The sequence below is a fragment of the Aequorivita vitellina genome, assembly GCF_022008365.1.
Lineage (GTDB): Bacteria > Bacteroidota > Bacteroidia > Flavobacteriales > Flavobacteriaceae > Aequorivita > Aequorivita vitellina.
The window spans coordinates 1-57,671 of record NZ_JAIRBA010000024.1 but is presented as its reverse complement, the minus strand read 5'-3'; the positions used below and the strand labels follow the sequence as shown (position 1 = coordinate 57,671).

Genomic DNA, 57,671 nt, shown 5'->3' with positions numbered 1-57,671 from the left:
AGTTGCCAGTGTAATGCTGAAATATTTTAAAAAATACAAACATGTCTAAAGTTGAAAATTTTCTTACTTCGGAAGAAGAAGCGGCTATAATTGAAGCCATTCGAATTTCCGAAAAAAACACCTCGGGTGAAATACGCGTACATTTGGAACCCACTTCGCTCTCTGCCGAAGAACCCAATGAACATATTGACGCCTTTGACCGTGCCGCGGAAGTGTTTGACATGCTTAAAATGGACAACACCAAAGAACGCAACGGCGTGCTTATTTATGTTGCAGTTCAAGATAGAACCCTGGTAATTATGGGCGATAAAGGCATCAACGATATTGTGGGACAAAACTTTTGGGAAAGCACCAAAGACGTTATCATTAACCATTTTAAAAATGGCGATATGAAACAAGGTTTGGTGGAAGGAATCTTAAAAGCGGGGGAGCAATTAAAGAAACATTTCCCATATCAAAAAGACGATAAAAACGAACTACCGGACGATATTTCGGTTGGGTAAATTTTAAGTACTCCCCGCTCCGCTACGCTCAACGTTGTATTAGTGGGCAGAAAAAATTTAAATGAAAAAAATTCTTCAGAAATATAAATTCGTATTTGTATTAATCGCGATTGCATTTTGTTTCCAAAACGTTTCGGCGCAGTTTGACGTACCGCCCAAACCTGAACTTGCGAAACAAACTTCGGTTTACGATTATATAAAATTGCTTACTCCAACCCAGGAATCGGCTCTAAAAAGTAAATTGAAACGATATGCCGATTCAACCTCTACGCAAATTGTATGCATTATTATAGGCACTACAAATGGTGAAGACATATCGATGCTGGGCGCAGAATGGGGCCAAAAATGGGGCATTGGCCAAAGTGGCGAAGACAACGGCGTAGTAATAATCCTCGCCAAAGACGACCGTAAAGTTGATATAAATACCGGTTACGGGATTGAGTACAGAATTACAGATTTAATGGCGGAACGCATTATAAACCGCATTATGATTCCTGAATTTAAAACTGGAAACTACTACGCAGGTCTCGACAAAGGTAGCGACGCAATTTTTGCAGCTTTAAAAGGAGAATTTAAAGAAGACCGCGATTTCGGAAAAAAAGACGGAGCCCCCGTGCCTTTTTTCATCATCTTTATTTTTATCATTATTATAATTGCCTTAATGCGCAAAGGTGGTGGTAAAGGTGGTCGCGGCGGCGGCAGTAGCTTATTAGATATTATCGTACTAAGCAGTCTGGGTCGCGGTGGTTTTGGCGGCGGTGGTGGCAGCTTTGGCGGCGGCGGAAGTTTCGGTGGCGGAGGCGGCTTTGGTGGCGGTTTCGGCGGCGGTGGCTTTGGCGGTGGCGGTGCTAGTGGTGGGTGGTAAAGCGGCCTAACCCCAAAAAAGGAAATCTATTTAGAATGTCTAAAAAGAATTTTTTAGAATGAAATCTCCTGCAAGTTTTTTAAAACCTTGTGGTCTAAAAATGTTGCGTATATGAAACTGTGGTTAGTAGCTATTTTCTTATTCACCCTTGTTTTTTCCTGCAAGGGTCAAGATCGAGATTATTCCGAAGTTTTTCCAGAAAACCCAAATTCATTGGCTGTAGTAGATAATTCCATTCTATTTTCAACTGAAGAAAATTATGAGCTTGCCGACAAATTAGTGACGTATGGTGATAAAACAACACGACAAATTGTAGTGGTGACTGTAGACTCTATTTCGCCCTACAACAATATTCAAAAATATGCCAACGATTTGGGAAGTTATTGGGGCGTGGGTGAAAAAAATATTAATAATGGTTTGGTAATCGTTCTCTCAAAACCACTTAAAAAAGTAGGAATTGCTACAGGATATGGGACAGAAAAAGTTTTAACCGACTCAATTTGTAAGCAAATAATAGACCGCGTTATGATTCCTAAATTTAAAAACGGCAATTATTTTGAAGGAATGGACGAGGGTATTGATGCGCTAATTGAAGCTTGGAAATAAATTATTCCCACGGATTATCTTTTATCTCTCCTTTTTTCCCGAGCGTATTAAATTTATAGCTTAGTGTAAGCATAAAATATTGCTTTAAAACCGTGCTCTGAACATCTTGTATATAATCTTGGTTTGAAGTGCGGCGAACATTGCTGTTTTGGTTCAGTAAATCGTAAACTTTGAGGGTTGCACTGCCGCTGTCTTTTAAGAATGAATAGGTTAGCGAACTGTTCCAAAAAACATAGCTTCTGTTAAAACCATCGGCGACATCTGTATTATAAATGTATTTAATATCATTGCTCCATTCTAAAAATTTTGGAACAAAAGTAGTAGCTCGCAGACCCAATTCGTGACGCGTGTAATTGCTGTCTTCAAATGCGTCAATATCAAAACTATTTGTGCTATAACCAATACTATATCTGGGACTAAATTCAAATAAATCCTTCCAAGTAAAACTTGCGTTTAACGATGGATAATAACTAATAGTAGTACTGCTGTACTGCATTTCATTGTTAAAGTTTACATTTTTATTTCCCGTTGTATAAATAAATGCTCCGTATTTTAGAGTGCGTAAACTGTCAATTTTAAAGCTCTTGTTAAAACCAATATTTCCCGAAAAATTATAAGTACCATTTACATTTGCGTAGGTGGTTGTTTTAACAAGATTTTCGTCAATAGTGGTTTTTGGAACTACGCTATTATCCGTAATCTCAAAATTTAAATATGAATAAAACCCTGTTTGATTTTTAAAATCGTAATTATTTCCACCCAAATACAATCTATGTGAATTTGAAGGTTTTAAATTTGGGTTTCCCTGCGTAATATTCAGCGGATCTGAAATATCTATAAATGGTGAAAGTTGGTCTATTTGAGGTGCACTATTTTCTAAATAATATCCCGAAAATACACTGAATGATTTACTGAATTTATATCGAAAATTAACACCCATTTCCAAGGCGTTAAAGTTGTTTTTAAAGTTTATGTTTCGCAATGCATCATCGCTTTCCAAAGTTCTAAAAACATAAGCTGCATTTATCCGAGCATAGATTTTTTCAGAAGTATAAGTCACGCCCACTTCAGGTCTTGAGTGTTGATTTGTATTTGTAAAATCGGTACTTTGTGCCGTATTGAAATTTGTATATTCCTGTGAAAATTCATCAAAATCGAAAACATCCTTTTTGTCTTTTCGTTTATCTTTTTCAAAAGTATATTCCAAATTCAGAAAAAGTGTATCGGCAATAATTGGCAGTCGCCACGATGGGGTTACGGTAAAATCTGCAGCGGTATTTTTACCATTGGCAAGTTGATTTCTAGAAATTATATTTGGGTTGTCGCCAAAAATTTCAGTTTCGCTATTGGTGTAATCTTGATTGTCGACAGCATTAATTTTGTTGTTGGTAATAAGCCTAAAAAAAGCGCCTTTGTTTCCGTATTTTTTGGTGATTGTAAGTCTATTATTGAAATTACTTCCTTGCCGTTCGCTGTGATTATCGTTATTAGATTGGTTTATGAGTTCCTGATTTAAATTACGGCTTTCTTCATTTTTTTTGAAACCTGAAATAGCTTTATTAAATGTTAGCTGCGGGCGAATTTCAATTAAAAAAGTAGAATCTATTTGTGTTTTAAACTTCAAATTTGCCGCATGATTATCGTTGTCAGTTTCAGATTTAGAGCGAACCTTTGAAAAATATCTGTTCTCAGGCAAAATGTTTTCGCGGTTTCGCAATTCTTCATTAAAAGTATTTGCCGAAGAATAAAAATAATCTGCGCTTAGGTCTGTTTCCTTTCCAAAGTCATTGGCGATACTGGTGCCCGCCGTTCGTGAATTAGTAATGCCATCCCCTCCGCCAAAGGACATTCCGTTGTAACTAAAGGAGCCATTACTATTAAAACTAACCCTTCGCCCACCGCCAAACATTTTCTCTATTTCACCAAAACTAAACCCTGGGGAATTTATATTGTTTCCACTCGCCAGGGCGCTAACTCGCAGGTCGTTGTCAAAATAATTTATGAGTCCGGCGTATTCAAAACGTTTATCTGTTCCTCCCCCCGCTGCAACCCTACCAAAAACACCTTTGTTTTTTTCTTCATCAATTTTAATATTAATGGTTTTGTTAGTGTCATCACCTTTTTCGCCCGTAAAGGCTTGGGAATCTGTTTTGGTATCGGTAACTTGTATTTTTTCAACGATTTCTTTGGTGAGATTTCGGGTTGCGATTGTAGGATCATCGCCAAAAAAAGGCTTCCCATTGACCAAAATTTTGTTAACAGGCTTTCCGTTAACGGTAATATGGCCCTGTGCGTCCACTTCAACACCGGGAAGTTCTTTCAGTAAATCTTCAACACTGGCATTCTTTTTTGTTTTAAAAGAGGCCACATTAAATTCTAAAGTATCTTTTTTAATTGTTATGGGAGCGCGCGATTTTACAACTACTTCATCTAAACTAGCTACGGAAACCGATAAAGGAATTATCCCCAAATCGTGACTTGGTTTATCTAAATTTATTCTCTTCTGAAAATTTTCGTAACCAACAAAACTGATATTCACACGTACGTTTTTTTCAGACGTTTTCCCTTCCAAAGCAAATTTGCCGTTTTTATCGGTTATGGTATAAGTAATCAACGTACTGTCTTTCACGGTTTCCATAAAAACTGTGGCAGCTTCAAGTGGGTCACGCGTTTCATTATCAATTAGAGTGCCCGAAACCTCAACATTTTGTGAATAGCCAAAAGAAACAAACAGGAAGATTAAAACGGAAAATGAACGGCGCATAGAAAAGTAGGCTACTTTAATTTAATAATCCGAATGTATTATTATATTTTTAATTCGACAACTAATATTGAATTAAAGTACCTAGCTATTTCTGGTGATTAAATTTATAAGAAAATTACTCTGGAAGGTTATAAAAAACAATTGATAAAGTACTAAAAACACGCCATTCCTTTTAAATTTTTGATATTAAAAGAGCAAATAAAAAGCTGCTAAATAATGTGTTAGCAGCTTATAAATTATAAATCAATTCCTCAGTTTATTCTTTAGAAGGTTTTTCGGTTTTTTCAAGGGCGCGTTCTTCAATACTGATAATACTAATGGGATTGGCTTTTTCGCAACGATTTGGCATTTTTAAAGACCTAAACGTGAACCAAACTCGGGTTCCATGGGTTTTAAAATTTCCTTTTAAATTAACAGGGTCGAACATAACAGATCTATCATCTGCTAAAGCTATAACATATTCGCAATCGCCTTCGGCAGTTGAGTGTATAATTATGCCTTTATACCTTTTATAATTCTCGGTTGAATTTTGAATTTGTTCCGTATTAGTGATTGTATTGGCCTTTGTAGTATTGCAGCATGAAAAACTTACAAATACAAATGTGAGGATGAAAATTTTTAAGAAAGCTGTCATAATAATTGATTTTTAGCAGCTAAGTTAATAAAAAAGCATCCTTTTAATAAAACAAATGCTCTTTTATTAATATAGTTATTTTAGAAGAATCTGCTTACTGAACTAATTTTTTTAACTTCCTGTTTTGATTAAATAGCCGAAATACGCTCCTGTTCAGATTGTTTAAGGGAGGTGGCCAAAAATGTGGCAAGCGATTCGGTATTTTCATCTAAGCCAATTTTTTTGCTTATTCGATAACGTTTGCTTTCAACGGCGCGAATGGATCTATTTAAAAATAACGCAATGTCCTTATTTTTAAAATCCATGGCCAGATAATAGCAAACAATCATATCAGATTCGCTTAATTTTGGAAAGCGAGCTTTTAAATTTGAAAAGAAATCAATATTCAATTCGTTAATTAATTTAAGGTGGTCTTCACCATTGCTAATTACAGAAGATGATTGTAAATGAATATTTTTATATAAATCTTTTATTTTACCGCGTTGCTCTTTGGTGTCCGTTCTGGCGGCAATACTTTTAATTTCCTTTTTTAATTCACTAATATATTCTTCTAAACCAAGGGTTTTTACTTTTAGTTTTTCGTAATTAGAACTTAATTGCGAATAGCTTTTTCGCTGATTTATAAAGTGATTAATTCTTCGATTAATATTTTTGAAATAAACAATAAATGCTCCTATTAAAAAAAGTAAAATAATAAAAAGTGCAATAAGCCAATTTCTGTTCAATATTTTTAAATTACTTTCAGTTTTAAGCGCTTCTTCAGATTGCATTAAATTTTCAGTAATGTTATAGCTGGCCGTTATATTTTTATTCAGCATTTCTTCTTCAAAATAATTTAAAGAATCTAAATACAACTTGCTCATTTCACGATTTCCTATTAAATCGTATGCCTCAGAATAGCGTAAATAAAATGTTCTTCTGGCAACATAATCTAAAAAATCTTGCGACTTATTTGCGTAAGATAAATATACCATTGCAGAGTCTATCTGTTCTTTTGCCAAATGTAAAGACGCCATGCAAACGTTTAAATTAGCATTGTACGAGCTAAAATTATAATTGTCTATCGTGGGATCGTTTTTAAGCGATTTAAAGATTTTGCGATACTTATTCGCGTTTTCCAAATCGTTTAGATGCGCATAATTATCTGTGAGCATAAAAAGTGCAAATAAATAGTAGTATGCATCATTTTCAGCATTTTTATAGGTTTCTAGATTTTCCAAAAGCAACGAATTACTCTTTGCGTATTCGTGATTCTGAAAAGCAATATATGCTGGCATTTGCGTCACTTCAATTAAACCGTTTTTATCGCGGGCTAAAGTGAAATATTTTTTTGCTTGTTTCAGGTATTTGTTTGCTGTAGAATCTTTTTTTACAACGAAAACATGAGAGAACAAATCTAAACTGGCTTGTCCAACAACTTCATAATTTTCTTCTATTTTGCCATATTTTATTGCAAGTTTTAAGCTATTATAAATATTGGCGTGTTCGTCAGATTTATAATAGAGCATTCCTTTAAGCAGATAATAATCTGCTAAATGCCCCTTTAAAGATTGAGTTACAGGATTAGGAATGGAGTCTAAAAAATTCCAGGAAAGTTGTGGATTATCGTGTACGTAAACCTCTGCAGAATCTACTAATCTCGAAAAATTATCTCCTTTTTGAGCCCAGATAAAAGTTGTGTACAAGCACATGTTTATACACAAAACGTATTTTAAATTTTTGATAAAAGAGTTAAATCTAGCCCGACGCATATTTCCTGAGGAATTCAATTATCACAATATATAAAAAATCCTCAAAATTTAAGATTGAAATTTAAAGCTACTTATTTTTTTCTGAAATATACGGTTATTGGCACCCCCGTAAAATCGAAGTTTTCACGCAGCTTATTTTCAATAAACCGCTTATATGGATCTTTTACATATTGCGGCAAATTACAGAAAAATGCAAAGCTTGGGTATGGCGTTGGCAATTGGGTACAAAACTTAATTTTCACATATTTGGCTTTATAGGCTGGCGGCGGATAATTTTGAATAATTGGAAGCATTACATCATTAAGTTCGCTTGTTTTAACCTTTTTACTTCGGTTTTGGTAAACCTCAACAGCAGTTTCTATTGCTTTGTAAATTCGTTGCTTTGTAAGTACTGAAACGAAAACAATTGGCACATCTACAAAAGGTTCAATTTGCTGACGTATGTATTTTTCATAATCTTTAACGCTGCTGCTTTCTTTGTCTTCAACCAAATCCCACTTGTTGGCAAGAATTACAATACCTTTATTGTTTCGCTGTGCCAGCCAGAATATATTTTCAACTTGGCCATCGAAACCACGGGTAGCGTCAAAAACTAGAATAATTACATCGCAATGTTCAATGGCGCGAACGCTTCGCATTACCGAATAAAATTCAAGGTCTTCTTTCACTTTGCTTTTTTTACGAATTCCAGCCGTATCAACAAGATTAAATTCAAACCCAAAACGGTTGTACTTAGTATCAATGCTGTCTCTTGTAGTTCCCGCAATATCGGTAACAATGTATCTATCTTTACCAATCAAAGCATTTATAAACGAAGATTTCCCTGCATTGGGGCGTCCAACTACCGCGAAACGTGGCAGTTCGCTATCGTCTTGTTCTTCTCTCTCGGGCAAGGCTTTCACTAGATCGTCTAATAAATCGCCTGTTCCACTACCGTTGATGCTTGAAAGCGTATATTGATTTTCAAAACCAAGTGAATAAAACTCTAAAGCATCATTCATACGAGAAGCTGAATCTACTTTATTGATTGCTAAGAATATAGGTTTTTTTGAACGCCTCAGTAGTTTTGCTACCTCTTGATCCATTCCAGTTACGCCACTTTCTACATCAACCATAAAAATTATAGCATCGGCTTCATCAATGGCAAGTTCTACTTGTTTATCTATTTCAGCTTCAAAAATATCGTCACTTCCTTTTACATACCCACCCGTATCTATCAGTGAAAATTCCTTTCCATTCCAATCACTTTTCCCGTAATGACGATCGCGCGTAACACCGCTCACTGCATCAACAATGGCCTCTCTACGCTGAATTAACCTATTAAAAAAAGTGGATTTCCCTACGTTTGGTCTTCCTACAACGGCAACAATGCTCATAATCTTAATTTTAGAGTGCAAAAATAGCTTTTAGTTGGCAGAAAAAATATTATTTTAACCGCTTAAAAATAAATATAAAAAAATGCTTTCAACTGAAATAGTTTTGCGTCCTCGTTTTCAAATAGATTTGAAAGTGCCGTCTTCTCAGCTAATGGAACGATTTAAAACGGTGAAAAAATCTGAAAGCAAATTTCATATTTCCTGCCTAGACGATCATATTTTTATAAAACTACCAAAAGAAGAACAGCATTTTTGGTCGCCACAACTACATTTAGAAATATCTGAAAATTCTGAAAACTCCTGTACTATTTATGGGTTTTTTGGACCAAACCCCACGGCATGGACTATGTTTATATTTTTTCACGTCGCAGTTGGAATATTATTTATGGTAAATGCAACGTGGTTGTATTCTAATTTCAATCTGGGAAACTCAATTGTACTTCAAATTACAATCGCCATTGTCTTAATTTTAACATGGATTCTCCTATACATTGCAGGTAGAATTGGAAAGAAAAAAGGGAAACCTGGAATGCAGGAGCTTTATGGGTTTATGATGGAAACGATTAAGTGAAAATGAGTACTAAATAACAAATTATAAAACGCAGATTTATAAATTTGAAGTTTAAAAAAGCGCTGTTCCAGTTTTCAAAAAGAAAAGGATGCTGACTATTTGTGAATTCAGGGTTTATTCGGAATTTGGTACTTGCGATTTGGTAATTTATTTCTGATTATACCCGAATCTACGTAACTGCCGCTCGTCGCTTCGCCAGTTTTTATTCACTTTTACGTATAATTCTAGGTGAATTTGTTTCCCGAAAAATTTTTCTAAATCTTTTCTAGCCTCCGTTCCTACTCTTTTTAAAGCCGAACCTTTATGGCCAATAACAATTCCTTTTTGGGTTTCGCGTTCCACCATAATTACACTGCGAATGCGAATGATGTTTTCGTCTTCAAAAAACTCCTCAGTATCAATTTCAACTGAATAAGGAATTTCTTTTTTATAGTGAATTAGAATTTTTTCACGAATAGCTTCGTTTACAAAAAACCGCTCGGGTTTATCTGTTAATTGATCTTTTGGATAAAATGGAGGTGACTCTGGCAGTAATTCAATTATTCGGTTAAAAACTTGGGGAACACCAAAATTTTGAAGTGCTGAGATAGCAAATATTTCGGCATTTGGCACCTTTTCTTGCCACAGTTTTAGCGCCTCATTAAGCAGTTCTTCATTCCCTTTATCAATTTTATTTATAAGAAGCAGGACAGGAATTTTTGAATTTTTAATTTTATTAAAGAAGGCTTCATCTTTTAAATCTTTTTCACCCAATTCAACAAGATACAGCAGAATATCGGCATCTTCAAAAGCAGATTTTACAAAATCCATCATACTTTCCTGCAATTGATATGCTGGTTTGATGATGCCAGGCGTATCACTTAATAACACTTGAAAATCATCGCCATTCACAATTCCCAAAATACGATGCCGTGTGGTTTGCGCTTTTGAAGTAATTATGGAAAGTCGCTCGCCAACAAAAGCATTCATTAAGGTGCTTTTCCCCACATTTGGGTTTCCGATTATATTTACAAATCCTGCTTTGTGTTTTGTCATTTCTTTTATATTGGTTTTACAAATTTAAAGCTTAAATTTCGAAACTTGGGATTTGAGTCAATTTTTAAACTTTCAACACTGAAATCAGTACTTTTGTAAAATGTTATTCCCAAAGAAAAAAATAGAAATCGAAGAAGGCGATTATTACCTTACGCCCGAAGGCTACAAATGCTTTACGGAGCAGTATCACTTAAAACGTGGGTATTGTTGTGAGAGTGGTTGTCGCCATTGTCCGTATGGATTTGATAAGAAGACTGGTGGTAGATTGTAGGGATTAGAAAAAATAATTTAGTATTTAAATATAAAGCACTGCGACTTGGCGGCTTTGCGAGAAAAAATATGAACATGACTTTTAAAGAACAAATACAACAAGGTATTCCATCAGTTTTACCAGAAAAGAAACGGTACGATTCAAATATAAATCACGCGCCAAAGCGAAAAGAAATTCTCTCAAAAGAAGAAAAAGATTTAGCCTTGCGCAATGCGCTTCGCTATTTTGAACCAGAACATCACGCCACATTGTTACCCGAATTTCGAGAAGAGCTGGAAACCTATGGACGTATTTATATGTATCGTTTGCGTCCAAATTATAAAATATATGCACGTCCAATAGACGAATACCCTGGCAAATCTCAGCAGGCGAAAGCTATTATGCTAATGATTCAAAACAACTTGGATTATGCCGTGGCGCAACACCCACACGAACTAATAACTTACGGCGGCAATGGGGCGGTTTTCCAAAACTGGGCACAGTATCTTTTAGTTATGAAATATCTTTCGGAAATGACCGATGAACAAACACTGGCAGTATATTCTGGGCATCCAATGGGTTTATTTCCATCACATAAAGACGCGCCGCGAGTTGTGGTAACCAACGGAATGATGATTCCAAATTATTCAAAACCTAATGATTGGGAAAAATTCAACGCACTTGGCGTAACGCAATACGGACAAATGACCGCAGGAAGCTATATGTACATTGGTCCGCAAGGCATTGTTCACGGAACCACGATTACGGTTTTAAACGGTTTCAGAAAAATTAAAAAAGAACCCATCGGCGGATTGTTTGTAACCTCCGGTCTCGGTGGCATGAGCGGCGCCCAGCCAAAAGCAGGAAATATTGCAGGCTGTGTAACCGTTTGCGCCGAAGTAAATAAAAAAGCTACCGAAACGCGGCACAGCCAAGGCTGGGTAGACGAAGTTATTTCAGACTTAGACAAGCTCGCAAAACGTGTAAAAGAAGCAACTTCAAACAAAGAAACTGTTTCAATTGCTTATGATGGCAATGTTGTGGAGGTATGGGAAAAATTTGCAAAAGAAAATATTAAAATTGACTTGGGAAGCGATCAAACTTCGCTGCATAATCCGTGGGCTGGCGGCTATTATCCGATAGGATTATCTTATGAAGAAGCTAATGAAATGATGGCCAATAATCCCGAAAAATTTAAAAACGAGGTTCAAAGCAGTTTGCGTCGGCAAGTTGAGGCAATCAATAAACACACGGCAAAAGGCACTTATTTTTTTGACTACGGAAACGCTTTTCTTTTGGAAGCTTCGCGCGCAGGCGCAGATGTGCTTTCAGAAGATAAAACCAAGGAATTTAAATATCCATCGTACGTGCAAGATATTATGGGCCCTATGTGTTTTGATTATGGTTTCGGACCTTTCCGTTGGGTTTGTGCCTCGGGAAAAGCTGAAGATCTTCAAAAAACCGATGAAATTGCTTGTGAGGTTTTAGAAGAATTGATGAAGAATTCGCCTGCAGAAATTCAGCAACAAATGCAAGATAACATCACTTGGATTAAAGGAGCGCAGGAAAACAAATTGGTTGTTGGTTCGCAAGCGCGCATTCTTTATGCCGATGCTGATGGCCGCGTGCAGATAGCTTCGGCTTTTAATAAGGCTATTGCCGAAGGAAAAATTGGTCCCGTTGTTTTAGGTCGCGATCATCACGATGTTTCGGGCACCGATTCACCGTACCGTGAAACTTCAAATATTTACGATGGCAGCAGATTTACGGCCGATATGGCAATACAAAACGTAATTGGCGATAGCTTCCGTGGCGCTACGTGGGTAAGTATCCATAACGGTGGTGGCGTTGGTTGGGGAGAAGTAATAAACGGCGGTTTCGGAATGGTTCTTGATGGTAGTATAGATGCACAACGACGCTTAGAAAACATGCTTTTCTGGGATGTAAATAATGGAATTGCAAGACGTAGTTGGGCACGAAATGACGAGGCAGTTTTCGCAATAAAACGGGCGATGGCAAATAATCCGCATTTAAAGGTTACGCTTCCAAATTTTGTTGATGATAAATTATTCGAATAAAAAATTAAAGCTATGAAAGCACTCAAATTTTTACCGCTATTATTTCTTTTTGTTTTGGCATCCTGCTCCACCGTTCGGGTTGCTACAGATTTCGACAAAAAAGTAAATTTTAATCAGTACAATTCATTCGCCTTTTTTAAGCCGGGAATAGACAAAGCTGAAATAAGCGATCTTGATAAAAAACGCATCCTTCGGGCTATCGACGAAAGCCTTACAATGAAGGGCATGTCTAAATCTGAAACTCCAGATTTACTCGTGAGTATTTTTACTAAAGAACGCGAACGCGTTGATGTTTACAACAATAATTTTGGATATGGTTGGGGCTGGAGCCCGTGGTACTACGGAAGCTATTACGGCGGAAGTAATGTTTCGCGCACTGCTGAAGGCACTCTTTATATCGATTTAATTGATGCTAAAACTAATAATTTGGTTTGGCAAGGAATGGGAAGCGCAGATTTAGTGACCAGCAGTATGGAAAAAAAGGAAGAACGCATTCGAGAAATAGTTTCAGAAATTTTAGCAGAATACCCTCCCGGAGCTGCAAAGAAGTAATATAAAAAAGATAAAAAAAGCCTTCCCAATAAATTTAGAAAGGCTTTTTTTAGCAAATTGAGGATTAGTATTTGCTTACTGCTTCACCAGTTTTATTCCTTTTTGCGTTCCTTCTTTTGAAGAAACATTCATAAAATATATCCCCGTTGTCAAGTTTTGAGTGTTAACGCTGATAGAAGTATCGCCGTTATATTTAGCACTGTACAGTTGTTGTCCTAAAACATTATATATTGAAATTGCTTCAATTGGCGAATTGCTTTTAATAATCATTTCAGCTTTAACTGGATTCGCAAAAGATATTGAAACGTCTGAAAAATCTTCAACTCCCGCAGTATCGTCCGCTACATTTTGCGCGTATATTTTTTGACCATCACCCTTGTCTTCTGTAAAAACAGCAACACTTTGCGATGCGGCATTTTCAGTAAAATTTATTCTTCCTTTTGAAGCCATAAACGTAGCTACCGGTCTTGTTTCTTCGGACCAAGCAAAATCGCCGTTTTCATCTAAATAAACTGAATGTAATGTTACGGGTGATACGCCATTATCTATTCCTTCTTTTATAATAAACAACGGCGTGTTGTTGATTAACTGAAGACTTCCAGCATGAATTTTTTCAGAAGCAATAGGAAATACAACTTTAGCATTATCGGTTAATTGTCGCGCTCCCGAATCTTTATCGAATTTTTGAACATACTCGCCTTTTTCACTCTGACTTGTATTCGAATAAGTAGCAACAGACCAAATAAATTGTGAACCGGCTTCAAAAGCAATTTCGGTTTCCATTTCATAATCAGTTTCGCGCGTGTCAAAATCTGAACCATTTACTCCCCAAGGCAACGTTCCATCAGGATTTATTCGTTGTAAATAGGAGTCAAAACGTGTTCCTGCCGAAGCAAAATACCCCATATAAACTACATCGCCATCTTGTACACCTTTGTAGGAACGAATAAAAGCGGTAGCTCTATCTGAAATTTGAACAGCATTTCCCCAAACAGGATTACCGTCTGCATCATACCGCTGCGCATATAGAAAGGAATTTATTCCCGTCAGCAATTTGTGAAAAACAGCTATATATTCGCCACCTGAAACTTCAAAGAAATTTCCAGGTGCCGCCGCACCAGAACCAGTTGTTAAGGGTTTTGTTGCAGGCCACACAACAACACCATTGTCATCATATTTTTGCATTACTGCACCACTTCCGGAGAGCCAGCTAACAATTGCGCCACCAGCAGAAAGAGGTAAAACGGTTACCACATTTCCACTCCCCACTTGAACACCATTTGTACCCCACAAATGGTTACCATCAGTATCTAATTTAAATACAAAAGCGGGGTCGCCGCCAGCTGTTCCCGTGGCGCCTATGTAAAGATTATCATTATCGTCTACTGTTGAAGTCATAATTACCGTAGAAGAGCTCATAGGTATTTGGTCGCTTACCAACATACCATCACTACCAAGTGTTTGGTTACCATCTGCATCCATAATTTGCAAACGAAGTTCAATATTTGTTGGCGGTCCAACATTTTTCCAGAATACTACATAAGTTTGTCCATCAGAAGTGCCACGCGCCATAACATCTAGTTCTCCAGATTCAGCAACGAGAGTATTTGCATCGGTATCGGTGGTCCATTGGGCGTGCAATAATGTTACCCCAAATAATGCGAAAAGCGTAATAATCGATTTCATAATTATGTGTTTTTGGTTAATTTTATATTCATAATAAAAATATGAATCTCTCAATTAAGCAGTCATATTGTGAAATTAATTAATAGAAATTAATAATTTAGCATTTCAAGAATTTTCTTTTTCACTTTTTCGGTTGAAGGAATCATTGTTTCTTCTAAAATTGAGTTCAATGGAATAGCTGGCATATTTTCAGAACCAATTAACATCACTGGGGCATCTAATTGCTGAAAACACTCCTCTTGAATTCTTCCCTGCAAACCTCTTGAAAAACCATTTTCTGAAGGTTCTTCAGTTACCACCAAACATTTACCACATTTTTTAACCGATTTAAATACCGTTTCATAATCTAAAGGATGTAAGGTTCTTAAATCTACAACTTCAATTCTATCTTGCATTCCAAGTTCTTCGGAAGCATTCATCGCCCAATGTACACCCATTCCGTACGTGATTATTGAAAGGGTTTCTTCATTTTCCTGTTTCCAGATTTCCTGTAAAACCCAAGCTTTTCCGAAAGGTAAAATATAATCCTCCGAAGGCATTACAGAGGTTGCGCCTTTTGTTCCTTTCACTTTGCTCCAATACAGACCTTTATGTTCAAAAATCACCACCGGATTGGGGTCGTAATAAGCAGCTTTCATCAAGCCTTTTAAATCGGCGCCATTACTTGGGTAAGCAATCTTTAACCCGCGAATGTTTGTAACTACACTTTCTACCGAAGAAGAATGATACGGCCCACCGCTACCATAAGCGCCAATAGGCACGCGTAAGACCATGGAAACCGGCCATTTTCCTTCAGAAAGATAACAGCTTCGGCTAACTTCAGTAAAAAGCTGGTTTAGGCCTGGCCAAATATAATCTGCAAATTGCACCTCAACAATTGGTTTTAGCCCAACAGCACTCATCCCTACAGTGCTTCCAACAATAAATGCTTCTTGAATTGGCGTATTAAAAACGCGATTATCACCAAATTTTTCGGCTAAAGTCGCAGCTTCTCTAAATACACCGCCTAACCTTCTTCCTACATCTTGCCCGTATAACAGACATTCTTTATGTTTTGCCATCAACTCTTCAATAGCAAAAAGTGCACAATCTACCATCACAACTTTTTCTGCTCCAGCAGGACTTCGTTCCCCAACTTCTTCGGTAATTTCAGTGGGTGCAAAATCGTGGGTGAATAAATCTTCGGGTTTGGGATCTTCGGCTTTTAGTGCTTTTTCTAAACTTTCAGAAACCTCTTTTTTAGCACTATTTTCAATTTCTGAAATATCGCTTTCAGAAAAACCATTTTCAGCTAAAAGTTTTTTAAGCTTAGGATACGGGTCTCGACTACGCGCCTCATCTAAATCGTCGCGATAAAACTCCATTCGAACCCCCGAAGTATGATGATTTAAAAGTGGCACTTTTGCGTGCACCAAAAAAGGTCTTCTTTCGGTTCTAATTTTTGAAATTACATCTTGAAGCGTGTTATAACTTTCCTCAAAATTGGTTCCGTCAATAGAAATTGCCTCCAAACCCTTAAAACCTTTGGTATACTCATATGCGTCTTGAGCTCTGGTTTCTTCAGCATTTGCCGAAATATCCCAACCATTATCTTGAACTAAATAAAGGATTGGCAATTTTTTTAAAACGGCCATCTGAAAGGCTTCGGCTACTTCTCCTTCGGTCACCGATGCATCGCCCAGACTACAGATTACAATTGGCGCATTCCCGCGAAGGCGGGAATCTTTCGAGTGAACCGACGAATCATAAAGTAACGTATTCTTTGAATTTTTGGTTTTTGATTCCTTTCGGAGTTGCTCTTCGTCAAAGAGATTACCGCCTTCGCGGTAATGGAATCCCATTGCAACTCCTGTAGCTGGAATGGCTTGCATACCCGTAGCCGAACTTTGATGCGGAATTTTTGGCTTATCGACATCGTTTAAACTGGCGTGCGAATAATAGGTACGCCCACCCGAAAATGGATCGTCTTTTTTTGCTAAAACTTGCAGCATTAATTCATAAGGTGTCATTCCAATGGACAGTAAAATAGAGTCGTCTCGATAATATGGAAAAACATAATCTTGCGGCAAAAGTTGCATCCCAGCCGCTATCTGAATTACTTCGTGCCCACGCGAAGTTGCGTGTACATATTTTGAAACTGTTTTAAAATTTTCCTCATAAATCTCTGTCATCGACTTTGCGGTAACGAGGTTTTTAAAGGCTTTTTTCAGTATGGATTTATCTATTTTTTTCACTGCGAAATCACGATTTTTTTTCTATTTAGACTTTTCTTTTGGTATCAAACTGTTCCATATAATCGGCAATTCTTCTTAAAAAAGATCCAGCCAAATAGCCATCAACAATTCGATGGTCGAAAGAAAGAGAAAGATACATCATTTGGCGTATTTCAATGGTGTCGCCATCCTCCCGCTCCATAACTTCGGCGCGTTTTTTAATAATTCCGGTGGCTAAAATCGCGGCTTCCGGCTGATTTATTATGGGCGTACCCATTAAACTTCCAAAGGTACCAACATTGCTTATGGTAAAAGTACTGTCTTTGGTATCATCTGCTTTTAATTTATTATTTCGAGCTTTTTCAACCAGAATATTAGTAGCAGAAGCCAATTCATTTAAATTCTTTTTATCGGCGTTTTTAACCACGGGCACGATCAAATTTCCCGAAGGAAGTGCCGTAGCCATTCCAATATTAATTTCATCTTTTACAATAATGTTTTTACCATCAAGAGAAGAATTAATCATCGGAAAATCCTCGATAGCCTTTGCCACACATTCAATAAAAAGAGGTGTGAAAGTGAGTTTTTCATTATATCTTTTCTGAAATTCGGCTTTGTTATTATTTCGCCAATTCACCATATCGGTAAGGTCTGCTTCAACATAAGCAGTAACGTGGGGCGAGTTGTGTTTTGAAAAAACCATATGGTCTGAAATCATTTGACGCATACGATCCATTTCTACAATTTTCCCCTTGCCTTTGTCGAATTTTAAATCGGGAACTTGAAATCCGGAAACTTCGGGTACAGCTTGAGCAAACTGAAAGGGGCGACCCTTTTTTAAATAATCGGAAACATCACTTTTGCGTAAACGCCCATCCTTGCCAGTGCCCGGAATTCGAGCCAATTCTTCATAACTAATATGATTTTTTCGCGCCATACTATCAACCAATGGCGAAATAAAAAGGTTTTCATTTACCTTAAATGATTTTTGAACTGAAGACAAAGTTGAAGATGAAGTCGAAGTTGAAGATAAAGTTGAAGATGAGGTTGAAATCTTCGATTTTTCCTTCGTTTCCTTAGTTTTTGAAGCAGTTTTTATGGAACTGCCACTTTCTGAAATATCTAGAATTGCAATCACTTCGCCAACGGGCACTACATCGCCATTATTGAATTTTTGCGCCACCATTTTTCCCGATGCAGGTGCTGGCACTTCGTTATCAACTTTATCTGTGGCCACTTCTAAAAGCACATCGCCTTCTTCAAAAGTATCTCCCACCTTTACGTGCCATTCAATGATGGTTCCTTCGGTAATACTCTCACCCATCTTGGGCATTTTAAATTCCTGCGAAGGCAGGAATCTTTTGTCATCACTCATCGCTAAGTTTATATGTTTATTAAAATATTGATTCCAGTTTGAGCTTAAATCAGACTAACTAGAGCTCATATATTCTGTTAAATTAATTTTTTTCTCTCTTTTCCAATCATACGAATCCTCGTAGGGATAATTTATCATAAAAAAGAAATACCAAATACTTATAATCTTCCAATTTACAACTCTCGACTTTTTAGAATTCTATTTCGGCTCTGAGATTCCTGCCTACGCAGGAATATTTCACCCATCTTGGGCATTTTAAATTCCTGTGTATTCATTAATCTATCCTGAATTAGACCTATCAGGTTCTAAAAACCTGTTTGGTCTTTAGTATTTATTTTTTTCTAAACTCTTCCAACGTTTTATAAAAATCTTCTTGTACCGGTCGGTTCTTTGGAATTTCTCGCAAAGGCTCAACCTCCCTTAAACTTTCGTGACAATCTGTAGGCAATTGTTGATAAAGTTGCGTTCCCGCAGTTTTCCAAGCAATCATTTCATCTGAAATATCTTTAATTGCCTTTGCAGGATTACCAACTATTAATTTCCGTTTTGGAAATTTCGTTTCCGCTTTTACAAAACTCATGGCACCTACAATACATTCATCTCCAATTTCGGCATCGTCCATAATCACACTGTTCATTCCAATTAGGCAGTTTTTACCCAAATTCGCTCCGTGAATAATAGCTCCGTGGCCCACGTGAGCACTTTCATTTAGTACAATACTTTTACCCGGAAACATATGCACCGTACAATTTTCTTGCACATTTACGCCATCTTCCAAAATGATTTCACCCCAATCGCCACGAATTGCAGCCCCCGGGCCGATGTAACAATTTTTTCCAATTATCACATTACCAGTTACGGCCGCCAACGGGTGAACAAAACTAGATTCGTGGATTACTGGTATATGGCCTTTAAAAGAATATATCATAAACTTTGGTATTGAGAATTGAGTATTAAGTATTGAGTCAATACTGTATGCAATCTAATTCACAATAAAATTTTTATTTATAGTTTTTCAACTTGAATAATATTTAATTTCGCTACTCACCTCTCACCCCTACTATTCAAATCTTTTCAATGTCTTTTTTGTAAAATCACTTAAAACCAATCTACCCGAAATAATTGCTCTTTCTGCTAGCAGATCATCCCAATCTTCAGTGCCATTCCAAAATACCTTTTTCATCTCCTTCATTGCTTCGGGATTGTATTTGCAAAGGTTTTCAGCGAATTTTTGAACCGCTTCATCCAATTCTTCAACCGTATTGTAAACTTGGTTATACAAACCTTTTTGTTTTGCCCATTCGGCTTCATAAAACGAATTGGCATCGATGGCTATTTGGCTAAAACCACTTATACCTAACTTTCTCTCTACCGCGGGACCCACCACAAATGGGCCAATACCAACGTTTAATTCACTTAACTTAATAGCTGCAAATTTAGAAGCCATACAGTAATCTGTCGCTGAAGCAAGGCCTACTCCACCCCCAACTGTTTTACCTTGAATTCTGCCAATAATAAATTTTGGGCATTTGCGCATTGCATTAATTACGTTGGCAAAGCCACTAAAAAACCTCTTTCCGGTTTCGGCATCGTTTATATTTATCAATTCGTTAAAACTAGCGCCGGCGCAGAATGTTCTGTCGCCACCACTTTTAAGAATTATAACTTTAGCTTCTTCGTTATTTCCTGCCTTTGTGATAGTATTTGCAAGTTTGGCCAATAAATCGCCCGGCAAACTATTATGTGCCGGATGGAAGAATTCTATTGTTGCAATTCCGTTTTTAATATCTTGTTTTACGTATGCTTCGTTCATATTTTCTCGTCCGTTAGACTAAATTTTCAATCGGTTACAATTTATTCATTATTAAAGACTTTTCCTTTTGAATGGGCTATTTTAACCAATCAAATCTTCAAATCTCTACTTATTTTGAAGGGTTTTCTCTACTGCTACAAAATAAACCAACTTTTTGTAATTATGGCAATCAATTTCAGGTTTTATAAACTGGTTTTTTCACGATTCTTCAAAACGAAAAATGCAGCCTCAATAAGTCAATCCACTTTATTTTTATATTAGACACTAAAATGTTTTTACACTTCTATCTTTGCCAAAAAAATTTCTATGCTGAAGAGATTTAAAGTAGATTCATTTGTAATCGCGATTGTAATAAGTATCGTTCTTGCATACTTTTTTCCGCAGCTGGGGGCATCAAATAGCCCTGTGCCCTTGGAATTAATCAGCAGTTTTGGAATTTCACTTATATTTTTTTTCTACGGTTTGAGTCTAAATTCCGAAGTGATAAAAAACGGACTTAAAAATTGGAAGCTTCATCTTACAGTACAAAGCTCTACTTTTATATTATTTCCACTTCTGATTTTGCCGTTTTTTCCGCTGTTTAAAGATACTTCCTACGAACTTCTTTGGCTGGCTTTTTTATTTATGGCCGCATTGCCTTCAACCGTTTCATCCTCCGTAGTTATGGTTTCAATGGCGAAAGGAAATTTACCGGCAGCTATTTTTAATGCTAGTATTTCGGGGATTATCGGTATAATTTTAACGCCGCTATGGATGATGCCGTTTATAACACAAACGGATGTAGCCTTCGATTTTTCATCAATCTATTTTCAATTGATTTCAGAGATTGTAATTCCGTTAATATTGGGTCTTTTCCTGCGGAAATTTTTAGGGTCTTGGGCACAAAGACACAAGCGACAGTTGAGTCTATTTGATAAATTTGTCATCCTTTTAATAATTTACAAAAGCTTTGTGCATTCTTTTGAAGATGAAATTTTTAGCAGTGTAAGTCTTCTGGAAATGGGTGCTATGGTTGCGTTAGTGCTTCTATTATTTTTTATTGTTTACTCGCTTACGGGGTGGTTTGGGAAACTTCTCAACTTCAATCATGCTGATAGAATTACCAATCGATTTTGCGGAACTAAAAAATCCTTGGTTCACGGAACTGTTTTTTCCGAAGCATTATTTGGACAAACTAGCATCATTGGAATCATCCTTTTACCGCTTATGTTTTATCACGCCATTCAAATTTTAATTATTAGTGTGATTGCTGCGAAAAAAGGGAAGGAACAACAAAAGGAATTAAATTGAATTAAAGCGAAGAAGAATATCATCTTAAACAAAAACAGCCCAATAACGAGGGCTGTTTTCGAATTTATTTGAATTACAATTTAGAGGAGTCCGAATTGCTCAAAATGATGGTTAAGGTGCTTCCTTTCCAACAAATACCATTCGTATTTATTCATTTCACCAAAAACCATATTTTTCAATTTTGCATCTGGATTATTTTTAAAATAGTTTTTAAAAGCTTCTCTTTCTTCTAAAAACTTTTCCTTTGCCGTTGCTAAATCAGGGTGCTTCAATTCGGGTAAAGTATCTTTTTCCAACAGCGGAAATTGGGAATTTCGCGGAAATTTTTCGTAGTTATAAAGACTAGCGTGAACTTTCTCCAAAATCTTTTCGGGAGTTATAACCTCAAAATCTTGAATTTTTCCCGAAGCAATTTTATAAGTATATTCTAAATGCTCCAACATATGTTGGGGGGTCATAATTCCCCACTTCGGTTTTGAATCTTCGGTTAATTTATTTAATAATTCCTCGATTTTTTCATCGGTCATTTCAACAAAGGTTTCTTGTTTTTTCTGAACCATTGTTAAAATTGTGGCAACAGCAACCAATTCATCTTCGGCATCAAAAACCTCAACAAACCATTTTACAATTCCGCTTGGGTGTTCTGCCGAAGCAACATCGCGATCTACTTTTTGTTTACACGTTAAACGTACATAAATTGTATCGTTGTGATATAGCGGACGTAAAAAGCGGCAATCTTCCAAACCGTAATTTGCTGCTACGGGTCCTTTGTTTGGATACACAAAAAGTCCAGCCGCCGCCGCAATTATAAAATAGCCGTGCGCAGTGCGTTTTTCAAAAATACTTCCGTCGAGCGAAGTAATATCGGTATGTGCATAAAAGTGATCCCAAGTTAGGTTTGCAAAATTTGTAATATCGGCATAGGTGAGGGTACGTTTATGTGTTTTAAGAGACATTCCCGGCTCAATATCCTCCCAGTGATATTTAAAAGGATGTTGATCTGCCTCTTTATATTTTGCATTCGCTTGATAAATACCGGTAATTTCGGTTAAAGTAGTTGGCGAACCTTGAATTGCCGTACGCTGTAAGTAATGTTTAATACCTCGCATTCCGCCCATTTCTTCACCCCCACCAGCACGTCCGGGACCTCCGTGAACTAAATTTGGTAATGGCGAACCGTGGCCGGTACTTTCTTTAGCACTTTCGCGGTTAATTACTAAAATTCTTCCGTGGTGCGAAGCTGCATTGATAACATATTCTTTTGCAATCTTATCGTCATTGGTAGCAATAGACGAAACAAGAGAGCCTTTACCCATTTGAGCCAGAGTAATGGCTTCGTCTAAATTTTTATAGGGCATAATTGTACTAACCGGACCAAAAGCTTCGGTTTCGTGAACTGCCAAATTTTTAAACGGGTTATCTTCACGAAGAAGAATTGGCGCAAGAAAAGCACCTTTTTTAGCGTCAGCACCTATCACTTCTATTTCATCTAAATCTCCGTAAACAATACTAGCTGTTTTGGTCATTTCCTGCACTCGTTCTTTTACTTCCTTCACTTGGTCTTTACTCACTAGGGAGCCCATTCGCACCTCCTTTAAACGGGGGTCGCCAATGGTAATTTTAGACAAGGCATTGCCGAGGGCTATTTGTACGTCTTCAACTAATTTTTCGGGTACAATAACACGACGAATCGCAGTACATTTTTGTCCGCATTTAACCGTCATTTCATTTCGAACTTCTTTTATAAAAAGATCAAATTCTGGGGTGCCGGGCACAGCATCTTCACCTAAAACAGAAGCATTTAAACTATCGGCTTCCATCGTAAAAGGCACGGCTTCTTCAATAATCCTGCTATGTGCTTTTAGCATTCTTCCGGTGGTTGCCGAACCTGTAAAAGTTACAACGTCTTGAGATTCTACAGTGTCTAAAATATTTCTTGCCGAACCTGTTATAAGTTGCAGAGCACCTTCGGGTAAAATTCCCGAAGCGATAATTTCGCGCACAACGGCTTCGGTTAAAAACGAAGTATTTGTAGCTGGTTTTACAACAGCGGGAACCCCTGCCATCCAGTTTACGGCACATTTCTCCAGCATTCCCCAAACAGGGAAGTTAAACGCGTTAATATGAACCGCTACCCCGCGTTTTGGCACCATAATATGATGGGCCATAAACCGGCCACCTCGTGACAAATCTATTGGGTCGCCTTCGACGTGATAAGATTGGTTTGGAAATAATTTTCTGAGAGATGCATTGGCGAATAAATTTCCAAATCCGCCTTCAATATCAATCCAACTATCAACTTTTGTGGCTCCGGTTCGGTAACTGATTTCGTAAAAATCAGCTTTCTTTTTTACTAAATGAAGTGCTAAAGATTTAAGCATGTTGCCACGTTCTTGGAAGGTCATTTTCCGAAGTACCTCGCCTCCTTTTGTTCTTCCGTATTGAAGAATTTCGGCAAAATCGAGTCCTTCCGTATCTGAAAGAGCAACAACTTCTCCAGTAATGGCGTCGTGCATAGGCACGCCTTCACCTTTACCGGTTATCCATTGTCCTGTTACGTAATTATGTAGTTTTTTCATTGATAATCAATATTTTATAATTTTATTAAGTCCATCTTTTACAATATTAAAGTCAGACTTTGAAATAGAACCCATCTTTTTCAAAAATCGTTCTTGTGATAAGGAACGAATATGGATAATCATAACTTCCGATGTTTTTGATAATCCATTAGTAACAGATGGTTTCAGAATTAAATTGCCATGGTAGTTTTTTAGTTTCGAAGTTAGAGGGCATGCAATAATCGTTTTCAAATTATTATTTGCCAAATTTCCAGAAACGATTAATGCTGGACGTCTTCCGGCTTGTTCACTTCCCAAAACTGGGTCAAAGAATACTTCCCAAATTTCACCTTGTTTCATTCTGCTTCCAAATCTTCTAACTGTTTGAAATAGTCTGCCATCCCTTCTTCGGCCATAGCAAGCATATCTGGGTCATTGGCCATTTTCCTATAGCTTTTTAAATATGCTGCCTTGTCCAATTGTTCTAAATAAATTTTAAGAGCTTTTTCTAAAATTTTGTTTTTAGGCATTTTAAGCTCTTTAGCCTTTTTCGAAAGATCTTCGAGAAGGTCGTCTGGTAATGAAGAAGTGAATGTTGCCATTTTATATTTATTTTTTGTAAATATAAATCATATTGCCGAGAAAACCTACGAGGTGGTTTTCATTTTCACTAGCAAAAAAATAATACTTCTGCAGGCTAAGTTCAATCCACATCTGCTAAAAAGCTATTCAAATTTTCAGCATACGAAACTGAAAGTAATTATAAAATCGAAAGATTCCTACCTACGCAGGAATTCGTTCAATTATTGCGGCATAACCTTGCCCCACACCAATACACATTGTTACTAAGGCATAGCGTTTATTTTGCTCGTGTAATTCAATTGCTGCCGAAAGCGCCGTTCGTGTACCCGTAACCCCTAATGGATGACCAATAGCAATTGCGCCCCCGTTAGGGTTTAATCTTGGATCGTCATCTTTTAATCCCCAAGCGCGCGTACAAGCCAAAGCCTGTGCCGCAAAAGCTTCATTAAGTTCAATAATATCCATATCATCCATTGTTAAACCTGCTTTTTGCAATGCTTTATTCGAAGCTTCTACAGGGCCAATACCCATAATTCTTGGTTCTACCCCTACCACTGCCGAACTTACAATTCTTGCCAATGGCTTTAAATTATATTTATTCACCGCCTCTTCTGAAGCAATAATTGTAGCAGCAGCACCATCATTCAACCCCGAAGAATTTCCTGCGGTTACACTTCCACCTTCGCGTTTAAAAGCAGGTCTAAGCTTTCCTAAAACTTCTAAAGTGGTTGAAGGTTTTATAAATTCATCTTTTGAAAATAGAATAGGATCTTTTTTTCGCTGCGGAATTTCTACAGTTACAATTTCTTTTGCCAACCTTCCATTTTCCTGAGCTTTTGAAGCTTTTTGCTGACTCCAAAGTGCAAACTTATCTTGATCTTCTCGCGAAATATTATATTTTTCAACGAGATTTTCGGCAGTATTTCCCATGCCATCGGTACCGTACATTTGGTCCATTTTGGGGTTTACAAAACGCCACCCGAAACTTGAATCGTACATTTTAGCATCGTTACCAAAAGCTTTCGAAGGTTTTGCAACCACGTAGGGGCCGCGCGTCATATTTTCAACTCCCCCTGAAATAAATAAATCTCCATCCCCTGCTTTAATAGCACGATTGGCGTGTATAATCGCCGAGAGTCCGCTACTGCAAAGACGGTTTACCGTCTCGCCCGGAACTGTTACCGGCAGTCCCGCCAAGAGGGCTGCCATACGCGCTACATTTCGGTTGTCTTCGCCCGCTTGGTTTGCACAACCCAAAATAACATCGTCATATGCTTCTTTCGGGATATTTGGATTTCTTTTTACTATTTCAGCTATTACCAAAGCTGCTAAATCATCTGTTCTTACTGTGCTAAGGGCACCGTGGTAATTTCCTATTGGAGTTCTAATTCCGTCAATAATATATGCTTCCATAAATTGAAGTTGAAACTGAAATTGAATAACAAATTTCAGATTTTAATTATTTTATTTTTAATGTACTTAAACCTACTCTGAGGATGTTTTTAATTTAAAATTTCTGAAAAAGTATCGCCCAAGCGTATATCGCCAGTTTTATAACCTTTCATAAACCACTTCATTCTTTGTTCTGAGGTGCCGTGCGTAAAGCTATCGGGAACTACATCGCCACGTGTTCTTTTTTGAATAGCATCGTCGCCAACAGCATTTGCAGCGCTTAAAGCTTCTTCGATATCTCCTTCTTCCAAATACTCTTGATTGTAATGTGCCCAAAGACCTGCGTAGAAATCGGCCTGAAGCTCAAGTGCCACCGAAAGCTTGTTAGCTTCACTTCTATTTTGTTGCTGTAATTGTCTCACTTTACCAGAGGTGCCCAATAGTGTTTGTACGTGGTGTCCTATTTCGTGGGCAGTAACATATGCTATGGCAAAGTCACCACCTTTGGCACCAAAGCGGGTTTTTAATTCGTCAAAAAATGCTAAATCCATATAAACTTGTTGGTCTGCCGGACAATAAAAAGGTCCCGAAGCTGAACTTGCATTTCCGCAAGCAGTGCTTACTGCATCGGTAAATAGCACCATTGTTGGTTCTTTATAATTGCCGAGGTTGTTTTGAGTGAAAATTTGATTCCACACATCTTCAGTATCGGCCAAAACGGTAGCCATAAAATCACCCATCTCTTTTTCTTGGGCGGTAAGTTCTCTTTGTTCTGTTTGTTGGATAGATTGGCTGTTACCAATTTGCTCAACTAAAGGTGCTAATTGTTGGCCCGTTTCACCGCCAAAAAACTGAAGCGCAATTACAATTAATGCTACTATTCCACCGCCAGCGACTAGTTTTCCTTTCCCGCTCATGCCGCGACGGTCCTCTAGATTTCCGCTTTTTCTTCTACCTTTCCATTTCATAATTGTGCTGTTTTAAAATTTTACTTCCAATCTTTGCTAGTTCTATAAACCACTCCTTTAAATAATGCTACCAATTCATCGCCCCGCTTAACTTCAACAATATTAAAACCTAATTTATTACCAACTTTTTCTATAACCGACTCGGCTGTTAAACAATCGCCTTCGTTTAAAGCTACAATGTGGTTAATTGAAGTTTCAATTGATACTGCATACTTTCCGTGGGTATTGGCGGCAAAACCAAAAGCGGTATCGGCGAGACTATAACTTATTCCCCCGTGTGCTTTGTTCATACTGTTTAGCATTTCTTTGCGAATTGTCAATCCAACCTTAACTTTTCCCAATTCTGCGCTTATAACCTCAATCCCAAGCCATTGACTGAAGGCATCGAGAGATAGCATTTTATGCGGAATTTTGTTTCCTTCCATTTGTAATTTATCTTTTATTTTAACCTCACGACTGCGCTCGAGGAGACATTGGGTTTAATTGAAGAAAGTCACGTTTTCACGGTTCATTCGTCTCAACAAAGGCGAGCATCTGTAGCGGTCCTCGCGGTATTCGTCGTACAATTTATCCATTTTTTCAACACACCAATCTATCCCTTTTTCGTCTACCCATGCTAGCAATCCTTTTGGGTAATTAACGCCTTTGGTCATTGCATTGTCAATATCTTCTGCCGAAGCGATATTCCAAAAGAGTGCGTCGGCAGCTTCGTTGATTAACATTACGAGGATTCTCTCGAAAATAGCTGATGCCTCTTCATTTTCATTCGAAGAGGAACTCGACTGTCCTCGAACTGACATTTTTCCCTCTTCTGAATAATCATAATACCCCTTTCCAGATTTTCTTCCCAAATACCCTGCTTCGGCAAATCGTTTTTGAGTAAAAGAGGGTTTATAACGAGGATCGAAATAGAAAGCGTTAAAAACAGTTTCGGTTACGGTGTAGTTCACATCGTTTCCTATAAAATCCATCAATTCAAACGGGCCCATTCTAAACCCGCCAATTTCTTTCATTGCTTTATCAATTTCAGAAAAGGACGCGATACCCTCTTCGTAAATTCTAAGCGCTTCCCCATAAAATGGACGGGCCACTCTATTTACGATAAAGCCAGGTGTGTCTTTTGCAACGGCAACGGTTTTACCCCAATCTTTTATGGTTTTAACTGAAATATTTAAAGTTTCATCTGCAGTTTGAATTGCGGGAATAACCTCAACCAATTTCATCAATGGCGCAGGGTTAAAAAAGTGAATCCCGATACATCTTTCAGGTTTTTCGAGCGCTGAAGCAATTGAAGCAATAGACAAAGACGAAGTGTTTGAAGCAATGATACATTCATCGCTTACAAATTTTTCGAGCGTAGAAAACACATTCTTTTTAATTTCTAAATTCTCAACTATGGCTTCAATTGTAAGTTGTGAATCTTTTAATTCTTTTAAGGTATTTACATATTGAATATTATCTTGGATTCGTTGTTTTTCTTCAGAATCGATTCTTTCTTTTTCAACCAAACGATTTAAAATTTTATTTAAATCTTTTTCAGACTTTGCGAGGGCTTCTGTTTTGGTATCGTATAATTTTACGGAACAACCTGCCGTCGCTGCTACTTGCGCAATTCCTGCGCCCATCGTTCCTGCTCCTATTATCCCAACTTTTTTAATCATAAATATAAACTCTTCCGTTAAAAAACTTTTTGACTGTATTTTGAATGTTTATTTCCCTTTAAATTCAGGCTTTCTTTTACTTACAAAGGCATCTACTCCTTCGGCATAATCGTCACTTTGAGCAGCTTCAATTTGTAGCTTGCTTTCCAAATTTAATTGTTCTTCCAAGTTATTTTGCATTGAATTATTTAACAAACGCTTGGTCAAACCTAATGCTTTTGTTGGCATATTGGCCAGTGTATTTGCCGTGGAAATTACCTCGTCCAGAAAATTTTCTGAAGAAACAACTTTATAAACCATCCCCAGTTTTTCAGCATCTTGGGCCGAAACTTTATCGCCCAACATCATTAATGCCGAAGCTTTTTGAAAACCGATTAACCGTGGTAAAAAGAAAGTACCTGCACTATCGGGCACCAATCCAATTTTACTAAAAGCCTGAATAAAACTAGCGTTTTCTGTAGCAATTATAATATCACAAGCCAATGCAATATTTGCGCCCGCCCCGGCAGCAACGCCATTGACGGCTGCAACAATTGGTTTTTCAATTTTTCGAATGCGCGAAATTATGGGGTTATAATGTTCTTCGAGAATTTTTTTAAACCCCGGGTTTAATTCTGGGGAAGTGACCTCCTTTAAATCCTGTCCCGCACAAAATGCTTTTCCGTTTCCAGTAATTACAATAGCCCGAACGTCTGGATTTTTTTCGCAAGCGTCCAATTCACTTTGCAGTAAAAGTGCCATTTCGCGATTAAAACTATTAAATACTTCGGGGCGATTAAGCGTTAAAGTAGCTACATTGTTTTTTATAAGAGTAGTAATTGACTTTTGCATTTTATAATAATTTCTGTTTGTAATTTATTGCACATCATGAGTGCAATAACACTTCAATTTTAATAATTTTCAACTCGCATAATTCGTAAGTTTGAGTTTTATAGTCGAGCTATTTTAAACATTTAAAATAATCAAACGGTTCGTGACAATCATCACATTTAAAAAGTGCTTTGCAAGCCGTTGAACCAAACTGACTCACCAAATGAGTATTTGTACTACCACATTGCGGGCATTTTACAAGTTTTTTCTCACCTAACAGTACATCTTTATCATGCGTTTCTGAAAGCGGACGCGCAATACCGTATTCTTCCATTTTTTGAAGACCTTCTTCGCTAATCCAATCTGTGGACCAGGCAGGAGAAAGCACCAATTCTACCTCTACCTCTTTGTTAATCTTGGCAAAGGCAGCTTTTAAATCGTCTGCAATCACATCCATTGCAGGGCAACCAGAATAGGTAGGAGTGAGTTTTATTTTTACAACATTATTCTCCTCTATGGCTTCACGAATTACGCCTAAATCCAAAACTGTTAAAACAGGAATTTCGGGATCTGAAACCGTTTCCAAAGTTGGAATTAAATGACTTTCGATATGTAAATTTTCAGTCAACAAATTCATCTAAATTTAAGACCCTTCGACTGCGCTCAGGGTGACATGTTGTTTCCTACCATTGCATATTAGGAAAGGTGCGTTGCATATATTGAAGTTCTGCCAATATATAACCCATATGCTCTGTATGCACCCCTTCTTTCCCACCTTTTGTGAAATATTTATTTTCAGGGACAGTTAAGGTGGCTTCTTTTAGAACTTCGGAAACTTCTTCATAATACTTTTCTTTAAAGGTTGAAACATCCACCCCAGCTCCATCTTTTGCCATTGCTTTTTCGGCATCGGTCATATAAAAAAGCTCGTCTGTAAAGCGCCATAGATCGTTTATCGCTTCTTGCATTTTTTGGTTACTCTCTTCGGTTCCATCGCCTAAACGCTTAACCCAATCTCCCGAAAATCGTTTGTGGTAGCTTACTTCCTTAATACCTTTATTAGCTATAGCAACCAAAGTTTCATCGGCACTATTTTGAAGTTTTTCTAACAGCATAAAATGATACACATCAAACAGAAACTGACGAGCAATTACATATCCAAAATGTGTATTGGGTTGCTCCACCAACAAACAGTTTTTATATTCTCTTTCAATTCTTAAAAAAGCGATATCGTCTTCGGTTTTACCTTCGCCCGCAAGTTTCGCTGCATATTGATAGTAACTTCGGGTTTGCCCTAGTAAATCCAATGAAATATTTGTTAATGCAATATCTGTTTCCAGAATTGGGCCGTGCCCGCAAAGTTCCCCTAAGCGTTGTGCAAGAATTAGGGAGTTGTCTGCGATTGTTAAGATGTAATTCCCGCGAAGGTGGGAATCTTCTGATGTTAAACTCATATTTTTATGTTTATTCCCGAGTGGGGAATCTGTTTGTTTTATAAATCAAATTTTCGTTATTCCAGTTTAGACTTAAATCAAACCAGCCAGGGTTCACTTCTTCTATTAATTTCACTTTCCATTCCCGATTCCACTTTTTCATTTGTTTTTCCCGTTGGGAAGCAATAGAACCTTCTTTGAATTCTTCAAAATAAACCAGTTTATCACAATTGTATTTTGCCGTGAAGGAATTACGAAAAACCTTTGTTTTATGTTCTTCAATCCGGGCATCAATATTATCTGTTACGCCAATGTAAATTACACCTTTCGGTTTATTAGACATAATATATACATACCAATTTTTCATTCTCCGTTAACATTGAATTTCAGATTCCAATTGATAAGATTCCCGCCTTCGCGGGAATTTGTTACATATGCTTCACCTCATCGGGCAAATCGTAAAATGTAGGGTGGCGGTAAACTTTATCTTGAGCCGGCTCAAACAGTTCGCCATTTTGTTCGGGATTGGAGGCAGTGATGTTTTTACTTTCAACCACCCAAATGCTTACACCTTCATTTCGGCGCGTGTAAACATCACGTGCGTTTTCTAAGGCCATTTCGGCATCGGCAGCATGAAGACTCCCAAAATGACGGTGTTCGAGCCCATTTTTACTGCGAACAAATATTTCCCAAAGGGGCCAATTTTTTTTATTATTAGACATGAAATTTTAGATTTGAGATGCTAGACTTAAGATTTAGACGCTTTTTCTCACGTCTCATATCTCACGTCTCACATGTATTTTAACTTGCTTTAGCTACTTTTCTTTTTTCATTTTTTTCGGCGTAAGCCATAGCGGCATCGCGAACCCATTTACCATTATTCCAAGCATCAACTCTTGCGCCTAAACGTTCTTTGTTGCACGGGCCGTGACCTTTTACTACTTGCCAAAACTCGTCCCAATCAATTTCACCAAAGTCGTAATGCCCAGTTTCTTCATTCCATTTTAAATCTGGATCGGGAATTGTAAGCCCTAAAATATCGGCTTGCGGTACGGTTTGATCTATAAATTGCTGACGTAATTCATCGTTACTTTTTCGCTTTAGCTTCCATTTCATGGATTGCTCGGTATGAATTGATTCGGCGTCGGTTGGACCCAACATCATCAAACTTGGCCACCACCATCGGTTTAGCGCATCTTGCGCCATTGCCTTTTGCTCTTCGGTTCCGCGGCAAAGGGTAAGCATAATTTCATATCCTTGCCGCTGGTGAAAGCTCTCTTCCTTACAAACGCGTACCATGGCACGGGCATATGGCCCAAATGATGTGTTACACAACGGCACTTGGTTTATAATTGCAGCGCCATCAACCAACCAGCCAATCGCGCCTATATCGGCCCAAGTGATAGTTGGGTAATTAAAAATTGAAGAATATTTTGCTTTTCCGCTATGCAATTGTTCGTATAACTCGTCGCGAGAAATACCTAAAGTTTCGCAGGCCGAATACAAATACAATCCGTGGCCGGCTTCATCTTGAACTTTTGCCAACAATGCTGCTTTTCTTCGCAACGATGGGGCACGGGTAATCCAATTTCCTTCGGGAAGCATCCCGATAATTTCAGAATGTGCGTGCTGGCTCATTTGCCGTATATGCGTTTGTCGGTATTTTTCCGGCATCCAATCTTTTGGCTCTATCTTTTCGTCGCGCGCAATGCGGGCTTCAAAAATTTCTTCTAGGCTTCGACTGCGCTCAGCCCCCGAATTTTTTATTTCCTTTTCGCTCATAACTGCAATTTTATTTAAATTTTCAAAGGTTTGAAAACACAGAATATTTATTTTCAATAAAGTACGCTAAATACCTTATACATCAAAATCTACCTTCACCTTTTCAGATGTTGGTACTGCTTGACAGCTCAAAACAAAATTTTGTGCAACCTCTTTTTCTTCCAAAGCATAATTAATTTTCATTTCAACTTCACCTTCAACTATTTGGCATTTGCACGTACTGCAAACTCCACCTTTACACGCAAAAGGTAAATCGGCTCCCGCAGCCAATGCTGCATCGAGTATATTATCGAAATCTTTGGTCATTGTAAACTGAAATTCTTTTCCAGCATCTACAATGGTAACTTCGGTTCCTTCAACATTTTGTTGCGCAAGGCGCTCAGCACGTTTTTTGTCTTCCTCGGTTAATCCCGTTACAAATAATTCAAAATGAATCAATTCCTTCGGTAAACCTGCTTTAACTAAATAATCACTTACATAATTCACCATTTCTTCGGGACCGCATAAAAACACTTCGCTAGTATCTGGAATATCGATAAAAGTTTGCGTTAAAATCTTCATCTTTTCATCGTCAAAACGGCCATTAAACAGCTCGATGTCGCGACGTTCTTTGGTGAGGAAATAATAAATTTCCAACCTCCCAAAGTACTGATTTCGAAGCTGCTCCAATGTTTCTTTAAAGATAATGGATTTTGCAGTTCTATTCACATAAAACAACTTGCAAGTTGAATTAGGCTCCAAAGCCAAGTGTGTTTTTATCATAGACAGGACAGGCGTTATTCCACTTCCGGCTGCAAAAAACAAATAGTTTTTAGATTCATTGGGGTTGGTATCTACACCGAATGTTCCACTAGGAATCATTACATCGAGATAATCTCCTGCGCTCAATTCTGAATTTACAAAGTTTGAAAACTTCCCTTCAGGAATGGTTTTTACAGCAACTTGCCATTGCTTATCAATTGGGCTTGAGCACAAGCTGTAAGAACGACGTGTATCTTCGCCGTTTATTTCGGCTTTTAAAGTTAAATGCTGCCCTTGGCGAAAGTGAAATGCGTCTGCCAAATTATTGGGGACTTCAAAAGAAATTACTGAACAATCGCCAGTTTCTTTATAGATGTCTTTTACTTTTAATTTATGAAATTTTGCCACGGATGGGGTTTAAAAAATGGTAAACAAAACTAAGCTTTTTGCTTTAGCCTGCAAGATACAAAAATTACACTTTAAAGCTTTGGAAAGCATTCTCGACTAAACTACTTTTGAACTATGGAAAGCAAGATTGAAACCAACGTATTGTTAGATCGGTTACCGCCGCATTTAAAACAGTATATAAAGCCACAAAATTATGAACAATACACGCCTATAAATCAAGCGGTATGGCGTTATGTAATGCGAAAAAATGTAGCTTATCTTACAAAGGTGGCGCATGAAAGTTATTTAAGCGGACTGAAAAAAACGGGAATTTCAATAAATGATATTCCGTCAATGTACGGGATGAACCGTATTTTGAAGGAAATTGGATGGGCCGCAGTTGCCGTAGATGGTTTTATTCCACCGAATGCTTTTATGGAATTTCAGGCGTACAAAGTGCTTGTAATTGCTAGCGATATTCGGCAGCTAGAAAATATTGAATACACGCCAGCTCCCGATATTATCCACGAAGGCGCGGGTCACGCTCCAATTATTGCGAGTCCGGATTACGCTGAATATTTACGTCGTTTTGGCGAAGTGGGAGCTAAAGCAATTTCCAGTGCGCACGATATGGATATGTATGAAGCTGTTCGCGAGCTTTCAATTTTAAAAGAGGCTGAAGGAATTTCGCAAGAATTAATAAATGCTGCCGAAGCCAAGGTGGAAGAACTTCAAAATAAAAAAGTGAAGCCTTCTGAAATTTCATTGATTAGGAATTTGCATTGGTGGACGGTGGAATACGGATTGGTTGGTACAGTAGAAAAACCCAGAATTTATGGCGCCGGATTACTTTCCTCTATTGGCGAAAGTGTTTGGTGTATGCAGGATGAAGTGAAGAAAATCCCGTATTCTATCGAAGCCGCTTACCAAGATTTCGACATTACAAAACCACAACCGCAACTTTATGTAACTCCAGATTTTGCGTATTTACAGGAAGTTTTAGAAGAATTTGCAAACACCATGGCCGTTCGTAAAGGCGGCTGGCGCGGCTTGAAAAAACTAATAAAATCGAAGCAGCTGGGAACAATAGAAATTAGCACTGGGCTTCAAATTAGCGGTCGTTTTAGCAGAATGATTAAAAACGAAGACAACGAAGTGGTTTATTTTGAAACCGATGGTGAAACGGCACTTAGCTACCGTGAAAAAGAGGTGATTGGTCACGGGGTAAGCCGTCATAAAAATGGATTCCGTTCACCTTTGGGAAAATTAAAAGGCATTAATCTCGCCATTGAAAACATGGGACCTCGCGATTTACAAGCGTATAATTTTTACGATGGAAAGCCTATTGAATTTGAATTTGAAAGTGGTATAACCGTAAAAGGATTGAATGTTACCGGAATGCGAAATTTAAGGGGCGAATTGATGCTAATTCAGTTTACAGATTGTACGGTAAAATATAAAGACGAAGTGCTGTTCACTCCCGAAATGGGCGATTTTGATATGGCGGTGGGCAAGGAAATTGTTTCGGCTTTTGCTGGGGCGGCAGATTACAATTCGTTTAATTTGGTAAATCATGTGGCGACAAGCAAAACCATTAGACCGCAGCTTTCTGAAAAAGAGAAAGAACTGAATTTGCTATACAAAGAGGTTCGCGAAACGAGAGAAAAAAATCCACCCTTAACCTCTTCTTCGAAGGAGGGGGACAGATTAAAAAAAATCTTTCGGGTTTTGAAAGATAATCATACAACCGATTGGTTGCTTCCTTTGGAAATTTATGAGATAGTTTCAAAAACAGACTTCGGTTTTTCTGAAGAAATATTGCAATATCTCTTAAATTTGAAACAACAAAAACCAAAAGTGGCACATTTAATTGAAGGTGGACTGGCGCTTTTAGAAACACAGACAAACGAAATTATTAACTAAAACTACTGATCGTGCTTCGGCAGCCCTTCGATTGCGCTCAGGGTGATATTGTAATTATTATTATATGGGACTACTAGATTTTTTATTCGGAAACAAGTCAAGAAAAATTGAAGATTTTAAAAGCCGCGGTGCTATTATTCTCGATGTACGCAGCAAGGGAGAATATGAAGGAGGCGCAATACCCGGTTCTAAAAACATTCCGTTGCCCAGCATTGGTTCAAAAATGAATGAAATTAAAAAATGGAACAAGCCCGTAATTTGCTGCTGCGCAAGTGGAATGCGTAGTGCCAGTGCCGCCGGAATTTTAAAAAGCAACGGTGTGGAAGCGATGAATGGCGGTGGCTGGTTTAATTTGAGCAAAAAACTTTAATCCCTTTCCAGAACTTTCTACTTACAGAAATATACATTTTTATCATTTACAAAGTACTGATTTCCAATTTTTTGTAATTTTATAGGTACTAATCATAAAAAATTGAAATTATGTATCAGTACAAAGCAAAGATTATTAAAGTTTACGACGGCGATACCGTAACGGCAATGGTAGATTTGGGGTTTTATCACTTTCAACAAATGAAATTTCGCCTTTACGGAATAGACACCCCAGAATTGCGCGGGGATGAAAGAGGGAAAGGTTTAGAGGTGCGCGACATTGTGCGCGAAATGATTTTAAACAAAGAAGTTATCATTAATAGTTACAAAGACAAACAGGAAAAATACGGGCGTTATTTGGCTAATATCATCATTGGCGATATAGACTTAAATGTATGGCTTGTTGATAATGGGTACGCCAGAGAGTATATGCTATAGCTTTAATTTTCTTAAAGCTTCTTCTGTTTCTACTACGGTAGTGTTGTATTTTAGCGTCCAACCCATAGAATGGGTTAGAATATAAATTTTCTGAAGCTCCGAGATCAATCTATTTTCAGCATTTGTTCGCAACTCTGAAGCTTCAATTTTCTTTCGCAGTGATTTTTCTATCCGGATTTTTATCTTGTTGTAATCGCTGGCTGTAAACTGATTTAAATAATCCTGCGTAACGTCGTAATATTGAATATTTGGGTTGATGGAAAGCTCCGGCTCGGGGATTTTTGTAATGGTTACCGTTTTTGAGGCTTCATCTACATCGGTGCTTATTTTACTTAAATCGTAGGCAATTGTCGCTTTCGCATTTACTACAATCAGCGCTTTTTTTCGAGCGTCGAAAAGGCCATACATTAAATTCTTGCTGTCGTTATAACTATACACCTGCGCATAGCTGCCTTCGGTAACAATTAGTTTGCCCACATTTTTTAATTCTCTTTGGATGAGTGCTGTGTTAGCTTCAAGTATTTCGCGATTCTCCTTTTTGTCTTCACAATAACGCAAACCAAAAACGATAACGAAGGCAATTATAATTCCGAGGAAGATATTTCGCATTAAAGTATTTTTATGGGTAAGATATAAAAATTGAACAGTAAGCGTATTTAGTTTAACTGAAATTTAATTTCCACAAATCATATCTCGCAACAACCAATTTGATGCTATACATCGTGAGGTAGCGTTTGATGTCTTCATTTTAAAGTTTGTTTTTCGCTTCGTTATCATAATTATTTATTCATTTCGTAACTTGCCAACCTTATGAAACAGCTTTTTCTTCTTTTTTTACTTATCGCTCAAATTGGCGTTGCGCAAAGTCTCGCTCCCGAAGGCACAGTGCCGCTTGTGGCTGATAGGTTTATAGGAATTGACAATTACAAAAACACCTATTTTATAAAAAACCGCGTAATAAATAAACAAGGCCCTGACGGTAATTTTCTGTACAACGATTTGCAATTGGGGCGGATTACTTCGGTAGATATTATAAATCCGTTGAAGGTGGTTGTGTTTTTTCAGGATACAAATACGGTGGTTTTATTGGACAATAAATTAAGTGAAATACAGCGTATCAACTTCAACAATTTGCCGCAATTTTTAAATGTGAGTACCGCCACAAATGCTGGCAACAACAGTCTTTGGCTGTTTAATGTAGATACGCAACAGCTGGAACTTTACAATTACGGTTCAAAATTGCAGACGGTGGTATCGCAGCCTTTTCCGGGGAAATTACTATCGCAAGCCAGCAATTTTAATTATTGTTTCACTTTAACCGAAAAGAAACTACGCGCGTTCAATATTTACGGAAGTATTTTAAATGAAACACCTTCAGAAGAGTATGAACTTATAATTCAGCAGCATGAAAACTTGGTAGCATTAAAGGAAAACCAACTGTATTACATCCCCGATTTTGCAAGGCGTAACAACGAAATTGCACACGAGACGGTAAAGTTGAAATTGGCTGAAATTACCATTAAAGATTTGCAGCTTAGCAATGATTTCCTGTATATTTATGACGGCAAATTATTGCACACTTTTAAACTAACCATCCCAAAGAAATAACGAATATGCATATTGCAATTGCAGGAAATATAGGCTCTGGAAAAACCACTCTTACCGGCTTATTGGCAAAACATTACAAATGGCAAGCACATTATGAAGATGTGGAAGACAACCCGTATTTAGACGATTTTTACAACCAAATGGAGCGTTGGTCTTTTAATCTTCAAATTTACTTTTTAAACAGTCGCTTTCGGCAAATTCTCGATATTCGCGAAAAAGGCAAAAGTGTTATTCAAGATAGAACAATCTATGAAGACGCCTATATTTTTGCACCCAACCTGCACGCCATGGGGCTTATGACCAACCGCGATTTTGAAAACTACCGCTCGCTTTTTGAACTTATGGAAAGCGTTACCGAAGGCCCAGATTTACTTATTTACTTGCGAAGCAGTATTCCCAATCTTGTAAACCAAATTCACAAACGCGGTCGTGATTACGAAAATTCTATCAGCATTGATTACTTAAGTAGGTTGAACGAGCGCTACGAAGCTTGGATTCACGGGTACGACAAAGGCAACCTTATTATTTTTGATGTGGACAATATAAATTTTGTGGATGATCCGGAGCATTTGGGGGAGGTAATTAATAAGATTGATGCAGAGCTTCACGGATTGTTTTAAGATTAGATATGAGATTTGAGTATTGAGATGTTCGATTTAAGACTTGGGTTGTTCGATTTGAGTTGTGTGCTGCTGATATTTTTCACTTCAAAATAACCTATAGGTTTATAAATCTTCTGTTTCTTTCAAATTCTGTATTAAAAAAAGAATTAAGACCGCTACGCTATAAGATTCAAGAAGCAAGACTAAAAATGTAAAGAACTGCATGTGTAGTCTTTTAAGTATAAGTTGAGGTTTCAAGGTATTACAATAGTTTCTACTACAGACGTTACTTTGAGTTTTACAAAAATGTAAACCCAAGTTAATTTATTTTAAAGCTCCGTAAAATTGTACGGGGCTTTTTTTATGGTCAAATGCTATTAGCTTTTAACGTTTCCCTTACAGTATTCTATTTGTAAAACCAGTAATTTGCCGCATATACTATGGCATCACTCTACAACAACAAATTCTATCACCGGGACCTTTCGTGGTTGCGGTTTAACCATCGGGTTTTACAGGAAGCAGCAGATCAACGCAATCCGCTTTACGAGCGCATTAAATTTCTGGCTATTTTTTCTTCTAATTTAGATGAATTCTTTCGGGTTCGGGTCTCCGATATTCGACAGATAAAAACTTTAAACAAATCGCTTCGAAAAAAGCTAATCACCAAACCCAACAAGGTTTTAAAGGAAATAAAAACGCAAGTTGATATTCAGCAAAACGAGTTCGGAGAAATTTTTAATACTGAAATTATGCCGCAATTGGCATCGGAAGGAATTCACTTAATTGGTCACGAAGATTTTTCGGAAGCACAAAAAGAAATAGCGAGCACGTATTATAAAGAAAGCTTAAAGCAAATCACCGAAATAAGTTGCAATCCGTGTAAAGCAACACAGGCGATTTTTGTGAAGAATGAAAGGCTCTACTTGGCAGCACAGACTGCAAAAGAAGAATTTTTACTGGTGGAAATTCCCGAGTCCGAACCGCGATTTTTTGTATTTCCCTCCAAAGATGAAAAGGAATTTTACATCACTTTTATTGACGATATTTTAAAGTACAACCTACAAAAAGAGTTTGCCAAAGGGAACGAGTTGGACTTTTATTCCATCAAGATTTCGCGCGATGCCGAATTGTATATTGAAGATGAATTTTCTGGTAATTTGATGGAAAAAATAAAGGCGGCACTGCCCAACCGCGATACGGGTCAAGCTACGCGAGCTTTACTGGACCCCGCCATGCCGAAGGAATTTCGCGAAATACTTAAAAAAGCATTAGACGTAAATCATACCGATGTAGTGCTGGGAGGACGCTACCACAATTTTAAGGATTTTATGCAGTTTCCAAATCCAACGAAGAAACAATTAAGTAACAAAAAACTACCGCCACTGCCCCACCCTATTTTGGAAAATTGCGATTCTATCTTTAAGGCAATCGATAAAAAAGACCAGTTGCTACATTATCCATATCAGAGTTTTAGACCTGTTATTAAACTAATGCAAGAAGCGGCCACCGATCCTTCGGTTAAGACCATAAAAATGACCATTTATCGGGCAGCAGACGATTCCGATTTAAACGATGCTATTGCCTTAGCTGCAAAAAACGGAAAAGATGTCACCATTTTTATTGAAGTTAAAGCGCGTTTTGACGAACAAAATAACTTAAAATGGGGTGCTATTTTCAGAGAAAATGGGGCGAAGGTAATTTACAGTTATCCGGATATTAAAGTACACTCTAAAATACTTTATATTGAAAGAGAAGTAGCCGGTAAATTAAAGCGTTACGCCTACATTGCCACAGGGAATTTTAATGAAAACACAGCCAAACTATACACCGATTTTGGTTTAATGACGGCCCATAAAAAAATAACCAAGGACTTAAAACGGGTTTTTATGGTTTTGGAGCGCGATGTAATTGTCCCCAAAACAAAACATTTACTGGTTTCACCATTTACGGCTCGGGAGCGTTTTACTGCTTTGGTAGAGGAAGAAATAGCCCTTGCCAACGCCGGTAAAAAAGGATTGATTATTTTAAAAATGAACAGTCTGCAAGACAAAGGAATGATAAAAGAGCTGTACAAAGCCAGCAATGCGGGGGTTGAGGTGCGTTTATTAATTAGAGGAATGTGTTCATTAGTTCCAGGAATAGAAGGGCAGAGCGAAAATATTGTTATAACCAGTATTGTAGATCGTTTTCTTGAACACGGAAGGGTTTATCTCTTCGGAAATAATGGAGATGAAAAAATATACGTGGGCTCCGCAGATTGGATGACGCGAAACCTCACCCACAGAATTGAAGTAGTAACCCCAATCTTTGACAACGAACACAAACAAACCATTCGCGATCTTATAAATATTGAATTGGAAGACAACGTTAAAGCCAGAATTGTTGATGCCGAGCAAAAGAATGAATATGTGAAGAATTCAGCAAAGAAAGTACAGTCGCAGTTGGCTACTTATGAGTATTTTAGAATGCAAGGGTGATGGGGTGTCGGTTGTCGGGTGTCGGTTGTCGGTTGTCGGTTGTCGGTTGTCAGTTGTCGGTTGTTGGTTGTCGGTTGTCGGTTGTCGGTTGTCGAGTTGTCTCTGAGATATCTTAAATAAACCCGTTTTGTTTTGCGTGGGTAATTGCGGCTTCGCTATCTTCAACTAAAAGCACTGGGACAGTTTCATAATCTTTAAAAAGTCCTTTTACGCGCAGCATTTTGCGTTTGTGGTTTACGTTTCGCAGGTAGATTGCGAGGATGCGTTCGGGGTGGGCTTCGGCGATTTCGGTATAGATATCGGGGTCGTGTTCGCCGCTGTCGCCAATTAATATAAAGGGTAGCTTGGGGTAGGTTTTCAAAATATTTATAATTTCTTTTTGTTTTTGCGGCTTTTCATTGTCGGAAGTTTTTGGGGTGAAAATTTTGGCCAATGGGTTTACAAAATCGCGAAGCAGAATTGGGCCTTTTAAAAAACTATTCTTTTCCAGAAATATTTCCAAATAACTGTAAAGGTTCCACGGACTGTGGCTTACGTAAAAAATAGGGTTGCATTCATTTCCCGATTTTCCGTCGTGCAATTTCTTATAAAACGCTGCAGCCCCTTCCAACGGAATTCGTTTTTCAGCTCTTTTAAAAATTGTGTTTTTCACTACCTGCCATTTTAACCGAGAGGTTAGGCCAGTGTGCAAAATGGTATCGTCTATATCGCTAATTATTCCAAATTTGGCGCCATCGGAAGTAGTATTTGCAATTAAGTGAGGGATTAAAATTTCGCCTTTAAAACGATTTCCAAGTTGAATATTTCGACCTATATTTTTATTGGCAAAGGAAATGGTGTAATGAAGCCAACTCTCTTCATCGGTTAAGGGGCGCAGGTTTTCAAAAATAGTATCTATTAAAAAATAACCTTGCGCATCGGTGATTGTCTCAATGGTTCTTCCATCGGGGAGGCTTAGTAATAGTGTTGCATTTTTTACTTTATCGGTTTCAAAACGCTTCCAACTATTCCACAGCAAATTAAAAAAGCCTGTTTTTGAATGGTTGATATTTTCATCTTCAATGGCACGCCCTTTCACATACAAATGGTTTGTTGTTCCATAACTTCGGAAGGTGATGATTTGTATAGGGTCTTTTTTAAGCATTTGCGGAAGATTGGGTTTTAATTAGACCATCAAGGTTTTGGAAACCTCATAGGATAAATATTCACATTAAAAGTGCCAATTTTCGGGCCATATTAGCATAAGCAAGAGACCGAAAACAATTGTAACTCCGAAGGAGATACCCACCCATTTTGCCAACTGTCGTGTACCGAGAACGGCCGCCATAATTCCTTTAAACAACAAATTAGAAAGGGATGCTAGTAAAATAAGTCGCCAGCCGGTGGCAGTGCTTAAGCCTTCAGTTTTCATCATTTGTGATAGTGACAATGTAATTGCATCAACATCGGTTAATCCGCTTATAATGGCAACCACATAGAGCGCTTCACTACCGAATTCCTGTTTGGTAAAGGCAACGGCCAGTAAAATTGCTCCATAAAGTAAGCCGAAGATTAGCGCAGCTTTAAATTGGGCTGGGTTTTTGGGTTCGGGCATTGCTTCATCTCCCCCATTTTTACTAATGATATAAAATAAGCCGCCGCATAAAATAGCCATTAGCACTAAGACTGTAAGCAGTGGTAATAGTAGCTCGGGTAGTTTTTCGGGAACAACTACGCTCACTTCAATTAAAACCCGCACCAAGGCAACTGCCGAAGCCGTAGTAATTACAAAAGCGGCCATTTTATTAATTGCATCGCTATCTTTTGTTTTTCTAGCATAGCTTACGGTGGTAGCGGTACTGCTGATAAGTCCGCCAAGAATTCCGTTAGAAATTACCCCTACTTTCTTGCCAACAAATTTATATATGAAATAACCCACAACGCTAATACCAACAATTAAGGTGACCATTAGCCAGATATTTCGGGGATTTAAAACATCGAGCGGGCCATAGGTTTTATCGGGTAACAGGGGGAGAATTATTAATGAAATTCCTGCGAAAGTCATTATGGCAGCGAGGTCTTTTTCGCTGAGTTTTTCGATAAAGCTATGGAGGTGTTCTTTCACATATAAAAGAATAGCCATAGCTCCTCCTACAATTACGGCGATAACCCGATCGCCCATCACCAAATAGGCGCCTACGGCAAACATTAGCAGTGCGGCAACTTCGGTAGTTTGGCCTATATCGGTATCGTTTAGTTTTTTGAGTTTTATAATATTGGCGGTTACCAGCAAAGCGGTAAGGCAAATGCCGAGTACGGGAAGGATAAAGGGGTTATTGAAATCGCGCGCCAAAAAAGCGGAAACCACTCCCATAATTGAGATGAGGGTAAATGTGCGAACCCCAGCCATTTCGTGGTCGCTTTTTTGTCTTTGAAGTCCTACAAGCATCCCCAAACCAAAGGCGATTGCTAAGGTAACAATGTCGTGATAATTCATAGCTGTGCCAAGATAGTGAAAAATGGGAATAGTTTTAAAGTGAATTTGAAAAAAGAGGAAAGCGGGAAGAGATAGGGAAAAAAGAGGAAAGAGGACTTGGCAGACGTAGGATGGTTTGACTTGGGATTTTTGACGGGTTGGATAAACGACTTTAATTCAGTTTGTAGCTTACGGAGAAAATGAGTTTCTTATAGTTGGGGGGTTGGGCTTTGGGACTATTTCACATAAACCCACCTCGACCCGTTGGAGCGGGCCATCCTTCACGGGTGGGGAGCACTTACTTCTTGACATAGAACAAGACCGTTGAGGGATGGGATTAGAATTTATGCTTTACTGGTTTATCTAGGAGCTTATTGTTTTTGATAAGCTGATAAAAGACAAGACCCCAAAGGTTTTCCTCCTTGGCTGAAAAAGCTTCAGCGGACAAGTTTTAACCTTTGGGGTCTGAAATATATAATTAGGATTTCTCCGTTATTCTTTATCTTTAATTTTAATCTTCATTCCTTCAACGTCCTTTAATTGGGCGCGCACTTCTTCTTCGGTGCCGGTGAAGGTTTTGGTTTCGGTAGTTTCAACGCCATCAACAGTTTTCGTAATCGTTACATTGGCAGTTACTTGATTGTTGTTATCGTTTTTCAACATTTCAACTACAGTTTCGGTTTTATCTTTTAGGTTATCACCTTCAACCATCGTACTTCCAGTTTCGATATACTGAACTTGTTTTTCGGTTAAAATGGTTTTGTTACCTTCAGCATCTATAAAGTAAACTTCTTCAGAAGAGGTTTCTGAAGCGACTACTTCATTTCCGTGACCTCCAAGAATAGGCGCAATAACAAGTCCGATTAAGCATGTAAGTTTAATTAAAATATTCATTGAAGGGCCTGAAGTATCTTTAAACGGATCGCCAACGGTATCACCTGTTACAGCTGCTTTGTGAGCTTCGCTACCTTTATAGGTCATTTCGCCATCGATCATTACCCCTGCTTCAAAAGATTTTTTAGCGTTATCCCAAGCGCCACCAGCGTTGTTTTGGAAGATAGCCCAAAGCACACCACTTACGGTTACACCTGCCATATAGCCTCCAAGCATTTCGGCGATAGCCATATTGCCCATACCAAATAGCATTGGAATAAATGCAATAGCAATAGGAAATCCGATGGTTAACACACCCGGAATTAACATTTCCCTTAGCGCTGCTTTGGTAGAAATATCAACACATTTGGCATATTCGGGAGTTCCGGTACCTTCCATAATTCCTGGAATATCGCGGAACTGTCTTCTCACTTCGTTTACCATTTCCATTGCAGCTTTTCCAACGGCATTCATAGCCAAAGCAGAAAATACAACGGGAATCATCCCTCCCACGAAGAGCATTGCGAGAACTGGGGCTTTAAAAATGTTAATACCGTCAATACCTGTAAATGTAACATAGGCTGCAAAGAGTGCTAATGAAGTTAAAGCAGCCGAAGCGATTGCAAATCCTTTACCAGTAGCGGCGGTGGTATTACCCACTGAATCTAAAATATCGGTACGTTCGCGAACAATAGGATCTTGTTCACTCATTTCGGCTATACCACCAGCGTTATCGCTGATAGGGCCAAAGGCATCAATAGCGAGTTGCATTGCGGTTGTGGCCATCATAGCAGAAGCAGCAAGGGCTACTCCGTAAAAGCCAGCAAAAGCATACGATGCCCAAATAGCACCTGCAAAAAGCAAAACAGATGGAAATGTAGAAATCATTCCTGTTGCCAAACCAGCGATAATATTGGTTCCGGCACCGGTAGATGATTGTTGCACTATTTTAAGAATTGGTTTTTTACCAAGTCCTGTGTAGAATTCAGTAACTGAGGAAATACCAGCGCCAACAACCAAACCTACTAAGGTGGCATAAAACACGCGCATCGAAGAAATTTCTTGAAGTCCTTCGCCGAAGAAGCTCATATTCATAGTTTCAGGAAGCATCCATTTTACAAGAGCAAAACAAGAAATAGCCACAAGAATTATTGAAACCCAGTTACCAATATTTAAAGCACCCATAACTTGTGCTTCTTTTGCGTCGTTACTTTTTATTTTCACAAGCATAGTTCCTATTACCGAGATAATAATACCTACTCCTGCAATAGCCATTGGCAGCAAGATAGGACCTATCCCGCCAAACGCATCAGCAATTGCGCCGCCCATGTCTTTTATAACGTAGTTTCCTAAAACCATGGCTGCGAGTACGGTTGCAACATAGCTACCAAATAAATCGGCTCCCATTCCGGCAACGTCACCCACATTATCGCCAACGTTATCGGCTATAGTTGCTGGGTTACGCGGATCGTCTTCTGGGATTCCTGCTTCAACTTTTCCAACTAAATCTGCTCCTACATCAGCAGCTTTGGTGTAAATACCTCCTCCTACTCTAGCAAATAAGGCAATAGACTCTGCGCCCAAAGAGAAGCCCGCCAAGGTTTCCAGAACGATGGTCATAAGTTCCTGTGGCGACATAGTAACACCATCAATGGTGGTAGGTTCCCAAACCCCGTTCATAAATACGTGAAAGAAAATAATAAAAAACAAGGTAAGTCCGAGTACAGCAAGACCTGCAACTCCGAGTCCCATTACGGTACCGCCGCCAAAAGAAATTTTAAGAGCTTCTGGCAAGCTTGTACGGGCAGCTTGTGTGGTACGAACGTTTGTTTTGGTTGCTATTTTCATACCCATATTTCCGGCAAGGGCAGAAAATATAGCACCAAATATAAAGGCAATAACTATTAACACGTGGGTTGTTGGTACTACGTACGAAACAACGGCTAGCGCTATACTCACTATTACAACAAAAACTGCCAACAGTCTGTATTCAGCGTTTAAGAAAGCTAAGGCACCTTCATAAATGTGGTCGCTAATTTCTTTCATTTTCCCATCCCCTGGGTTTTGTTTCATTACCCAAGAACGTTTAACGGCCATAAAAAGCAAGCCTACTATCGCCATCGCTATAGGGGCATAAATCATCATTGATTCCATATATTTTATAAATTAAGGTTGGTTGTTAAAAATGCGATTGCAAAAATAGGAAAATGGATTGGGATACGAAACGTTTTTTTAGACGTTAGACGCTAGAGGATAAATGGGAGATATGAGATGTAAGATGTGAGACTTGAGAGGGCTTGATATTGAGACAGATGACTAGGCTTTCAACCAATATTAGTCTATAATCTGATTTGCTTTAAAAGATACTTTGAGGTTGGATATTCAATATTTTAGGTTTAAAGTATGCTATAAATAAACAACTAATTAAAAGCTAGTTAGGTCTAAATAGGTAGTTTGTATATTTTGGAAATATTTGGCTAAAGCCGGATTGGTTATAACACTTTTATCCCCGAGCTAAGGCGCTATGGCTATTCAATACTTTTGGCTGAAGTGCAGTGACGTAAAGGATGTAAAACGTAGGACTAGAGGACGTAGGACGTAGACGTAAGACTTAAAATAAGTCTTACGTCTGTTTGTCTTATATCTTTTTAAATACTAAAGCGTCCGTGTACTTCGGGAGTGGCGGCATAGCGTTTTACGCACTGTTCGAAAATCTCGATGGCTTCAGCGGCATCGCCCCAACCACCAACATCTACACGTTTCTTTTCTAAATCTTTATACACTTTAAAGAAGTGTTCAATCTCTTTAATTAAATGAGGGTTTAGGTCTTGAAGGTCATTTAACTGGTTCCAAACTGGGTCTGACATGGGGACACAGATAATTTTTTCGTCTGGACCTTTTTCATCAGCCATGTGGAAAACGCCAATGGCCTTTACCTCCATCACACACATTGGGAAAGTAGGCTCGTGGCCCAGCACCAATACATCTAACGGGTCGCCGTCTAATGCGTATGTTTCAGGAATAAAGCCGTAATCGGCAGGATACATCATGCTGCTAAAAAGCATACGGTCAAAGCGGATTTTCTTTAGTTCAAAATCGTATTCGTATTTATTGCGGCTTCCTTTTGGAATTTCTATCAGTACGTCGAATGTCTTGTTCATGATCTTTTCTATAATTTATTTTGAGGGTGCAAAAGTACTGCTTTCTTTACAAATGAAAAACACCAATTGTAGATGAAGGGTTAAAGGTTTTAAATTGGGATTTGTGGAAAGTAGATCGATGTGTTGATAGAAAATAGACCGCTGCGCTATTAGAATCTAGATCGCTTCGCTGCTAGAGCCTAGACCGCTGCGCTACTGGAAACTAGAGTATAGACTGGGATGTAGATGAAGGGTTAGGGCTTTAAATTAATATTGGTTCGATTAAAAACATATTATGTCCCTACGGGACAATTGCTTCGTGGTGGGCTCTTGGCTACCCATATTTTGCCCCGCTGGGGCAGTTTGTCGTTAGTTCAGTATTGTTCAGGGAAGAGACTAGACCGCTGCGCTATTAGAGCCTAGACCGCTGCGCTGATAGAGACTAGAGTATAGACTGGGATGTTGATGAAGGGTTAGGGCTTTAAATTAATATTGGTCGATTAAAAACATATTATGTCCCTACGGGACAATTGCTTTGTGGTGGACTCTTGGCTACCAATATTTTGCCCCGCTGGGGCAGTATGCCGTTAGGTCAGTATTGTTCAGCGAAGAGACTAGACCGCTGCGCTATTAGAATCTAGATCGCTGCGCTGCTAGAAGCTAGACTGCTGGGCTGCTAGAGTCTAGAGTATAGACTGGGATGTAGATGAAGGGTTAGGGTTTTAAATTAACATGGGTCGATTAAAAACATATTATGTCCCTATGGGACATTTGCTTTGTGGTGAACTCTTGGCTACCAATATTTTGCCCCGCTGGGGCAGTTTGTCGTTAGGTATTAATTTGGGTAGAAAATAGAAACCCGTCAATTCCTAGTCCTGTGTCGAGGGATGAGATTAGACCGCTGTGCTGATAGAAACTAGACCGCTGCGCTATTAGAATCTAGATCGCTGCGCTGCTAGAAACTAGACTGCTGGGCTGCTAGAGTCTAGAGTATAGACTGGGATGTTGATGAAGGGTTAGGGTTTTAAATTAACATTGGTAGATTATAAACATATTATGTCTTGGCTACCAATATTTTGCCCCGCTGGGGCAGTTTGTCGTTAGTTCAGTATTGTTCAGGGAAGAGACTAGACCGCTGCGCTATTAGAATCTAGATCGCTGCGCTGCTAGAAACTAGATCGCTGCGCTGATAGAGACTAGAGTATAGACTGGGATGTTGATGAAGGGTTAGGACTTTAAATTAACATTGTTCGATTAAAAACATATTATGTCCCTATGGAACATTTGCTTCGTGGTGGGCTCTTGGCTACCCATATTTTGCCCCGCTGGGGCAGTTTGTCGTTAGGTCAGTATTGTTCAGCGAAGAGTCTAGACCGCTGCGCTATTAGAATCTAGATCGCTGCGCTGCTAGAAACTAGACTGCTGGGCTGCTAGAGTCTAGAGTATAGACTGGGATGTAGATGAAGGGTTAGGGCTTTAAATTAATATTGTTCGATTAAAAACATATTATGTCCCTATGGGACATTTGCTTCGTGGTGGGCTCTTGGCTACCCATATTTTGCCCCGTTGGGGCAGTATGCCGTTAGGTCAGTATTGTTCAGCGAAGAGTCTAGACCGCTGCGCTATTAGAATCTAGATCGCTGCGCTGCTAGAATCTAGATCGCTGGGCTGCTAGAGTCTAGAGTATAGACTGGGATGTTGATGAAGGGTTAGGGTTTTAAATTAACATGGGTCGATTAAAAACATATTATGTCCCTATGGGACATTTGCTTCGTGGTGGGCTCTTGGCTACCCATATTTTGCCCCGCTGGGGCATGGCGTTATGTCAGTATTGTTCAGCGAAGAGACTAGACCGCTGCGCTATTAGAATCTAGATCGCTGCGCTGCTAGAGTCTAGACCGCTGCGCTATTAGAATCTAGATCGCTGTGCTGATAGAGTCTAGACCGCTGCGCTATTAGAATCTAGATCGCTGCGCTGCTAGAAACTAGACTGCTGGGCTATTAGAATTTAGAGTTTAGAGTATAGGGTATTTGGGATTTGAAATTTTACGCTAGTTATATTATTTCGAGTATTAAGAGGAAATTAGGTTTTACATCGGAAAGGTTGTTATAATTTTGCTGAAATGACTAGTAAGAAGAAAAACAAGTTTACGGAAGGGAGAATTATCAGTTCACTTTTAAGCTTGGCACTCCCTATTATTTTCGCTAATATTCTTCAATCTGCCTATCAGCTTATAGATACGTTTTGGTTGGGAAGGCTTGGTGCCGATGCAGTTGCGGCTGTAAGTTTAAGTTTTCCCTTACTATTTCTTGTTCTTTCGCTTGGAGCCGGGCTTACCTTAGCTGGTACGGTTATGGTGGCGCGTTATAAAGGTGCAGAAAACCAGCCAATGGTAGATTTCAGCTCCTCGCAAAGTGTATTTTTAATCCTGTTAACGTCGGTTATCCTGGCTATTATAAGTTATTTTTCCGCAGGACCCTTAATGAATATTATTGGTGCCGGACCTGATATTATCGACGATTCGGTATTGTATTTTAAGGTTTCATCTTTGGGCTTCGTCTTCCTGTTCCTTTTCTTTATTTTCCAATCGCTTATGCGTGGCATTGGCAATGTAATGTTACCTGCATATATAGTTCTCTTTACGGTAATTTTAAACGCAGTATTAGACCCACTGTTTATTTATGGTTATGGTCCCGTGCAGGGTTATGGGGTGGCTGGCGCCGCAGTAGCGAGTGTTGTTACGCAGGCAGTGGCAGCAGCTATAGGCTTAATTATTCTCTTTAGGGGAAGGCACGGTATTAAAATTTCGTTGGCGTCTATGTATTTCAATATGATGAATTTAAAACGAACCTTTAAGCTTGGCCTTCCCGCAAGTATTGAGCAATCTACCCGTGCCTTGGGAATGACATTTATGATGGTAATTGTTACCAGCTTTGGTAGCGATATTGTCGCCGCTTACGGGATTGGTGCACGGATGCTGAGTTTTATTGTAATCCCCGCCTTAGGTTTGGGCATCGCTACCACTTCATTAGTGGGTCAAAATATTGGGGCTTTAAAGATTAAAAGGGCTGAAAAAGCTGCAAATCTCAGTGCCAAGGTGGCCTTCTTTGGGTTTACGGGCTTGGGATTAATAATGTTTTTGGTTGCCGAACCCTTAACGGCTTTCTTTATCCCCGAAGACACCCAAGTAATTCACGACGGGGCTTTATTTATAAAAATTATGTCGCTTAGTTTTGGTCTCCTCGGACTGCAACAGGTGATGAACGGCACCTTTAACGGAGCGGGATTTACAAAAGCTTCTATGTTTATTTCCATAATGACGCTTTGGATAGTACGCTTTCCGCTGGCTTATCTACTGTCTTATACTTTTGAGATGGGACCCGAAGGAATTTGGTGGTCATTTCCTATTTCTAACTTAGTTGCGGGCATTGTGGCCTTTAGTTATTTTAAAACCGGGTATTGGAAAAAAAGAGTGATCAGGGATAGAAGTTTTTTAACGGCGCAGGAGTGAATGGAGACGTGAGATTTGGGATGTGAGATGTGAGATGTGAGATGTGAGATGTGAGACGTGAGACGTGAGACGTGAGACGTGAGACGTTGACTTTGTGGAGTTTGAATATTTCACAAGATGCAGCATGTAAAGCAGCATGTAAATACGTGTTGCGCTGCTTTATAAATTGAGGTTTAAATGAAATTGAGACTCGTTATTTTATCTGATTTATGGGGTTTTAACAATTTACATTGGGTTAATAATTATGTGAAATTATTAAGTGATGATTTTCAATTAATCTTTTACGATTCCTGCGAGCTTGCAGAAATTGACAAAACCAACTTGACCGAAAAAGAATTACATTCCAAATTTACAAATGGAGGAATTGCAACGGCCACAACTAATTTATCACACCTTGAAAAAGAGCGTGTAATTGTAGTTGGGTTTAGCATAGGTGGAACGATAGCGTGGAAAGCAGCTTTAAACGGACTGAATATAAGCACTCTTTACGCAATTTCATCAACCCGACTGCGATATGAAACCACAAAGCCAAATTGTAAAATCAATCTTGTTTACGGAGCGTATGACCCATACAAACCCGATAGAAATTGGGCAGAAGCGCTAAAGTTGAAGTTAGAAATTATAAAAAACGGTGAGCACGACATCTATAAAAACCAAGAAGTAATTAAGGAGGTGTGCCAACAAATAAAAACGCAACTACCTGAAGCTTAAACCCTCGAATTAACAGAAGTTGCAAACAACCTGCCATATTGCAACTATTGCGTCAATGCCTATTAGCACAGGCGTTAATTACCAAAAATACATTTTGAGTGCATTGGAATCTATCTAACGGATAAAATTTGTAACTTTAACTGTCAATTGCAAAATGAATGAAAATAGTAACTATTAAAGCTTCTTGGTTGGTTTTATTAATTGGTTTAATAGTTACTACAATAGCTGCAACCTATATAAAGCGCGAAACCGATATAAAGGATGAAGCTGCTTTTAAGTTTGAAAGTGAAAACTTAGCTGGAAGAGTGGAAACCCGATTGCAAGCTCACGCCCTACTACTTAGAAGTTGTGCTGCTTTTTTTACGGCTTCAGATTATGTAAGCCGAAACGACTGGAGAGTTTTTATTGAGCAGTATAATATAGATGAAAATTTGCCTGGCGTTATGGGTTTGGGATTTTCCTTAAAAATTCCCAGTGATGAACTTCAAGAACACATACAACAAATTAAAGCGCAGGGATTTACAGACTATGTAGTTTGGCCAGAATACAACCGCGACATTTACACTTCTATTATTTATCAAGAACCCTTTTCTCCAAAAGATTCCCGAATTTTTGGTTTTGACATGCTTACAGATCCGGTACGCAAAAAAGCCATGTATCGCGCAAGAGACGAGGGGCTTGCTGCCCTTTCGGGAAAAGTGCAGTTAGAGGCGCAACAAGTCACCCAAATGCGTGCCGGGAATATTATGTTTGTAGCGGTTTACAAAAAGGGCGTGTCTATTAACACCGTGGAAGAACGTCGTGCCGCCCTTAAAGGATGGGTTTATAGCGCATGCCGGATGGACGATCTTATGTCTGGAATTCTCCCAGTGGGGAAAATAATGGATAAGAAAAACGGTCTATATTTAAAAATATACGATGGCGAAACCGTTTCACCTGAAGCGTTACTTTTTCAGTTGCATCAAGCTGATACTCAAGAGGAGGCTAGTAAAAATCAATTTACTTTTGCTTTTCCCATTGATTTTAACGGGCATAATTGGACCCTAGTTTTTAGGCAGAACAGAGGTACTATTTTTAATAATTACACCGGAGCGTGGAGTGTTTTTGGTGGTGGAATTGTTATAAGTATATTATCATTTTTACTCGCGCGCTCCTTGATAAGCACCAAATATAAAGCCCAAAAAATAGCAGAATCTTTAACGGAAGAATTAAAAGAAAGTAAAAACAAGCTTCAAAAAATCATGGAGGTATCTCCCGTGCCCATGATTTTAAATCGGATAAATGACGGGGAGGTTCTTATGGCGAATGAAGCGTTTGGGAAACTGTTCAATATTTCGGCATCGCAAACGATTGGGCAAAAATTACCTGACTTCTACCCCAATATAGCCGATAGAGATGCATTATTGAATACGGTAACCACCAAAGGCTTTGTCGATAAAGCCGAATTACAATTAAAGAAGACGGATGGCACATTGTTTTGGTGTGCTATATCCTTAAAACTATTAACCTTAAACGAGGGGCCGGTGTTAATTTCAGCTTTTCACGATGTTAGTAAAAGAAAAGAAGCTGAAGAGGAGATTAAAAAACATCGAGAGCAGCTTGAAAAAATGGTAGCCGAGAGAACCGAGAAGTTGACTATTTCGGAACAGAAGTTACGACAGAGCATTCAAAAAATTTCAGATTACAAACAGGCTTTAGATGCTTCAAGTTCGGTAACTATTTCAGACAGTGATGGAATTATTAGAGAGGTAAACGCTAATTTTTGCGAGATTTCAAAATACAGCAGGGACGAAATTATTGGTAGAAGTCATAAAATTAGCAACTCTGGATATCATCCCAAAGGCTTTTTTAAGAATCTTTGGACCACCATTTCCGAAGGTGAAATATGGCGTGGAGAAATAAAAAACAGAGCTAAAGATGGCAGTTATTATTGGGTAGATACTACCATAATTCCTTTTTTAGATATCACGGGAAAACCCTATCAATACGTGAGTATAAGAATTGATATTACCAATAAAAAATCGGTTGAAGCAGATTTAATAAAAGCCAAACAAGCCGCAGATGCTGCCAATCTTGCAAAAACCCAATTTCTTGCGAATATGAGTCACGAAATTCGCACTCCCATGAATGCGGTTATCGGATTTTCGGAGCTTTTGGCAAAATCTGTTGAAGACGAAAAACAGCGGTCGCAAGTAGAATCTATTCGCAGTAGTGGACAAAATTTATTAAAAATTATCAACGACATTTTGGATCTTTCAAAAATAGAAGCTGGTAAAATAGATATTGTAACTACCCCCATAAAGCTGTCTAATTTGCTTCACGATATTGAAGATGTATTTGCCGAAAAAGTAAAGTCTAAACAAATTACCCTCGACATAGATTATGAAAATGTATTTGAAAAAACGCTGCTTCTCGATGAAGTCCGCATTAGGCAAATACTATTTAACCTTATAGGCAATGCCGTTAAATTTACCGATGAAGGTTTTGTTTCATTAAGCATTGACAGCAAACAAAACAGTGCTGCAACGCATGTAGATTTAACGATAATAGTAAAAGACACAGGCATTGGCATTCCCGTTGCGGAGCAGGAAAGCATTTTCGATCCGTTTAATCAACCTTTGGGTCAAAACTTTACCAAGTACGGTGGCTCTGGCTTGGGACTGTCTATTACAAAAAAGTTAATCAATAAAATGAACGGCAGCATTAGTCTTAACAGTGAAGTTGGCGAAGGGAGTACTTTTAGGGTTACACTTCCCAATATTCAAATTTCAGATACTGAGATTGCAGTAAAAGAAAAAGCCTTTGATGCTTCAACCATACTTTTTAAACCTGCCACCTTATTAATCGTCGATGACCACGAAGAAAACCAAAAGCTGATTATTGATTTGCTTGAAGATTCACCATTAACCATTTTACAAGCAAAAAATGGAGAAGAAGCTGTGGCTTTGGCTAAAAAACACCTTCCAGATTTAATTTTAATGGATCTTCGGATGCCCATAATGGACGGCTATGAAGCCACTAAAATTTTAAAAACCCATGAGGGTACCAAATCCATTCCTATAATGGCCATTACAGCTTCAATTAAAAACTTAAAAGAAAGAAATAAGATTGAAAGGGAATTTGACGAATACCTTTTAAAACCCTTAAACATTGCACAATTTTTCACCAAGCTAAAAAAACATCTTAAATTTGAAGAAGTTCCCACAGGTGGAGAAACAAAGATAAACGGTGCGAAACCACAAAAATATAAGCTTTCTGAAGAGTTAAAGCCGAAAATCCCACAGTTTATAAAAGTGCTGGAAGGCGATTTAATGGCGGAATACCAAAAGGTGAACAAAAACCAGGTAATCAATGAAATTGAAAAGTTCGCGAAAGACTTACTAGCTATTTCACAGGAAATGCAATGTGAAGCGTTAATAGAATACAGTCGTGAATTATTAGTTTATTCGGAAAATTTCGACTTTCAAAACCTGTTATATACATTGCGTGAATTTCCAGAATTAGTGGCTTGGGTAAAAGCAGAAACTAATCACAATTAATAAAAAGGCAACTATTTTTTATGCTTTAATTTTCATAATTAAAATCAAAGCGATGAATGATAAAAAGAATTACAAAATACTAATCGTCGATGATCAACAGAAAAACATCCAAGTTCTCGGCAGTTTATTACGACAGCAAAAATATATAATAGGCGTAGCCACAAACGGGCAAAGAGCGATTGAAATTCTGTTAGAGTCTAACAATTACGATTTGGTTTTATTAGATGTAAACATGCCTGTAATGAATGGTTTTGAAGCGTGCAAAGCCATTCGCGAACACCAAAGTCTCAAAGAGATTCCTATTATATTTATTACCGCAATGGCCGATACAGACAGTATTGTAAAGGGGTTTGAAGTAGGCGGACAAGATTACGTAACAAAACCTTTTGGTGCTAGTGAATTATTGGCGAGGGTAAACACCCACCTACAGTTAAAGCACAACAAAGACATATTAAAACAGGTAAACAGTTGGTTGGAAAAAAAAGTGGCGGAACGGACTTTGGAATTGGAAATCGCAAACAACCAACTTTTAGAATTAGACGCTGCCAAATCGGAATTCTTAAAAATTATCAGTCACGAAATACGAACACCCTTAAACGGAATAATTGGGGTATTGGAAATACTTAACGAATTTCCAGTACCGGATGAACTAAAGGAATGGATTAATATTATGTCTATTTCTGCAAATAGATTAGAAGAATTCTCGTATAAAGCCCTCGATATTTCAATGTTTAATTCAAAGACGGAAGAGCTTTTATCTTTAAATCCTACCAATTTAAACGAAGTAATTACTACCAATGTAAATGCTTTAAAAGCTCGAGCCGAAAAGAAAAACATAACCGTAGTACAAGAAAATGACAGTGAAGATTGTAGGACGATGCTCGACAATAAATATATAAACAACTGTTTTACATATTTAATAGACAATGCCATAAAGTTTGCCAAGGAAAATTCGCAGGTATCGATAAAACTAACAACAACCAATGGAAACTTCCTGGTGGTAATTGAAGATGAGGGGAAGCTGTTTCCCGACGATTTTGATATTTCTAGGCTTACTCCCTTTAGCACCAAATCGCATATAGATCAAAACCCCGCTTTATCACTTTTTTTAAGCAAGCAAATAATAGAGGCCCACAAGGGATATATTGAAACAGAAAACACACCAACGGGTGCAAAGGTAAAAGTAGTAATTCCCAAAACTGGATATGCTTAAGGCAGCAAGCTCAAGGTTCTACATATTAATTTCTGGAAAAAACGAAGAATACCGATATTTTGAGTGTGGATATTATGGCGGAGGCTCCTGGTTTTAAAGGTAAATATTCAATAAAAAGTATTGATAACAGATTTAGTTCGCAAGAATGAAATGCACTTTATGTGAAACAAATTTACATACAATGGCCGATGCATATTACTTCGTCTGCGATAGTTGTGGGGCGTATGTTAAGGACAAAAAGTATTACTTAAGCCCTGAAGAGGAAAAAGCGCGGTATTTAACGCACGAGAACAATTTAGATGATGCGGGTTATAAAAAATTTACTTCGCCAATTACCGAGGCTATTCTTAAAAATCAAAATGCAGAACAGCTGGGACTAGATTACGGTTGCGGCACGGGTCCTGTAATATCGAAGCAGTTAAGAGACAAAAAGTTTCAGGTGAATTTGTACGACCCCTTTTTCCGAGTCAACACTTCCTATCTCAATCATTGTTACGATTATATTTTTAGCTGCGAAGTATTTGAACATTTTCACAAACCAAAAGAAGAAATAGAAAAGTTGTTAGGGATTTTAAAACCCGGCGGCCGACTTTATATAATGACACATATATACAATTCAGAAATAGATTTTGAAGGTTGGTATTACAGGAATGATCCCACCCACGTATTTATCTACACTTTTAAAACTATGGCCTTTATAGCGAATACGTATAATTTGAAAGTTGAAGTGATGACGGATAGGCTGTTGATTGGGCGGTGGTAGGTGTTAGATTTGAGATGTGAGATGTGAGATTTGAGATGTGAGACGTGAGATGTGAGACGTGAGACGTGAGACGTGACAGGGGAGACTAGAGTCTAGAGTCTAGAGGCTAGACTCAAACGAAAACAAATGTTTTAAAAAATATTCCTCTTGGCTATATGTGCCGTAGGCACGAGATATTGGTAGAAGCATTGTTGTTATAGGAATTTTTGTCCCGTAGGGACGACATATGAATGGGGTTGAGTTTTGAGTTGAGGAGTTTGGAGGGGAGAATCTAGAGGCTAGAGGCTAGACTAAAAACGGTCAACTCTAATCAGGGAAGTTCAGGTAGGACGAAGATGAAGATGACGTATGACGGTAAGACGTAGGACGTAG

48 protein-coding genes are annotated in these 57,671 nt (G+C 38.3%); 19 read left to right on the top strand and 29 right to left on the bottom strand.

The genetic code is table 11. From position 1 onward, the window contains the following. Positions 1–41 precede the first annotated feature (41 nt). The 3 genes from K8089_RS11920 to K8089_RS11910 all read left to right on the top strand — a co-directional run bounded on the left by K8089_RS11920 (position 42) and on the right by K8089_RS11910 (position 1,974). A complete protein-coding gene (locus K8089_RS11920; protein ID WP_237603517.1) occupies positions 42–503 on the top strand; it encodes a TPM domain-containing protein in 462 nt (153 codons plus the stop codon). Positions 504–564: 61 nt separating this feature from the next. Further along, positions 565–1,368 carry a TPM domain-containing protein gene (locus K8089_RS11915; protein WP_237603516.1) on the top strand — a complete coding sequence of 268 codons (804 nt, stop codon included), beginning with the start codon at positions 565–567 and terminating at the stop codon, positions 1,366–1,368. 111 nt (positions 1,369–1,479) lie between these two features. Beyond that, positions 1,480–1,974 carry a TPM domain-containing protein gene (locus K8089_RS11910; protein WP_237603515.1) on the top strand — a complete coding sequence of 165 codons (495 nt, stop codon included), beginning with the start codon at positions 1,480–1,482 and terminating at the stop codon, positions 1,972–1,974. Between the two features lies 1 nt (position 1,975). On the opposite strand, the gene K8089_RS11905 is transcribed toward K8089_RS11910, so the two are convergent. The 4 genes from K8089_RS11905 to der all read right to left on the bottom strand — a co-directional run bounded on the left by K8089_RS11905 (position 1,976) and on the right by der (position 8,502). Beyond that, a complete protein-coding gene (locus K8089_RS11905) occupies positions 1,976–4,738 on the bottom strand; it encodes an outer membrane beta-barrel protein (protein WP_237603514.1) in 2,763 nt (920 codons plus the stop codon). A 256-nt stretch (positions 4,739–4,994) separates the two neighbouring features. Next, the gene (locus tag K8089_RS11900; RefSeq protein WP_237603513.1) at positions 4,995–5,372 is read right to left on the bottom strand and encodes a hypothetical protein; all 378 of its coding nucleotides are present in this window, start codon (positions 5,370–5,372) and stop codon (positions 4,995–4,997) included. Between the two features lie 128 nt (positions 5,373–5,500). Then, entirely contained in the window at positions 5,501–7,057 is a 1,557-nt protein-coding gene (locus K8089_RS11895) for a helix-turn-helix transcriptional regulator (protein ID WP_237603512.1), read from the bottom strand. A 137-nt stretch (positions 7,058–7,194) separates the two neighbouring features. Continuing rightward, positions 7,195–8,502: a ribosome biogenesis GTPase Der gene (gene der / locus K8089_RS11890; RefSeq protein ID WP_237603524.1), complete on the bottom strand. Its 1,308-nt coding sequence runs from the start codon at positions 8,500–8,502 to the stop codon at positions 7,195–7,197. A 79-nt stretch (positions 8,503–8,581) separates the two neighbouring features. Here der and K8089_RS11885 point away from each other — a divergent pair, with 79 nt between their 5' ends. Beyond that, positions 8,582–9,070, top strand: a complete 489-nt coding sequence (locus K8089_RS11885; RefSeq protein WP_237603511.1) for a GTP-binding protein — start codon at positions 8,582–8,584, stop codon at positions 9,068–9,070. A 147-nt stretch (positions 9,071–9,217) separates the two neighbouring features. Here K8089_RS11885 and era read toward each other — a convergent pair whose 3' ends face one another. Then, positions 9,218–10,105, bottom strand: a complete 888-nt coding sequence (era, locus tag K8089_RS11880) for a GTPase Era (protein ID WP_237603510.1) — start codon at positions 10,103–10,105, stop codon at positions 9,218–9,220. Positions 10,106–10,205: 100 nt separating this feature from the next. Here era and K8089_RS11875 point away from each other — a divergent pair, with 100 nt between their 5' ends. From K8089_RS11875 to K8089_RS11865, 3 genes are all read left to right on the top strand, one after another. After that, complete coding sequence (locus K8089_RS11875; RefSeq protein ID WP_237603509.1) at positions 10,206–10,376, top strand: DUF5522 domain-containing protein; 171 nt, start codon at positions 10,206–10,208, stop codon at positions 10,374–10,376. 74 nt (positions 10,377–10,450) lie between these two features. Then, complete coding sequence (locus K8089_RS11870) at positions 10,451–12,433, top strand: urocanate hydratase (RefSeq protein ID WP_237603508.1); 1,983 nt, start codon at positions 10,451–10,453, stop codon at positions 12,431–12,433. Positions 12,434–12,445: 12 nt separating this feature from the next. Beyond that, complete coding sequence (locus tag K8089_RS11865; RefSeq protein WP_237603507.1) at positions 12,446–12,985, top strand: DUF4136 domain-containing protein; 540 nt, start codon at positions 12,446–12,448, stop codon at positions 12,983–12,985. Positions 12,986–13,060: 75 nt separating this feature from the next. Here K8089_RS11865 and K8089_RS11860 read toward each other — a convergent pair whose 3' ends face one another. The 5 genes from K8089_RS11860 to K8089_RS11840 form a co-directional block, all read right to left on the bottom strand. After that, positions 13,061–14,671: a T9SS type A sorting domain-containing protein gene (locus tag K8089_RS11860; protein ID WP_237603506.1), complete on the bottom strand. Its 1,611-nt coding sequence runs from the start codon at positions 14,669–14,671 to the stop codon at positions 13,061–13,063. An 89-nt stretch (positions 14,672–14,760) separates the two neighbouring features. Further along, positions 14,761–16,842, bottom strand: coding sequence for an alpha-ketoacid dehydrogenase subunit alpha/beta (locus tag K8089_RS11855; RefSeq protein ID WP_237603523.1), 2,082 nt, complete (start codon positions 16,840–16,842; stop codon positions 14,761–14,763). An 88-nt stretch (positions 16,843–16,930) separates the two neighbouring features. Further along, positions 16,931–18,259 (bottom strand): dihydrolipoamide acetyltransferase family protein, encoded by a 1,329-nt coding sequence (locus K8089_RS11850; RefSeq protein ID WP_237603505.1) that lies wholly within the window; start codon positions 18,257–18,259, stop codon positions 16,931–16,933. Positions 18,260–18,590: 331 nt separating this feature from the next. Further along, a complete protein-coding gene (locus tag K8089_RS11845; RefSeq protein WP_237603504.1) occupies positions 18,591–19,187 on the bottom strand; it encodes an acyltransferase in 597 nt (198 codons plus the stop codon). Positions 19,188–19,319: 132 nt separating this feature from the next. Next, positions 19,320–20,072, bottom strand: a complete 753-nt coding sequence (locus tag K8089_RS11840) for an enoyl-CoA hydratase/isomerase family protein (RefSeq protein ID WP_237603503.1) — start codon at positions 20,070–20,072, stop codon at positions 19,320–19,322. Positions 20,073–20,378: 306 nt separating this feature from the next. Between K8089_RS11840 and K8089_RS11835 the strand changes: the two genes are divergently transcribed. Next, positions 20,379–21,362: a bile acid:sodium symporter family protein gene (locus K8089_RS11835; RefSeq protein WP_237603502.1), complete on the top strand. Its 984-nt coding sequence runs from the start codon at positions 20,379–20,381 to the stop codon at positions 21,360–21,362. A gap of 80 nt (positions 21,363–21,442) precedes the next feature. Here K8089_RS11835 and paaZ read toward each other — a convergent pair whose 3' ends face one another. The 14 genes from paaZ to K8089_RS11765 all read right to left on the bottom strand — a co-directional run bounded on the left by paaZ (position 21,443) and on the right by K8089_RS11765 (position 33,697). Beyond that, a complete protein-coding gene (paaZ, locus tag K8089_RS11830) occupies positions 21,443–23,941 on the bottom strand; it encodes a phenylacetic acid degradation bifunctional protein PaaZ (protein ID WP_237603501.1) in 2,499 nt (832 codons plus the stop codon). 6 nt (positions 23,942–23,947) lie between these two features. Further along, positions 23,948–24,280 (bottom strand): type II toxin-antitoxin system PemK/MazF family toxin, encoded by a 333-nt coding sequence (locus tag K8089_RS11825; protein WP_237603500.1) that lies wholly within the window; start codon positions 24,278–24,280, stop codon positions 23,948–23,950. After that, the gene (locus K8089_RS11820) at positions 24,277–24,522 is read right to left on the bottom strand and encodes a ribbon-helix-helix domain-containing protein (RefSeq protein ID WP_237603499.1); all 246 of its coding nucleotides are present in this window, start codon (positions 24,520–24,522) and stop codon (positions 24,277–24,279) included. The genes K8089_RS11825 and K8089_RS11820 overlap by 4 nt, the downstream gene beginning before the upstream one ends. Positions 24,523–24,703: 181 nt before the next feature. Next, positions 24,704–25,915: a 3-oxoadipyl-CoA thiolase gene (gene pcaF / locus K8089_RS11815; RefSeq protein ID WP_237603498.1), complete on the bottom strand. Its 1,212-nt coding sequence runs from the start codon at positions 25,913–25,915 to the stop codon at positions 24,704–24,706. 89 nt (positions 25,916–26,004) lie between these two features. Continuing rightward, the gene (ypfJ, locus tag K8089_RS11810) at positions 26,005–26,862 is read right to left on the bottom strand and encodes a KPN_02809 family neutral zinc metallopeptidase (protein WP_237603497.1); all 858 of its coding nucleotides are present in this window, start codon (positions 26,860–26,862) and stop codon (positions 26,005–26,007) included. 20 nt (positions 26,863–26,882) lie between these two features. Then, positions 26,883–27,287 (bottom strand): PaaI family thioesterase, encoded by a 405-nt coding sequence (locus tag K8089_RS11805; RefSeq protein ID WP_237603496.1) that lies wholly within the window; start codon positions 27,285–27,287, stop codon positions 26,883–26,885. Positions 27,288–27,341: 54 nt separating this feature from the next. Further along, positions 27,342–28,523 carry a 3-hydroxyacyl-CoA dehydrogenase NAD-binding domain-containing protein gene (locus K8089_RS11800; RefSeq protein WP_237603495.1) on the bottom strand — a complete coding sequence of 394 codons (1,182 nt, stop codon included), beginning with the start codon at positions 28,521–28,523 and terminating at the stop codon, positions 27,342–27,344. A gap of 48 nt (positions 28,524–28,571) precedes the next feature. Continuing rightward, positions 28,572–29,354 carry an enoyl-CoA hydratase-related protein gene (locus tag K8089_RS11795; RefSeq protein WP_237603494.1) on the bottom strand — a complete coding sequence of 261 codons (783 nt, stop codon included), beginning with the start codon at positions 29,352–29,354 and terminating at the stop codon, positions 28,572–28,574. A gap of 109 nt (positions 29,355–29,463) precedes the next feature. Continuing rightward, positions 29,464–29,970: a 1,2-phenylacetyl-CoA epoxidase subunit PaaD gene (gene paaD / locus K8089_RS11790; RefSeq protein WP_237603493.1), complete on the bottom strand. Its 507-nt coding sequence runs from the start codon at positions 29,968–29,970 to the stop codon at positions 29,464–29,466. 46 nt (positions 29,971–30,016) lie between these two features. Beyond that, complete coding sequence (gene paaC, locus K8089_RS11785; protein ID WP_237603492.1) at positions 30,017–30,787, bottom strand: 1,2-phenylacetyl-CoA epoxidase subunit PaaC; 771 nt, start codon at positions 30,785–30,787, stop codon at positions 30,017–30,019. 10 nt (positions 30,788–30,797) lie between these two features. Beyond that, positions 30,798–31,133, bottom strand: coding sequence for a GIY-YIG nuclease family protein (locus tag K8089_RS11780; protein ID WP_237603491.1), 336 nt, complete (start codon positions 31,131–31,133; stop codon positions 30,798–30,800). A gap of 61 nt (positions 31,134–31,194) precedes the next feature. Further along, positions 31,195–31,488 (bottom strand): 1,2-phenylacetyl-CoA epoxidase subunit PaaB, encoded by a 294-nt coding sequence (gene paaB / locus K8089_RS11775; protein WP_237603490.1) that lies wholly within the window; start codon positions 31,486–31,488, stop codon positions 31,195–31,197. A 79-nt stretch (positions 31,489–31,567) separates the two neighbouring features. Then, on the bottom strand, positions 31,568–32,548 hold the full coding sequence (gene paaA / locus K8089_RS11770; protein WP_237603489.1) for a 1,2-phenylacetyl-CoA epoxidase subunit PaaA: 981 nt from the start codon (positions 32,546–32,548) through the stop codon (positions 31,568–31,570). A 75-nt stretch (positions 32,549–32,623) separates the two neighbouring features. Further along, positions 32,624–33,697 (bottom strand): 2Fe-2S iron-sulfur cluster-binding protein, encoded by a 1,074-nt coding sequence (locus tag K8089_RS11765; RefSeq protein WP_237603488.1) that lies wholly within the window; start codon positions 33,695–33,697, stop codon positions 32,624–32,626. A 114-nt stretch (positions 33,698–33,811) separates the two neighbouring features. Here K8089_RS11765 and K8089_RS11760 point away from each other — a divergent pair, with 114 nt between their 5' ends. From K8089_RS11760 to K8089_RS11750, 3 genes are all read left to right on the top strand, one after another. Next, complete coding sequence (locus K8089_RS11760; RefSeq protein WP_237603487.1) at positions 33,812–35,599, top strand: aromatic amino acid hydroxylase; 1,788 nt, start codon at positions 33,812–33,814, stop codon at positions 35,597–35,599. A gap of 64 nt (positions 35,600–35,663) precedes the next feature. Beyond that, the gene (locus K8089_RS11755) at positions 35,664–35,969 is read left to right on the top strand and encodes a rhodanese-like domain-containing protein (RefSeq protein ID WP_237603486.1); all 306 of its coding nucleotides are present in this window, start codon (positions 35,664–35,666) and stop codon (positions 35,967–35,969) included. A gap of 110 nt (positions 35,970–36,079) precedes the next feature. Beyond that, complete coding sequence (locus tag K8089_RS11750; protein WP_237603485.1) at positions 36,080–36,406, top strand: thermonuclease family protein; 327 nt, start codon at positions 36,080–36,082, stop codon at positions 36,404–36,406. Here the strand turns inward: K8089_RS11750 and K8089_RS11745 are convergent. Next, positions 36,401–37,015: a DUF4230 domain-containing protein gene (locus K8089_RS11745; protein WP_237603484.1), complete on the bottom strand. Its 615-nt coding sequence runs from the start codon at positions 37,013–37,015 to the stop codon at positions 36,401–36,403. The genes K8089_RS11750 and K8089_RS11745 overlap by 6 nt on opposite strands. A gap of 201 nt (positions 37,016–37,216) precedes the next feature. Here K8089_RS11745 and K8089_RS11740 point away from each other — a divergent pair, with 201 nt between their 5' ends. The 3 genes from K8089_RS11740 (at position 37,217) to ppk1 (ending at position 41,093) form a co-directional block, all read left to right on the top strand. Further along, complete coding sequence (locus K8089_RS11740; RefSeq protein ID WP_237603483.1) at positions 37,217–38,014, top strand: hypothetical protein; 798 nt, start codon at positions 37,217–37,219, stop codon at positions 38,012–38,014. A gap of 5 nt (positions 38,015–38,019) precedes the next feature. Continuing rightward, positions 38,020–38,634 carry a deoxynucleoside kinase gene (locus K8089_RS11735; RefSeq protein ID WP_237603482.1) on the top strand — a complete coding sequence of 205 codons (615 nt, stop codon included), beginning with the start codon at positions 38,020–38,022 and terminating at the stop codon, positions 38,632–38,634. A 422-nt stretch (positions 38,635–39,056) separates the two neighbouring features. Next, positions 39,057–41,093 (top strand): polyphosphate kinase 1, encoded by a 2,037-nt coding sequence (ppk1, locus tag K8089_RS11730; protein WP_237603481.1) that lies wholly within the window; start codon positions 39,057–39,059, stop codon positions 41,091–41,093. A 112-nt stretch (positions 41,094–41,205) separates the two neighbouring features. On the opposite strand, the gene K8089_RS11725 is transcribed toward ppk1, so the two are convergent. From K8089_RS11725 to K8089_RS11710, 4 genes are all read right to left on the bottom strand, one after another. Further along, a complete protein-coding gene (locus K8089_RS11725; protein WP_237603480.1) occupies positions 41,206–42,237 on the bottom strand; it encodes an App1 family protein in 1,032 nt (343 codons plus the stop codon). 66 nt (positions 42,238–42,303) lie between these two features. Beyond that, complete coding sequence (locus tag K8089_RS11720; protein ID WP_237603479.1) at positions 42,304–43,569, bottom strand: MgtC/SapB family protein; 1,266 nt, start codon at positions 43,567–43,569, stop codon at positions 42,304–42,306. A 471-nt stretch (positions 43,570–44,040) separates the two neighbouring features. Then, on the bottom strand, positions 44,041–46,575 hold the full coding sequence (locus K8089_RS11715; RefSeq protein ID WP_237603478.1) for a sodium-translocating pyrophosphatase: 2,535 nt from the start codon (positions 46,573–46,575) through the stop codon (positions 44,041–44,043). Between the two features lie 494 nt (positions 46,576–47,069). Further along, positions 47,070–47,582, bottom strand: a complete 513-nt coding sequence (locus tag K8089_RS11710; protein WP_237603477.1) for an inorganic diphosphatase — start codon at positions 47,580–47,582, stop codon at positions 47,070–47,072. Between the two features lie 2,102 nt (positions 47,583–49,684). Between K8089_RS11710 and K8089_RS11705 the strand changes: the two genes are divergently transcribed. The 5 genes from K8089_RS11705 to K8089_RS11685 all read left to right on the top strand — a co-directional run bounded on the left by K8089_RS11705 (position 49,685) and on the right by K8089_RS11685 (position 57,299). After that, on the top strand, positions 49,685–51,073 hold the full coding sequence (locus K8089_RS11705; protein WP_237603476.1) for an MATE family efflux transporter: 1,389 nt from the start codon (positions 49,685–49,687) through the stop codon (positions 51,071–51,073). Between the two features lie 177 nt (positions 51,074–51,250). Continuing rightward, positions 51,251–51,784 carry a dienelactone hydrolase family protein gene (locus K8089_RS11700; protein WP_237603475.1) on the top strand — a complete coding sequence of 178 codons (534 nt, stop codon included), beginning with the start codon at positions 51,251–51,253 and terminating at the stop codon, positions 51,782–51,784. A gap of 158 nt (positions 51,785–51,942) precedes the next feature. Next, the gene (locus K8089_RS11695) at positions 51,943–55,323 is read left to right on the top strand and encodes a CHASE domain-containing protein (protein ID WP_237603474.1); all 3,381 of its coding nucleotides are present in this window, start codon (positions 51,943–51,945) and stop codon (positions 55,321–55,323) included. A 52-nt stretch (positions 55,324–55,375) separates the two neighbouring features. Next, positions 55,376–56,536: a hybrid sensor histidine kinase/response regulator gene (locus K8089_RS11690; protein ID WP_237603473.1), complete on the top strand. Its 1,161-nt coding sequence runs from the start codon at positions 55,376–55,378 to the stop codon at positions 56,534–56,536. Between the two features lie 145 nt (positions 56,537–56,681). Further along, entirely contained in the window at positions 56,682–57,299 is a 618-nt protein-coding gene (locus K8089_RS11685) for a class I SAM-dependent methyltransferase (RefSeq protein ID WP_237603472.1), read from the top strand. Positions 57,300–57,671: the final 372 nt, after the last annotated feature.

What these genes read in the sequence shown, in the direction of transcription:
- K8089_RS11920 (WP_237603517.1), top strand. Translation starts at nt 42, where the DNA reads ATGTCTAAAGTTGAAAATTTTCTTACTTCGGAAGAAGAAGCGGCTATA.
- K8089_RS11915 (WP_237603516.1), top strand. Translation starts at nt 565, where the DNA reads ATGAAAAAAATTCTTCAGAAATATAAATTCGTATTTGTATTAATCGCG.
- K8089_RS11910 (WP_237603515.1), top strand. Translation starts at nt 1,480, where the DNA reads ATGAAACTGTGGTTAGTAGCTATTTTCTTATTCACCCTTGTTTTTTCC.
- K8089_RS11905 (WP_237603514.1), bottom strand. Translation starts at nt 4,738, where the DNA reads ATGCGCCGTTCATTTTCCGTTTTAATCTTCCTGTTTGTTTCTTTTGGC.
- K8089_RS11900 (WP_237603513.1), bottom strand. Translation starts at nt 5,372, where the DNA reads ATGACAGCTTTCTTAAAAATTTTCATCCTCACATTTGTATTTGTAAGT.
- K8089_RS11885 (WP_237603511.1), top strand. Translation starts at nt 8,582, where the DNA reads ATGCTTTCAACTGAAATAGTTTTGCGTCCTCGTTTTCAAATAGATTTG.
- era (WP_237603510.1), bottom strand. Translation starts at nt 10,105, where the DNA reads ATGACAAAACACAAAGCAGGATTTGTAAATATAATCGGAAACCCAAAT.
- K8089_RS11875 (WP_237603509.1), top strand. Translation starts at nt 10,206, where the DNA reads ATGTTATTCCCAAAGAAAAAAATAGAAATCGAAGAAGGCGATTATTAC.
- K8089_RS11870 (WP_237603508.1), top strand. Translation starts at nt 10,451, where the DNA reads ATGACTTTTAAAGAACAAATACAACAAGGTATTCCATCAGTTTTACCA.
- K8089_RS11865 (WP_237603507.1), top strand. Translation starts at nt 12,446, where the DNA reads ATGAAAGCACTCAAATTTTTACCGCTATTATTTCTTTTTGTTTTGGCA.
- K8089_RS11860 (WP_237603506.1), bottom strand. Translation starts at nt 14,671, where the DNA reads ATGAAATCGATTATTACGCTTTTCGCATTATTTGGGGTAACATTATTG.
- K8089_RS11855 (WP_237603523.1), bottom strand. Translation starts at nt 16,842, where the DNA reads ATGACAGAGATTTATGAGGAAAATTTTAAAACAGTTTCAAAATATGTA.
- K8089_RS11850 (WP_237603505.1), bottom strand. Translation starts at nt 18,259, where the DNA reads ATGAGTGATGACAAAAGATTCCTGCCTTCGCAGGAATTTAAAATGCCC.
- K8089_RS11845 (WP_237603504.1), bottom strand. Translation starts at nt 19,187, where the DNA reads ATGATATATTCTTTTAAAGGCCATATACCAGTAATCCACGAATCTAGT.
- K8089_RS11840 (WP_237603503.1), bottom strand. Translation starts at nt 20,072, where the DNA reads ATGAACGAAGCATACGTAAAACAAGATATTAAAAACGGAATTGCAACA.
- K8089_RS11835 (WP_237603502.1), top strand. Translation starts at nt 20,379, where the DNA reads ATGCTGAAGAGATTTAAAGTAGATTCATTTGTAATCGCGATTGTAATA.
- paaZ (WP_237603501.1), bottom strand. Translation starts at nt 23,941, where the DNA reads ATGAAAAAACTACATAATTACGTAACAGGACAATGGATAACCGGTAAA.
- K8089_RS11825 (WP_237603500.1), bottom strand. Translation starts at nt 24,280, where the DNA reads ATGAAACAAGGTGAAATTTGGGAAGTATTCTTTGACCCAGTTTTGGGA.
- K8089_RS11820 (WP_237603499.1), bottom strand. Translation starts at nt 24,522, where the DNA reads ATGGCAACATTCACTTCTTCATTACCAGACGACCTTCTCGAAGATCTT.
- pcaF (WP_237603498.1), bottom strand. Translation starts at nt 25,915, where the DNA reads ATGGAAGCATATATTATTGACGGAATTAGAACTCCAATAGGAAATTAC.
- ypfJ (WP_237603497.1), bottom strand. Translation starts at nt 26,862, where the DNA reads ATGAAATGGAAAGGTAGAAGAAAAAGCGGAAATCTAGAGGACCGTCGC.
- K8089_RS11805 (WP_237603496.1), bottom strand. Translation starts at nt 27,287, where the DNA reads ATGGAAGGAAACAAAATTCCGCATAAAATGCTATCTCTCGATGCCTTC.
- K8089_RS11800 (WP_237603495.1), bottom strand. Translation starts at nt 28,523, where the DNA reads ATGATTAAAAAAGTTGGGATAATAGGAGCAGGAACGATGGGCGCAGGA.
- K8089_RS11795 (WP_237603494.1), bottom strand. Translation starts at nt 29,354, where the DNA reads ATGCAAAAGTCAATTACTACTCTTATAAAAAACAATGTAGCTACTTTA.
- paaD (WP_237603493.1), bottom strand. Translation starts at nt 29,970, where the DNA reads ATGAATTTGTTGACTGAAAATTTACATATCGAAAGTCATTTAATTCCA.
- paaC (WP_237603492.1), bottom strand. Translation starts at nt 30,787, where the DNA reads ATGAGTTTAACATCAGAAGATTCCCACCTTCGCGGGAATTACATCTTA.
- K8089_RS11780 (WP_237603491.1), bottom strand. Translation starts at nt 31,133, where the DNA reads ATGAAAAATTGGTATGTATATATTATGTCTAATAAACCGAAAGGTGTA.
- paaB (WP_237603490.1), bottom strand. Translation starts at nt 31,488, where the DNA reads ATGTCTAATAATAAAAAAAATTGGCCCCTTTGGGAAATATTTGTTCGC.
- paaA (WP_237603489.1), bottom strand. Translation starts at nt 32,548, where the DNA reads ATGAGCGAAAAGGAAATAAAAAATTCGGGGGCTGAGCGCAGTCGAAGC.
- K8089_RS11760 (WP_237603487.1), top strand. Translation starts at nt 33,812, where the DNA reads ATGGAAAGCAAGATTGAAACCAACGTATTGTTAGATCGGTTACCGCCG.
- K8089_RS11755 (WP_237603486.1), top strand. Translation starts at nt 35,664, where the DNA reads ATGGGACTACTAGATTTTTTATTCGGAAACAAGTCAAGAAAAATTGAA.
- K8089_RS11750 (WP_237603485.1), top strand. Translation starts at nt 36,080, where the DNA reads ATGTATCAGTACAAAGCAAAGATTATTAAAGTTTACGACGGCGATACC.
- K8089_RS11745 (WP_237603484.1), bottom strand. Translation starts at nt 37,015, where the DNA reads ATGCGAAATATCTTCCTCGGAATTATAATTGCCTTCGTTATCGTTTTT.
- K8089_RS11740 (WP_237603483.1), top strand. Translation starts at nt 37,217, where the DNA reads ATGAAACAGCTTTTTCTTCTTTTTTTACTTATCGCTCAAATTGGCGTT.
- K8089_RS11735 (WP_237603482.1), top strand. Translation starts at nt 38,020, where the DNA reads ATGCATATTGCAATTGCAGGAAATATAGGCTCTGGAAAAACCACTCTT.
- ppk1 (WP_237603481.1), top strand. Translation starts at nt 39,057, where the DNA reads ATGGCATCACTCTACAACAACAAATTCTATCACCGGGACCTTTCGTGG.
- K8089_RS11725 (WP_237603480.1), bottom strand. Translation starts at nt 42,237, where the DNA reads ATGCTTAAAAAAGACCCTATACAAATCATCACCTTCCGAAGTTATGGA.
- K8089_RS11720 (WP_237603479.1), bottom strand. Translation starts at nt 43,569, where the DNA reads ATGAATTATCACGACATTGTTACCTTAGCAATCGCCTTTGGTTTGGGG.
- K8089_RS11715 (WP_237603478.1), bottom strand. Translation starts at nt 46,575, where the DNA reads ATGGAATCAATGATGATTTATGCCCCTATAGCGATGGCGATAGTAGGC.
- K8089_RS11710 (WP_237603477.1), bottom strand. Translation starts at nt 47,582, where the DNA reads ATGAACAAGACATTCGACGTACTGATAGAAATTCCAAAAGGAAGCCGC.
- K8089_RS11705 (WP_237603476.1), top strand. Translation starts at nt 49,685, where the DNA reads ATGACTAGTAAGAAGAAAAACAAGTTTACGGAAGGGAGAATTATCAGT.
- K8089_RS11700 (WP_237603475.1), top strand. Translation starts at nt 51,251, where the DNA reads ATGAAATTGAGACTCGTTATTTTATCTGATTTATGGGGTTTTAACAAT.
- K8089_RS11695 (WP_237603474.1), top strand. Translation starts at nt 51,943, where the DNA reads ATGAAAATAGTAACTATTAAAGCTTCTTGGTTGGTTTTATTAATTGGT.
- K8089_RS11690 (WP_237603473.1), top strand. Translation starts at nt 55,376, where the DNA reads ATGAATGATAAAAAGAATTACAAAATACTAATCGTCGATGATCAACAG.
- K8089_RS11685 (WP_237603472.1), top strand. Translation starts at nt 56,682, where the DNA reads ATGAAATGCACTTTATGTGAAACAAATTTACATACAATGGCCGATGCA.